This is a genomic window from Gordonia sp. ALPHA1B1 (assembly GCF_005502615.1).
GTDB classification, from domain to species: Bacteria; Actinomycetota; Actinomycetes; order Mycobacteriales; family Mycobacteriaceae; genus Gordonia; species Gordonia hongkongensis.
In genome coordinates, this window is record NZ_SCOC01000019.1 from 1 (window position 1) to 57671 (window position 57671).

General features: G+C 69.6%; 48 protein-coding genes and 1 pseudogene (1 of these 49 running past the window's edge). 28 read left to right on the forward strand and 21 right to left on the reverse strand.

Annotated features, from left to right (window positions below):
• Positions 1-271: pseudogene (locus FFS52_RS23765) on the reverse strand (hypothetical protein); the annotation flags it as partial.
• Between the two features lie 201 nt (positions 272-472).
• Between FFS52_RS23765 and rfbD the strand changes: the two are divergent.
• Genes rfbD through FFS52_RS14015 form a run of 3 tightly spaced genes read left to right on the forward strand, consistent with a single transcriptional unit; the run spans position 473 to position 3485 of the window.
• A complete protein-coding gene (gene rfbD, locus FFS52_RS14005; protein ID WP_055475038.1) occupies positions 473-1423 on the forward strand; it encodes a dTDP-4-dehydrorhamnose reductase in 951 nt (316 codons plus the stop codon).
• A 5-nt stretch (positions 1424-1428) separates the two neighbouring features.
• Positions 1429-2307 carry a glycosyltransferase family 2 protein gene (locus FFS52_RS14010; protein ID WP_171011636.1) on the forward strand — a complete coding sequence of 293 codons (879 nt, stop codon included), beginning with the start codon at positions 1429-1431 and terminating at the stop codon, positions 2305-2307.
• A 44-nt stretch (positions 2308-2351) separates the two neighbouring features.
• Entirely contained in the window at positions 2352-3485 is a 1134-nt protein-coding gene (locus tag FFS52_RS14015) for an NDP-sugar synthase (RefSeq protein WP_055475036.1), read from the forward strand.
• 20 nt (positions 3486-3505) lie between these two features.
• On the opposite strand, the gene FFS52_RS14020 is transcribed toward FFS52_RS14015, so the two are convergent.
• Positions 3506-4153, reverse strand: a complete 648-nt coding sequence (locus FFS52_RS14020; RefSeq protein WP_055475035.1) for an O-methyltransferase — start codon at positions 4151-4153, stop codon at positions 3506-3508.
• 292 nt (positions 4154-4445) lie between these two features.
• Between FFS52_RS14020 and sigE the strand changes: the two genes are divergently transcribed.
• From sigE to tatB, 4 genes are all read left to right on the forward strand, one after another.
• A complete protein-coding gene (sigE, locus tag FFS52_RS14025) occupies positions 4446-5066 on the forward strand; it encodes an RNA polymerase sigma factor SigE (protein WP_055475034.1) in 621 nt (206 codons plus the stop codon).
• A 233-nt stretch (positions 5067-5299) separates the two neighbouring features.
• Positions 5300-5830, forward strand: a complete 531-nt coding sequence (locus tag FFS52_RS14030) for a hypothetical protein (RefSeq protein ID WP_055475033.1) — start codon at positions 5300-5302, stop codon at positions 5828-5830.
• Complete coding sequence (locus FFS52_RS14035; RefSeq protein WP_137810055.1) at positions 5827-7347, forward strand: trypsin-like peptidase domain-containing protein; 1521 nt, start codon at positions 5827-5829, stop codon at positions 7345-7347. The genes FFS52_RS14030 and FFS52_RS14035 overlap by 4 nt, the downstream gene beginning before the upstream one ends.
• 31 nt (positions 7348-7378) lie before the next feature.
• Positions 7379-7858 (forward strand): Sec-independent protein translocase protein TatB, encoded by a 480-nt coding sequence (tatB, locus tag FFS52_RS14040; protein ID WP_055475031.1) that lies wholly within the window; start codon positions 7379-7381, stop codon positions 7856-7858.
• A gap of 4 nt (positions 7859-7862) precedes the next feature.
• Here tatB and FFS52_RS14045 read toward each other — a convergent pair whose 3' ends face one another.
• From FFS52_RS14045 to FFS52_RS14060, 4 genes are all read right to left on the reverse strand, one after another.
• The gene (locus FFS52_RS14045; protein ID WP_055475030.1) at positions 7863-9008 is read right to left on the reverse strand and encodes an Mrp/NBP35 family ATP-binding protein; all 1146 of its coding nucleotides are present in this window, start codon (positions 9006-9008) and stop codon (positions 7863-7865) included.
• A gap of 58 nt (positions 9009-9066) precedes the next feature.
• A complete protein-coding gene (locus FFS52_RS14050; protein ID WP_055475029.1) occupies positions 9067-10188 on the reverse strand; it encodes a lytic murein transglycosylase in 1122 nt (373 codons plus the stop codon).
• Between the two features lie 241 nt (positions 10189-10429).
• On the reverse strand, positions 10430-10945 hold the full coding sequence (locus FFS52_RS14055; RefSeq protein ID WP_055475028.1) for a DUF1003 domain-containing protein: 516 nt from the start codon (positions 10943-10945) through the stop codon (positions 10430-10432).
• Positions 10942-12288, reverse strand: coding sequence for a CBS domain-containing protein (locus FFS52_RS14060; protein ID WP_055475027.1), 1347 nt, complete (start codon positions 12286-12288; stop codon positions 10942-10944). Before FFS52_RS14060 ends, FFS52_RS14055 begins: the two co-directional genes overlap by 4 nt.
• 135 nt (positions 12289-12423) lie before the next feature.
• On the opposite strand from FFS52_RS14060, the gene FFS52_RS14065 reads away from it, so the two are divergent.
• From FFS52_RS14065 to ugpC, 5 genes are all read left to right on the forward strand, one after another.
• A complete protein-coding gene (locus tag FFS52_RS14065; protein ID WP_055475026.1) occupies positions 12424-12912 on the forward strand; it encodes a general stress protein in 489 nt (162 codons plus the stop codon).
• A gap of 220 nt (positions 12913-13132) precedes the next feature.
• Positions 13133-14545 carry an extracellular solute-binding protein gene (locus FFS52_RS14070; RefSeq protein ID WP_176455882.1) on the forward strand — a complete coding sequence of 471 codons (1413 nt, stop codon included), beginning with the start codon at positions 13133-13135 and terminating at the stop codon, positions 14543-14545.
• On the forward strand, positions 14542-15762 hold the full coding sequence (locus tag FFS52_RS14075; RefSeq protein WP_078112022.1) for an ABC transporter permease subunit: 1221 nt from the start codon (positions 14542-14544) through the stop codon (positions 15760-15762). The genes FFS52_RS14070 and FFS52_RS14075 overlap by 4 nt, the downstream gene beginning before the upstream one ends.
• Before the next feature lie 4 nt (positions 15763-15766).
• Entirely contained in the window at positions 15767-16597 is an 831-nt protein-coding gene (locus FFS52_RS14080; RefSeq protein ID WP_055475025.1) for a carbohydrate ABC transporter permease, read from the forward strand.
• Positions 16598-16600: 3 nt separating this feature from the next.
• Positions 16601-17776, forward strand: a complete 1176-nt coding sequence (gene ugpC, locus FFS52_RS14085; protein ID WP_055475024.1) for a sn-glycerol-3-phosphate ABC transporter ATP-binding protein UgpC — start codon at positions 16601-16603, stop codon at positions 17774-17776.
• Positions 17777-17804: 28 nt separating this feature from the next.
• On the opposite strand, the gene FFS52_RS14090 is transcribed toward ugpC, so the two are convergent.
• Positions 17805-18662, reverse strand: coding sequence for a hypothetical protein (locus tag FFS52_RS14090; RefSeq protein WP_055475023.1), 858 nt, complete (start codon positions 18660-18662; stop codon positions 17805-17807).
• A complete protein-coding gene (locus FFS52_RS14095; protein WP_068969932.1) occupies positions 18652-19341 on the reverse strand; it encodes a metallophosphoesterase in 690 nt (229 codons plus the stop codon). The genes FFS52_RS14090 and FFS52_RS14095 overlap by 11 nt, the downstream gene beginning before the upstream one ends.
• A gap of 58 nt (positions 19342-19399) precedes the next feature.
• On the opposite strand from FFS52_RS14095, the gene FFS52_RS14100 reads away from it, so the two are divergent.
• From FFS52_RS14100 to FFS52_RS14110, 3 genes are all read left to right on the forward strand, one after another.
• Positions 19400-19993: a suppressor of fused domain protein gene (locus FFS52_RS14100; RefSeq protein WP_068969931.1), complete on the forward strand. Its 594-nt coding sequence runs from the start codon at positions 19400-19402 to the stop codon at positions 19991-19993.
• Positions 19994-20152: 159 nt separating this feature from the next.
• On the forward strand, positions 20153-20869 hold the full coding sequence (locus FFS52_RS14105; protein ID WP_137810056.1) for a HemK2/MTQ2 family protein methyltransferase: 717 nt from the start codon (positions 20153-20155) through the stop codon (positions 20867-20869).
• Positions 20866-21069, forward strand: coding sequence for a CDGSH iron-sulfur domain-containing protein (locus FFS52_RS14110; protein ID WP_058252716.1), 204 nt, complete (start codon positions 20866-20868; stop codon positions 21067-21069). Before FFS52_RS14105 ends, FFS52_RS14110 begins: the two co-directional genes overlap by 4 nt.
• Positions 21070-21108: 39 nt before the next feature.
• Here FFS52_RS14110 and FFS52_RS14115 read toward each other — a convergent pair whose 3' ends face one another.
• The 3 genes from FFS52_RS14115 to FFS52_RS14125 form a co-directional block, all read right to left on the reverse strand.
• Complete coding sequence (locus FFS52_RS14115) at positions 21109-22146, reverse strand: iron-containing redox enzyme family protein (protein ID WP_137810086.1); 1038 nt, start codon at positions 22144-22146, stop codon at positions 21109-21111.
• Positions 22147-22286: 140 nt separating this feature from the next.
• Entirely contained in the window at positions 22287-22946 is a 660-nt protein-coding gene (locus FFS52_RS14120) for an endonuclease (protein ID WP_065632810.1), read from the reverse strand.
• A gap of 46 nt (positions 22947-22992) precedes the next feature.
• The gene (locus FFS52_RS14125) at positions 22993-24078 is read right to left on the reverse strand and encodes a magnesium and cobalt transport protein CorA (RefSeq protein WP_058252770.1); all 1086 of its coding nucleotides are present in this window, start codon (positions 24076-24078) and stop codon (positions 22993-22995) included.
• A 42-nt stretch (positions 24079-24120) separates the two neighbouring features.
• On the opposite strand from FFS52_RS14125, the gene FFS52_RS14130 reads away from it, so the two are divergent.
• Both FFS52_RS14130 and FFS52_RS14135 read left to right on the forward strand, forming a co-directional pair.
• Positions 24121-24741 carry a MarC family protein gene (locus tag FFS52_RS14130; protein ID WP_058252719.1) on the forward strand — a complete coding sequence of 207 codons (621 nt, stop codon included), beginning with the start codon at positions 24121-24123 and terminating at the stop codon, positions 24739-24741.
• Positions 24742-24799: 58 nt separating this feature from the next.
• Positions 24800-25750 carry a glycine betaine ABC transporter substrate-binding protein gene (locus FFS52_RS14135; RefSeq protein ID WP_137810057.1) on the forward strand — a complete coding sequence of 317 codons (951 nt, stop codon included), beginning with the start codon at positions 24800-24802 and terminating at the stop codon, positions 25748-25750.
• Between the two features lie 224 nt (positions 25751-25974).
• Here FFS52_RS14135 and FFS52_RS14145 read toward each other — a convergent pair whose 3' ends face one another.
• Complete coding sequence (locus tag FFS52_RS14145) at positions 25975-26802, reverse strand: SDR family NAD(P)-dependent oxidoreductase (protein WP_137810058.1); 828 nt, start codon at positions 26800-26802, stop codon at positions 25975-25977.
• Between the two features lie 26 nt (positions 26803-26828).
• On the reverse strand, positions 26829-28391 hold the full coding sequence (locus FFS52_RS14150; RefSeq protein ID WP_137810059.1) for an NAD(P)/FAD-dependent oxidoreductase: 1563 nt from the start codon (positions 28389-28391) through the stop codon (positions 26829-26831).
• A gap of 191 nt (positions 28392-28582) precedes the next feature.
• On the opposite strand from FFS52_RS14150, the gene FFS52_RS14155 reads away from it, so the two are divergent.
• Positions 28583-29167 carry a TetR/AcrR family transcriptional regulator gene (locus tag FFS52_RS14155; RefSeq protein WP_240198985.1) on the forward strand — a complete coding sequence of 195 codons (585 nt, stop codon included), beginning with the start codon at positions 28583-28585 and terminating at the stop codon, positions 29165-29167.
• Between the two features lie 130 nt (positions 29168-29297).
• Here the strand turns inward: FFS52_RS14155 and FFS52_RS14165 are convergent, their stop codons facing one another.
• The 3 genes from FFS52_RS14165 to FFS52_RS14175 are packed head-to-tail and all read right to left on the reverse strand — an operon-like array spanning position 29298 to position 33693.
• Positions 29298-30716: a condensation domain-containing protein gene (locus FFS52_RS14165; RefSeq protein ID WP_137810060.1), complete on the reverse strand. Its 1419-nt coding sequence runs from the start codon at positions 30714-30716 to the stop codon at positions 29298-29300.
• Positions 30717-30722: 6 nt separating this feature from the next.
• Positions 30723-32219 (reverse strand): condensation domain-containing protein, encoded by a 1497-nt coding sequence (locus FFS52_RS14170; RefSeq protein WP_137810061.1) that lies wholly within the window; start codon positions 32217-32219, stop codon positions 30723-30725.
• Positions 32220-32235: 16 nt separating this feature from the next.
• The gene (locus FFS52_RS14175; protein WP_137810062.1) at positions 32236-33693 is read right to left on the reverse strand and encodes a condensation domain-containing protein; all 1458 of its coding nucleotides are present in this window, start codon (positions 33691-33693) and stop codon (positions 32236-32238) included.
• A gap of 599 nt (positions 33694-34292) precedes the next feature.
• Between FFS52_RS14175 and FFS52_RS14180 the strand changes: the two genes are divergently transcribed.
• Genes FFS52_RS14180 through FFS52_RS14190 form a run of 3 tightly spaced genes read left to right on the forward strand, consistent with a single transcriptional unit; the run spans position 34293 to position 37039 of the window.
• The gene (locus tag FFS52_RS14180) at positions 34293-35294 is read left to right on the forward strand and encodes an ATP-binding cassette domain-containing protein (RefSeq protein ID WP_137810063.1); all 1002 of its coding nucleotides are present in this window, start codon (positions 34293-34295) and stop codon (positions 35292-35294) included.
• Positions 35291-36121: an ABC transporter permease gene (locus FFS52_RS14185; protein WP_065632820.1), complete on the forward strand. Its 831-nt coding sequence runs from the start codon at positions 35291-35293 to the stop codon at positions 36119-36121. The genes FFS52_RS14180 and FFS52_RS14185 overlap by 4 nt, the downstream gene beginning before the upstream one ends.
• A 39-nt stretch (positions 36122-36160) precedes the next feature.
• Complete coding sequence (locus FFS52_RS14190) at positions 36161-37039, forward strand: glycosyltransferase family 2 protein (protein ID WP_065632821.1); 879 nt, start codon at positions 36161-36163, stop codon at positions 37037-37039.
• A gap of 28 nt (positions 37040-37067) precedes the next feature.
• Here FFS52_RS14190 and FFS52_RS14195 read toward each other — a convergent pair whose 3' ends face one another.
• Positions 37068-38399, reverse strand: a complete 1332-nt coding sequence (locus FFS52_RS14195) for a glycosyltransferase (protein ID WP_223258810.1) — start codon at positions 38397-38399, stop codon at positions 37068-37070.
• A gap of 179 nt (positions 38400-38578) precedes the next feature.
• Here FFS52_RS14195 and FFS52_RS14200 point away from each other — a divergent pair, with 179 nt between their 5' ends.
• The 4 genes from FFS52_RS14200 to FFS52_RS14215 are packed head-to-tail and all read left to right on the forward strand — an operon-like array spanning position 38579 to position 44106.
• Positions 38579-39931, forward strand: coding sequence for a glycosyltransferase (locus tag FFS52_RS14200; protein ID WP_249356245.1), 1353 nt, complete (start codon positions 38579-38581; stop codon positions 39929-39931).
• Positions 39928-41397 carry a hypothetical protein gene (locus FFS52_RS14205; protein WP_137810065.1) on the forward strand — a complete coding sequence of 490 codons (1470 nt, stop codon included), beginning with the start codon at positions 39928-39930 and terminating at the stop codon, positions 41395-41397. The genes FFS52_RS14200 and FFS52_RS14205 overlap by 4 nt, the downstream gene beginning before the upstream one ends.
• A gap of 31 nt (positions 41398-41428) precedes the next feature.
• The gene (locus FFS52_RS14210) at positions 41429-42811 is read left to right on the forward strand and encodes a hypothetical protein (protein ID WP_137810066.1); all 1383 of its coding nucleotides are present in this window, start codon (positions 41429-41431) and stop codon (positions 42809-42811) included.
• On the forward strand, positions 42808-44106 hold the full coding sequence (locus tag FFS52_RS14215) for a nucleotide disphospho-sugar-binding domain-containing protein (RefSeq protein ID WP_137810088.1): 1299 nt from the start codon (positions 42808-42810) through the stop codon (positions 44104-44106). The genes FFS52_RS14210 and FFS52_RS14215 overlap by 4 nt, the downstream gene beginning before the upstream one ends.
• Before the next feature lie 78 nt (positions 44107-44184).
• Here FFS52_RS14215 and FFS52_RS14220 read toward each other — a convergent pair whose 3' ends face one another.
• The 4 genes from FFS52_RS14220 to FFS52_RS14235 form a co-directional block, all read right to left on the reverse strand.
• Positions 44185-48081: a multifunctional oxoglutarate decarboxylase/oxoglutarate dehydrogenase thiamine pyrophosphate-binding subunit/dihydrolipoyllysine-residue succinyltransferase subunit gene (locus FFS52_RS14220; protein ID WP_137810067.1), complete on the reverse strand. Its 3897-nt coding sequence runs from the start codon at positions 48079-48081 to the stop codon at positions 44185-44187.
• Between the two features lie 129 nt (positions 48082-48210).
• On the reverse strand, positions 48211-52140 hold the full coding sequence (locus FFS52_RS14225) for an ABC transporter ATP-binding protein (RefSeq protein WP_137810068.1): 3930 nt from the start codon (positions 52138-52140) through the stop codon (positions 48211-48213).
• Positions 52137-52895, reverse strand: coding sequence for a hypothetical protein (locus tag FFS52_RS14230; RefSeq protein WP_137810069.1), 759 nt, complete (start codon positions 52893-52895; stop codon positions 52137-52139). The genes FFS52_RS14225 and FFS52_RS14230 overlap by 4 nt, the downstream gene beginning before the upstream one ends.
• A complete protein-coding gene (locus tag FFS52_RS14235; protein WP_058252737.1) occupies positions 52892-53962 on the reverse strand; it encodes a glutathione S-transferase C-terminal domain-containing protein in 1071 nt (356 codons plus the stop codon). Before FFS52_RS14235 ends, FFS52_RS14230 begins: the two co-directional genes overlap by 4 nt.
• 103 nt (positions 53963-54065) lie before the next feature.
• Between FFS52_RS14235 and FFS52_RS14240 the strand changes: the two genes are divergently transcribed.
• The 3 genes in view from FFS52_RS14240 to FFS52_RS14250 are tightly spaced (at most 50 nt apart) and all read left to right on the forward strand, a layout consistent with a single transcriptional unit that may run on beyond the window.
• On the forward strand, positions 54066-55622 hold the full coding sequence (locus FFS52_RS14240) for an MFS transporter (RefSeq protein ID WP_137810070.1): 1557 nt from the start codon (positions 54066-54068) through the stop codon (positions 55620-55622).
• 50 nt (positions 55623-55672) lie between these two features.
• Positions 55673-56863, forward strand: a complete 1191-nt coding sequence (locus FFS52_RS14245) for an exonuclease SbcCD subunit D (protein WP_058252739.1) — start codon at positions 55673-55675, stop codon at positions 56861-56863.
• Positions 56860-57671, forward strand: partial view of an SMC family ATPase gene (locus FFS52_RS14250; protein WP_137810071.1) — the beginning only. The gene runs 2179 nt beyond the window's last position; 812 of the gene's 2991 nt are visible here — the first part of the coding sequence; the start codon lies at positions 56860-56862; its stop codon lies off the right edge, out of view. Before FFS52_RS14245 ends, FFS52_RS14250 begins: the two co-directional genes overlap by 4 nt.

The window sequence follows — 57671 nt, forward strand, 5'->3', positions numbered from 1 at the left end:
GGCGGGGGCTGGCGTCGCGCTCGGGGTGGAGGATTGCCCGGTTCACCGGGGAGCGGTGCCGCGCGCCGCGGGGATTCGCGTCCATCTGGTCCACCGTCGTACGGGGGCCGGGCCGGGCGCCTGCGCGCACCGGGCTCCGGGGCGCGCCGATCGCCGGGCATCGGCTGACGCCCGTCGGGACCCGGCCGTGCCGGACGGCGCGGCTGCGCGCGCCGACGCGGGCCGTCGGATGGTGAATCCACTGGTGAGCGGTCCCTTTCGAGGTCGGCACATCGGGTCCGGGGTCGACGCGGCGAGCGTTACGCCTGAGGATGTCGATGCTGATGTGCAAGGCGGGTCGGCTGTTGTGTGCTGTCGCCAGGCTACTGAAGTGATTCGCGAATTCGAGAACGCAACGCCGGTCGTGTGAGTAGCCGTCGTCACGTGTTCCGGCGAGCGCGTCGTCGCGTGGGTACCGCCGGACTCCGGCACGATGGTGCTCATGCGTGTGACGCCGAGCAACCCCACCGTGTACATCGTCGGCGCCGGCGGGCAGCTGGGGACTGCCCTGCAAGCACGGTCGAGCGAGGTTCCCGACGTCGTCGTGCGGCCGCTCACCTCAGCCGACGTCGACATCGCCGACCCGACCTCGGTGGCCGCCGCACTGGGCGACCTCGGCCCCGACGACATCGTGGTGAACTGCGCGGCCTACACCGACGTCGACGGAGCCGAGGCCGACTCGGAAGGCTCGCGGCGGGTCAACACCACCGGGCCCGAGGTGCTCGCGCGCCGGACCGCCGACGCCGGCGCGTGGTTCGTGCACGTGTCGACCGACTACGTGTTCCCCGGGGGCGCCGCGGAGGGTTCCCGGCCGGTCGAGCGGAACGGATACGAACCCGACGACGTGAGCGGAACGCCCGCGACCGTGTACGGCCGCACCAAGCTCGACGGCGAACGCGCCGCGCTGTCGGCGGACCCGCGGGCCACCGTCGTGCGGACGGCATGGGTCTACACCGGCGGACCCGACAGCCGCGACTTCGTCGGCACGATGCGGCGGCTCGAACAGTCACGGGAGACGGTGTCGGTCGTCGACGACCAACTCGGGTCCCCGACCTACTCGTACGACCTCGCCGACGGGCTCTGGGAACTCGTCGTCGCGGGCCCCCGCGACGAGGTCTGTGGCGCGGTTCTGCATGCGACGAACTCGGGCACCGCCACCTGGTTCGACGTCGCCCGCGGGGTCTTCGAAGAGGTCGGGGCGCAGCCCGACCGGGTCCTGCCCACGACGACCGCCGAGTTCCCGCGCCCGGCCCCGCGGCCGGCGTTCTCGGTGCTCTCCGGCCACTCCTGGGAGGCCGCCGGTCTCACCCCGCTCCGGCCGTGGCGACCCGCGCTGCACGCGGCGATCGCCGCGTCGGACGCCGACCCCGGTTCGTTACCCTGAGCGGCGTGCCAGTTCAGCCAGCCGTGGTGACGGTGACCTATTTCTCCGGCGATCACCTCGTGACCTTCCTGCGCAGCCTCGACGCCGTCACCGACGTCATGCCGCAGGTCATCATCGCCGACAACGGGTCCGACGACGGCGCGCCCGAACGGGCCGAGCAGGAGTACGACACGGTCAGGCTGGTCCGCACCGGCGGCAACATCGGCTACGGCGGTGCCATGAACCGCGGTGTCGCCGAACTCGACCCGGATGTCGAGTTCGTGCTCATCTCCAATCCGGATGTCGAATGGAAGCCCGGTGCCATCGACGAGCTGATGGCCGCCGCCCAGCGCTGGCCGCGAGCGGGTTCGCTCGGCCCGCTCATCCGCGAACCGGACGGCTCGATCTACCCCTCGGCGCGGCGCGTTCCCGACCTCGTGTCGGGCACCGGACACGCGATCCTCGGCACGGTGTGGAAGTCCAATCCGTGGACTGCGGCCTACCGCGCGGACGACGAGACACCGTCGGAACGTCCGGTGGGGTGGCTGTCGGGCTCCTGCCTGCTCGTGCGGCGCGAGGCCTTCGACGCCATCGGCGGCTTCGACGCCCGCTACTTCATGTACATGGAGGACGTCGATCTCGGCGACCGCCTCGGCAAGGCCGGGTGGCAGAACGTCTATGTGCCGAGCGCGGAGGTCGTGCACACCAAGGGGCACAGCGCCGGCCGGCATCCGGAGAAGATGCTGCCCGCCCACCACCGCAGTGCCTACCGGTTCCAGGCCGACCGCAATCCGGGACCGTGGCGGGCGCCGCTGCGCCTGGCGTTGCGCATCGGCCTGGAGGTCCGATCCCGGCTCGCCGTGCGCGCGGCGCGACGCGCGTCGGCGAGCGAGAACTCCCGATGAATGCTGAAGTGAACACCAGTCACCTCGAGGAAGGACCCGATCCAGTGGACAACTACACCGTGCGTGAGTCGGTGGAAAGACCGTCCGTGGGGGGATCGGACAACATCAGGGAGGACGTCGAGGCCGTCGTCCTCGTCGGCGGGAAGGGAACCCGCCTGCGCCCACTCACCCTGTCGGCGCCGAAACCGATGCTGCCCACCGCCGGGCTGCCGTTCCTGACCCATCTGCTGTCCCGTATCCGGGCGGCCGGTATCCGCGACATCGTGCTCAGCACCTCGTTCAAGGCCGAGGTCTTCAGCGAGTACTACGGCGACGGTTCGAAGCTGGGCCTGCGCATGCGCTATGTCACCGAAGACGAGCCGCTGGGCACCGGCGGCGGTATCCGCAACGTCCTCGACGAACTGACCGCGAGCACGATCGTGGTGTTCAACGGCGACGTCCTCGGTGGCACCGATGTCGGCGACGTCATCGACAGTCACCGCGCCGCCGACGCCGACGTCACCATCCACCTCGTGCGGGTCAGCGACCCACGCGCGTTCGGCTGCGTCCCGACCGACGCCGACGGCCGGGTCACCGCGTTCCTGGAGAAGACCCAGGACCCGCCGACCGACCAGATCAATGCCGGCACCTATGTGTTCAAGCGCGAGGTCATCGAATCCATCCCGGCCGGCCTGCCGGTGTCGGTCGAGCGCGAGGTGTTCCCCCGGCTGCTCGCCGAGGGCAGTCACGTCCACGCACACGTCGATCACGCGTACTGGCGGGACATGGGTACGCCCGAGGACTTCGTCCGCGGCTCGGCCGACCTCGTCCGCGGGATCGCGCCGTCGCCCGCCCTGGGGGACCGTCGCGGCGAGTCCCTCGTGCACGAAGGCGCGGGAGTGGGCCCGGGTGCCCTTCTGATCGGCGGCACGGTGGTCGGCCGTGGCGCCGAGGTCGGCCCGCGCGCCCGTCTCGACGGCGCGGTCGTCTTCGACGGCGCCGTGATCGAGGCCGGCGCGGTCGTGGAACGGTCGATCATCGGCTTCGGTGCCCGCATCGGGCCGCGTGCGCTGGTCCGGGACACGGTCATCGGCGACGGTGCTGACATCGGCGCCCGTTGCGAGTTGCTGCGCGGCGCCCGGGTGTGGCCGGGAATCGAGATCCCCGACAACGGGATTCGATTCTCGACGGACGTCTAGTCCAGCAGGAGCGCGGCCGACTAGCGGATCTTCGCGGCGGCGAGCACGCCGGGCCCGAGCGGGATGACCACGGGAAGCAGCTGCTCGTCGTCGGCGATCAGCAGGGCCGCCTCGCGGGCCGCCGCCGTCGGCGGTTCGGTGCGGGCCGGGTCGCCGACCGTTCCGTGCGCGGTCGCGTTGTGGACGACCACGACACCTCCCGGTCGCAACATCCGGACGGCCTCACGCACGAACCGGGGCAGGTCCAGCAGTGGTCCGTCCACGAAGACCAGGTCATAGGACGCGTCGGACAACCGCGGCAGCACCTCGACCGGCGTGCCGTTGATCAGCCGGGTGCGGCCCGGGGCGATGTCGGCGCCGGCGAACGACGCCCGTGCGGCCCGGTGATGTTCGGGCTCGGGATCGATCGTGGTCAGCACGCCGTCGGCCGACATGCCGTTGAGCAGCCAGAGGCCGCTCACCCCGGTGCCGGTCCCGATCTCCACGACGGCGCGCGCATCGGCCGCGCGGGCCAGCAGAGCCAGTAGCGCGCCGACCGCCGGGCTGACCGGTGTCGCGCCAAGCTCCTCGGCGCGAGCGCGGGCGGCGATGACGGCGTCGTCCTCGACGATGGCCGACTCGGCGTAGGCGATCAGGTCGGGGCGTGTGGACGGCGTTGACTCGGTCACGCGTCGAGGTTAGTCCGGCCCCGCGGCGGAACCCGACCCGGCGCGCCAGACCTGGGCGAATCCGCTCGCGGCGAGACCGACGATGCATCCTCAGGCAACACTCAGGCGCCTCATACGGCGGCCACACTCCGATAGGAGAGGGTGAGAGCTGTTCCGGTTGGGACAGGTCCCGGGAGGTCGGTGAGAACTTCCTGGCAGCTCGGGAATACCCAGCCGGAATCATCCGTTCGTCTTCGGTGAGTGCTTGGGTCACCGGGTGCGTGTTTCACGAGAGAGGAACCGACCACCGACCATGACCGATCCCCGCGATCCCGCCGACGCCGTGCCCGCCGTTCCGGCGGGCACCGCAGGTTTCGACGCCACCGGCGACGAACTGCTCATGCCGTCCTGGGACGACCTGGTCCGCGAACACGCCGACCGCGTCTACCGTCTGGCCTACCGTCTGTCGGGGAATCAGCACGACGCCGAGGACCTCACGCAGGAGACCTTCATCCGGGTCTTCCGCTCGTTGTCGAACTACCGTCCCGGCACCTTCGAGGGCTGGTTGCACCGCATCACCACCAACCTGTTCCTCGACATGGTCCGTCGCCGCAGCAAGATCCGGATGGAAGCCCTGCCCGAGGAGTACGACCGGGTGCCGGCCGACACCCCGGATCCGCAGCAGGTCTTCGACGCGACGAACCTCGACCCCGACCTGCAGCGCGCCCTGGACTCGCTGGCTCCCGACTTCCGCGCGGCCGTGGTGCTGTGTGACATCGAGGGCCTGTCCTACGAGGAGATCTCCGCCACCCTCGGTGTCAAGCTGGGTACCGTCCGCAGCCGCATCCATCGCGGTCGGCAGAGCATCCGCGACGCACTCGCGGCCCAGGGCCACACCAGCAGCCGTTCGGTCGCGCTCGGCTCGCACGCCTGAGGTCGCTGCCGGGAACCCTGCTCCGCCGAGCATCGTTGCGAGTCTCGGATACGCTGAGACGTTGCCTGTGTCACGGGACACGATGCGATCGGAGTCCGTAGCCCGCGGACGCCACGCGTTCGGGGGACGGCATCGGATGCCGCCGGTCGGTACCGTGGCAGACAGCAGCAGAGCCCAGTGGCAACACAGGATTCATCGTGCGGCGGTTTCGTCGTGGAGAGGGGTGAACGACGATGATGGACGGCGATCGCGGGCGTCCGACCGGAAGCGGCGGTGTCGAACCGCCGACTCCCAACCTTCGTCGCCGGCGGTCCTCCTGGACCCCAGCCAGGTGGAATACGAACACCTGGAGTCCGGCTCCCTCGTCGTTCCTGCCCAACCGCGGCTACCGCGCGCCGGGTACGGCCGGCGGACGCGGCTTCGCACCCACCGAGCACCTGGCCCCCGAGGCGGTTGCCGCCTTCGTCGACGGCGAGCTCGGGATGTCGGCGCATGCGCGGGCCGCTCATCATCTGGCGCTGTGCCCCGAGTGCGTCACCGCGGTCGAGGCGCAGTCGTTGGCCCGCACCCGACTCCGCGAGTCCGGCCGCGTGTCGATCCCGGACTCCCTCCTCGGTCAGCTCTCCCAGATCCCCACGCGTGAGATCGATCTGAGCTCCGAGCCACCCCGCCCGGCAGGGTTCGGGCCGACGGTGTCGCCCGATGCGCCGACCGACGGCATCCCCGCGGCCCGCGGCCGCGCCTTCCGTCGCCGGGGCCGGTGACCGTGGCCCCCGACGCCGATTCTCCCGATACCGGTGACGCACAGTTCGCGCGGCGCGCCGAACCGCCCGAGTCACAACGTCTGACGCCGTCGCGGACCCGACACTGGCCCGTGTCGCCGTCGACCGCGCAGGTGTTCGGCCGCCCGTCGGGTGTGCGCGGCTCGTTCGCCACCTCGGATGGCGACAAGCGGCCGCCCGAGCCGCAGATCGCACCTCCGGACCCGGTGCTCGCCGAGGCCTTCGGCCGGCCGGCCGGATCGAGCGACACCCTGCAGCGGGATCCGCTCGCGACCTACGGCCACACCGAGCAGCCGCAGGCGCCGGAGGACCCGTGGCGCGACCCGGAGAGCCCGGCGCGGCTGGACGCACCCGCGCTGGCATCCGCATCGTCGGACATCCCGACCGAGACCGGCCCCAAGCTCGGTGTCCGCGACATCCTGCTCGGCAATCGCCTGAGCTGGGTCGCCCTTGCCACGCTCGCGGTGATCGCGTTGCTGATCGGGCTCGTCGGCGGGCTGATGGGCCGGTACACCGCGGAGGTGGCCGCGCCGCTCACCAGTGACACGGTCGAGTTGTCCACCGAGGACACCGGCGGCGACGCCCGACCGCGGTCGTCCGTGGCGGAGGTGGCCCGGGCGGTGGAGAAGTCGGTCGTCGCCATCGACGTCCGCGCGGCGGGCGCCTACGCCACCGGGTCGGGATTCGTCATCGACAAAGAGGGTTACATCCTCACCAACAACCACGTCATCTCGATGGCCGCGAACGACAAGAGCGCCAAACTGGAGGTCGTGTTCTTCGACCGTCAGCGGGTCCCGGCGCGCATCGTCGGTCGCGATCCCAAGACCGATCTCGCCGTGTTGAAGGTCGACAATGTCGAGAACCCGACGGTCTCGGTGCTCGGTAGCTCGGGCGACCTGCAGATCGGCGAAGAGGTGGTCGCCTTCGGATCTCCATTGGGGCTCAACCGAACCGTGACCAGCGGCATCGTCAGCGCGACCGACCGAGCCGTGGCGCTGACGCCCGACGCAGAGTCCGACACCGACGCGGTGATCGACGCGATCCAGACCGATGCCGCGATCAACCCGGGCAACTCGGGCGGTCCGCTGGTCAACGGCGAAGCCCAGGTGGTCGGCATCAACACCGCCGGGCGCCTCGGCGCCGGGGGCGGCAACATCGGTCTCGGATTCGCGATTCCCATCGACGAGGCCAAGCCCATCGCGGAGGCGCTGATCCGCGACGGCCGCGTGAACCACCCGCAGATCGGCGTCAACGCCAGTTCGGTGCGCAACGAGCGCGTGCTGGGCGCACAGGTCCGCAACGTCGTCGCCGGCAGCCCCGCCGAACGCGCGGGCATCCGGGAGAACGACGTGATCACCTCGTTCAACAATCGCCCGATCGAGAGCGCCGACGAGCTGAACGTCGCGATCCGAACCGCCAGCATCGGCGAGTCGGTCCCGTTCCAGTACTGGCGGGCGGGTCGCACGTTCAGCGGTACCATCACTCCGGCGAGCGACTAACCACACCACCGCACAGGTCAGGACGAGGCACATGTTCAGCAGCATCGGATGGGGCGAGATAGCGATCCTGGTGGTCGCGGCACTCGTCATCCTCGGCCCCGAACGTCTCCCCGGTGCCGTCTCCTGGACGATGCAGTCGGCCAAGAAGGTCCGTGATTACGCGACCGGTGCGAGCAATCAGCTGAAGGACGAGCTGGGTTCCGAATTCGACGACCTGCGCAAGCCGCTCGCCGACCTCAACGAACTGCGGGGCATGACGCCGCGGTCGATCGTCACGAAACACCTTCTCGACGGCGATGATTCACTGTTCCGGCTGAACGAGAGCGCCACCACGGTCGACCGGAAGGCCACCCCGGCGGCGCCGGAGATCAAGCCCGTGTCGGCGCCCCTGTCGTTCGAGAAGCAGGAGAGCGGGAATCAGGACTCCGCCGGCCCGGCGGGATCCGCGGCGTCGGACCGCCGGTCGCGGTCGGGGTCGCGTCCCGCCGCGGCCGACTGGGACGCGACCTGACCGGTCAGGAATTCCGGATGGTGTCGAGTCCCAGACTCATACCCGCCAGGCCGCGCTTACGCGCCGCGAGCTTGCCCGCGATGGCGCGCAGGGCGGAACCGGACGCCGATTCGGGTGCCGACAGCACCACCGGGACACCGGCGTCGCCGCCTTCGCGTAAGGCCGTCTCGAGCGGTACCTGACCCAGCAGGTCGACCTGGGCGCCCACCGCGCGCGTGAGGCGTTGCGCCACCTGCTCGCCGCCGCCGGACCCGAACGGTTCCATGCGGCTGCCGTCGGGCAGTTCCAGCCACGACATGTTCTCGACGACGCCGAGGATCTTCTGCCGGGTCTGCAGCGCGATGGCCCCGGCGCGCTCGGCGACCTCGGCCGCGGCCTGCTGGGGTGTCGTCACCACCAGGATCTCCGCGCCCGGGATGAGCTGCGCGATCGAGATCGCGACGTCACCGGTGCCCGGCGGGAGGTCGAGGAGCAAGACGTCGAGATCGCCCCAGTAGACGTCCGCGAGGAACTGCTGCAGGGCTCGGTGCAGCATGGGACCGCGCCAGGTCACCGGCGTGTTGCCGTCGGTGAACTGTCCGATCGAGATGAAGCGGACGCCGTGGTTGCTGGGCGGCATGATCATGCGCTCGACCTGCGTGGGTTTGGCGTCGCTCCCGAGCATGCGGGGGACCGAGTGGCCGTAGATGTCGGCGTCGAGAACGCCGACGGTGAGCCCGCGTTCGGCGAGCGCCGTGGCGAGGTTGACGGTCACGCTCGACTTGCCGACGCCGCCCTTACCCGACGCGACGGCGTAGACGCGGGTCAGTGAGCCGGGCTGGGCGAACGGGATGACCGGCTCGGCCTTGTCCCCGCGGAGCTTCTTGCGCAGCTCGGTGCGCTGCTCGTCGTCCATGACGTCGAGTTCGACGCGGATCGCGCCGACGCCCGGGACGTCGGCGACGGCCGTTTCCACGCGCTGCGAGATCTCGGTGCGCATCGGGCACCCCGATGTCGTGAGGTACACCCCGACATCGACGCTCGCGTCGTCGTTGATCGTGACCGACTTGACCATCCCGATGTCGGTGATGGGCTTGCCGATCTCGGGATCCTTGACCTTGCCCAGAGCGGCGCGAACTGCCGATTCCGTGGGCGCGACTCCTGTTGTCATCTGGCCCAGACTACCGGCGGCGCCGACGGTTCCGGGCGCAGGTCCTCCGGTGGCGCCGTCAGCGGACGGGAACCGGGGTGCTCGCCCCTCCCGGCCTGTTCGGGCCGGCGTTCCCCGTCGGTGCCTGTTGTACCGCCGGGGCCTCCCTCTTGGTGGGCGGGGGAGCGGGCTGGCCCGGGAACAGCGGCGGGATCGATGGCAGGCAGACGATGATGCACGGCGGCGGCGGAGGGCTCGGCCGCCGCGTGGTGGAGGACGACGACGAGGACGACCCGGACTCCGGCCGCCTGGGCTTGCTGGACGAGCTCGAGCTGCTCGACGGCTTGCGCTTCATCTCCGGGATGGGGTCGGTCGGCATCACGCCCGTCGCGTAGGCCCCGGCCCAGCCGAGGACGTTGGCGACATACTCCATCGAGCGGTTGTACCGCAGCACCGCCGACACGCGAGTGCGCTCGTTCATGATGTCGGTGACCCCGGCGCAGAGATACCGGCCGGCCGAGTACGTGGCGTCGAAGATGTTGTTGGGGTCGGGTTTCCCGTCGCCGTTGGCGTCGGAGCCCCACGCTGCCCACGTGCTCGGGATGAACTGCATCGGGCCCATCGCCCGGTCGTGTCCGGCGTCGCCGTCGATGCGTCCGCCGTCGGTGTCCTTGATGACCGCGTTGCCGGCCAGCGAGCCGTCGAGGACCGGCCCGGCGATCGGGTTGATCGTCGTGCCGTACTGATCGACCGAGCCGTTGCTCGCATGATTGGACTCGATGCGTCCGATGCCGGCCAGCAGGAACCACGGCAGTTTGCAGGCCGCGCTCTCGGCGGCGACGCGGTTGGCGGCCAGCTTGTAGGCCTGGAGTACGACGCCCGGGATCCCCAGTGGGCCCGAGGGGAGGTCGCTGGCGAGCCGGAACTGCGGCGCCGGCAGCGCGGTCGCGGGCTTCTCCGGCGGCGGCGCGAAGCCGAGGAGTGCACCCGGCGAACCCGCGACGAGTTCGGCCACCGTCACGGGGGCATCGGGCTCGACGACGGCCGACGCGACGTTGCCGCCGGAGGCGCTCGACGTCGCGGTCCCCAGGACCAGTGCACCGACCAGACCGCCGCCGACGACCAGCGTCGCGGCGCGTCGTGGGAACGAGGACGGACGGCGCGGACCACGGCGACGGCGGACGAGTTCGAGGGGCCTCACCGGAGGCCTCCTGCACATCGTGCGGCCCCGGGCCGCTGCCCGGTCCTGTTCACTCCGTTGTCAACACACACTTCTGCCCCCGAGAACGCGGCGATGCCCACCCGCGGCCCAGGTCCAGAGCCGCTCACATGGATGTGTCGGAGAATCTCGTCGCGCCGTGACAGACGCCGGGATCCGGTCCGAACTGTGACCCACCATACATATGGGTCTGACGTCCCAGACACGAACCCGGCTTTTGGTGTCAGTGATCCTTGGAACCGCGGCGGCCGGATTCGTCGCCGGCGGGGGCGCCGAGCCGTTCGGTGAGTTCGTCGAGCAGGTCGTCCAGTTCTTTGCGCAGGTAGTCGCGCGTGACGGTGTCGCCCACCGCGAGACGGACCGCGGCGAGCTCCCGGGCCAGGAACTCGGTGTCGGCCTTCGTCTGGGCGGACCGCATCCGGTCCTCTTCCAGCGACACCCGGTCGCGGTTCTCCTGCCGGTTCTGGGCCAGCAGGATCAGCGGCGCCGCGTACGCCGCCTGCGTCGAGAACGCGAGGTTCAGCAGGATGAACGGGTACGGGTCCCACTGGATCGACACCGCGACCAGGTTCAGCACGATCCACACGATGACGATGACCGTCTGGATCGCCAGATATCGTCCGGTGCCCAGGAACCGGGCGATCCGCTCGCTGTACATCCCGACGACGTCGGAGTCGAGATTGAACGAGATCGTGCGGCGGGTGCTGGGGGTGTCGAGCTTGCGTCCCGGTTCGCTCATCGGATCCGCACCTGGGGGCCGCCCGATGCCGGTTCCGGGCCACTCCCGACGCCGTACCCGTCGGCCTCGACGACGTCCTCGGGTTCGGTCTCACGCCAGTCGCGCGGCAGGATCTCGTCGAGCAGGTCGTCGACGCTCACCGCGCCGAGCAGGTGGCCGGCCTCGTCCACGACGGGGCCGCACACCAGGTTGTAGGTCGCGAAATATCTCGTCATCGTCTCCAGGGAGTCCTCGGGATGGAGTTGGGCGAGGTCGGTGTCCAGGATGCCGCCGACCAGGTGCGCGGGCGGTTCCCGGAGCAGGGCCTGCAGATGCACGCATCCGAGATACTTGCCGGTCGGTGTCGAAGTGGGCGGGCGGACGACGAACACCAGACTCGCCGCGGCCGGCGTCAGGTCGGGGTTGCGGACCCGGGCGAGGGCCTCGGCGATGGTGGTCGATGCGGTGACCACGATCGGCTCCGAGGTCATCACGCCGCCCGCGGTGTCGGGGGAGTGCAGCAGGAGTCGGCGGAGGGGCTCGGACTCCACGGGGTCCATCTCCTCGAGGAAGGCCTCGGCCTCGGTGTCGGGCAGTTCGCCGAGGAGGTCGGCGGCGTCGTCGGGGTCCATCGCCTCGAGGATGTCGACGGCGCGGTCGCGTCCGAGCGCGGCCAGCACCTCTTTCTGGTCGTCGGGCGGCAACTCCTGCAGCACGTCGGCGAGCCGTTCGTCGTCGAGGGCCGAGGCGATCTCGTCGCGTCGTTTCGCGGGCAGTTCGCGCAGGGCGTTGGCGACGTCGGCCGGGCGCATGCCCTCGAACTGCAGGAGGGCCTGCGCGACTCCTTGTCCGGGCAGGTTCAGCGAGCTCTGGGTGATGCCCTGCACGCTGGACCACTCCACGACCTGTGTCTCGTGGCGCCGGCGCAGGCCGCGACGTCCCGCCCGGATCGCGACGCGGGAGACGACCCAATCGCGGGTCCGGGTCTTCTCGATCCCGAGGTCGATCACCGTCACGTCGGCGTCGGCGAGCTCGGGGAGATCCGGATCGACGACCCGGACGTGGGTGTCGAGGACCTGTCCGATGGCGAGCGCCTCGCCGGGGCGCAGATGGAGTCGGCGGAGGCTCACGGTGCCGGTGTTGAGGGCCACGGCCTGGGGCTCGATCGCGGTCACCCGCAGCATCGGCACGAAAATCCTACGCCGAGTGGTCAATTCGACCGCGAGACCGAGGACGCGCGGTTGCTGCCCGGACATGCGGATCGAGATCACCACGTCGCGGACGCGTCCGATGGACTCGCCGTCGGGACCAAGGACGGCCAACCCGACTAATCTGGCCACGAACACCTTGCTCACCGACGACATGGGAGTAAGGGTAGTGCCATCGGTGCAACGGAGGCCGACGGCAGACACGAACGCCCACCGGTGGGAGACCAGTCCCACTGTCGGGTCTCACCGCGACGTTCAGCACTGGAGTCTGACAACAGGGAAGGCCCCGATATGACCAATCCCATGCGCCCGAGCCGCGAGACGCCGGGACTCCCCACCCCGCCCAAGGGCTGGCCGATCGGTTCGTACGGAACCTACGCCGAGGCCCAGCGCGCGGTGGACTTCCTCTCCGACGAGAACTTCACTGTCCAGGACGTCACCATCGTGGGCGTCGATCTGATGCAGGTCGAGCGGGTCATCGGCCGGCTGACGTGGGGCAAGGTGATCGGCGGCGGGCTGGTCTCGGGTGCCTGGCTCGGCTTCTTCTTCGGCTGTCTGGTGGCGCTCGTCTTCGCCGGTTCGCCCATTGCGCCCATCCTGGTGGGCATCGTCGGCGGCATGGTCTTCGGTGTGATCTCCGCGACCATTCCGTACGCGGCGACCCGGGGCCAGCGGGATTTCGCGTCGACCATGCAGCTGGTCGCCGGCCGCTATGACGTGCTGTGCGACCCGAAAAGCGCAGAGAAGGCGCGCGACATGCTCGCCCGTCTCACCTTCTGACGTCGCCTCCCGCGGTCGGACACGGAGCGATCACAATCGCCCGCGGAATGGCACGCCCATGCCGAATGTGTTGCATGTCACGAATCCTCACGTATAGCGTTGCTCTTCGGACGCTCACGGCGGAGCACCGCTGCGGCGCCGCGTACGACATCGAGGAGGCTGCGTGCGGAGCAGGGTCAGCACGGACGGATCCATCAGCACCGACGGATCTACCAGGCGCGTGAGACGAAAGGTCCTCGCCGCGGCGGTGGCAGCGGTGGCCATGCTGCCCGTGCTGTCCGCGTGCGGCTCGGGATATGAAGCGGGCGTACTCAATTTCTATCCGCCGGCCGACGGTGCGGACACCTTCGCCGAGATCGGCGACAAGTGCTCGGCCGATTCCGGTGGTGCGTACAAGGTCGTGACCACCCCGTTGCCCAAGGGCGCCGACGATCAGCGTTTGCAGCTCGCACGGCGCCTCGCGGGCAACGACAGCGGGCTGGACCTGATGGGCATGGACGTGGTGTGGACGGCCGAATTCGCCGACGCGGGTTGGATGGTGCCGGTCCCCGACGCCATGGCCGCCGAGGTGTCGGCGCGCACCCTGGGCGGTCCGCTCGACACCGCGGTCTGGAAGACCGACGACGACGAGCGGGAACGGCTCTACGCCATCCCGTTCTCCACGAACACCCAATTGCTCTGGTACCGACCGGATGTGCTCGTCGAAGACGTCGACCGCCGGCGCCCGGCGTCGACGTGGAACGGCATGCTCGAGGACGCGCTCGTCAGCGGTCGCAACGGCGGACCGACCTACATCATGGTGCAGGGCAGGCAGTACGAAGGCCTGATGGTGTGGTTCAACTCGGTACTCGCCAGCGCCGGTGGGCAGATCGTCGACCCGGACGACCCCGACAAGGTCACCCTCAACGACACCCCCGAACACCGCGCCGCGACGGTCCGCGCCCTGGAGACGCTGAAGCGGGTCGCCACCGCGCCCGGTGCCGATCCGTCGCTGACCAACTCCGACGAGGGCGCCGCACGGCTCGGCATGGAGAGCGGTGAGGCCCTGTACCAGGTGAACTGGCCGTTCGTCTTCGCCGGGATGCGCGAGAACGCCGTGGCGGGCAGCGTCGCCTTCCTCGACCTCACCGAATACGCGAACCTGTACGCGGACACCGCGAATCCGCCGACCCCGGCGCAGGTGGTCCCGCTCAACCGCGAGATGCGGCGGGTCTTCGATTTCGCGCCCTATCCGGGCTTCGAGGGACTTCCCACCAAGACGACCCTGGGCGGCATCAACATCGCCGTCGCGAGCACCTCGCAACAGCAGGACCTCGCCTACCAGGCCGCCGAGTGCATCACCAGTGAGGCATCGCAGAAGGCGTTCTCGTTCAGTGCGGGTCCGCCGCCGGTCATCGAGTCCATCTACGACGACGCCGATTTCCGCCTCGCGTACCCGATGGCCGACGAGATCAAGCGGCAGCTCGAACCCGAGCACGCTGCTCTGCGGCCGAAATCGCCCGACTATCAAGCAATCTCGACGCTGCTGCAGGCCAAGTTGAGCCCGGTCGGCGCCTGGGAGCCGGAGGCCCTGGTCGACGAGCTCGCCGAAGCGGTCCAGAAGGCCATCGACGGGGAAGGGCTAATCCCGTGAGCGACAACGACACTCCGCGTAACGACGCCGAGAACGCGGGCGGCAACCCCGACGACGCGGGGTTCCGTGCCGGGCGACACGCCCTCCCGGAGGATGCGCCACCGCAAACCGGTCCGATCCCGATCGTCGGTGACACACCCCCGGTGCAGTCCGATCAGGTGTGGACCGCTCCGCCGGGAGGTCGGCACGAGGTGACCGCGGCGTCGTCGCACACCGACCGGCCCACCCCGGATCCCGCGCCCGCCTCGCTGTCGAAGCCGGCGACCGGGACGGGCGGGGGTACCGCGGTGATCGATCGGCCCCGGGCCGACACGCCGCCGGCCGCCCCGCGCAGGCGCAGCGAGGGCAAAACCGCCGAGCGCCGGCTGGCCTTCTGGCTCGTGGCGCCGGCCGCACTGATGATGCTCTTGGTCACCGGATACCCGATCGTGTACGCGGTCTGGCTGTCGCTGAACAAGATGAGCCTCTCGGCGCCGGGGGAACGCGAGTTCGTCTGGTTCGCCAACTACGCCACCGTCCTCACCGACAACTACTGGTGGACGGCCTTTGCCGTCACGGTCGGCATCACGGTCGTGTCGGTACTCATCGAACTCGTGCTGGGCATGGCGATCGCGCTCGTCATGCACCGGACGATCTTCGGGCGGGGCACCATCCGCACCGTCGTCCTGATCCCGTACGGCATCGTCACCGTGGCGGCGGCGTTCTCCTGGTACTACGCGTGGACGCCGGGCACCGGATATCTCGCCAACCTGCTACCCGACGGCACCGCACCGCTCACCGAGCAGTGGCCGTCGCTGGCGATCATCGTCCTCGCCGAGGTCTGGAAGACGACGCCGTTCATGGCCCTGCTCCTGCTGGCCGGCCTCGCGCTCGTCCCGGACGATCTGCTCAAGGCGGCCCAGGTCGACGGCGCCGGGGCGTGGACGAGACTGTGGCGCATCATCCTTCCGCTGATGAAGCCGGCGATCCTGGTGGCGCTGCTGTTCCGCACACTCGACGCGTTCCGCGTGTTCGACAACATCTACGTCCTCACCAGCGGGTCCAACAACACCTACTCGGTGTCGATGCTGGGTTACGACAATCTGTTCGGCGCCTTCAATCTCGGCGTCGGCTCGGCGATCTCGATTCTGATCTTCATCTGTGTCGCGATCATCGCGTTCGTGTTCATCAAGGGGTTCGGCACCGCCGCACCGGGTTCCGACGACGAGGGGAGGTAAGCCGTTGAATGCGAGCGGAAAGTCCAAGGCCTGGTGGTCGATCGCCAACATCCTGGTGATCCTGTATGCACTCATCCCGCTGCTGTGGATCATCAGCCTGTCCTTCAAGCCGGCGAGCAGCGTGACCGACGGGAAGTTCTGGCCGAGTGAGTTCACCCTCGACAACTACAAGAGCATCTTCGAGACCAGCGCCTTCACCTCGGCGCTGATCAACTCGATCGGCGTGGGTCTGATCACCACGGTGATCGCGGTGCTCCTGGGGACGATGGCGGCCTATGCGGTGGCCCGCCTGGACTTCCCGGGCAAGAAGCTCCTGATCGGTGCCGCGCTGCTGATCGCGATGTTCCCCCAGATCTCGCTGGTGACACCGTTGTTCAACATCGAGCGGGCCATCGGGTTGTTCGACACCTGGCCCGGCTTGATCCTGCCCTACATCACCTTCGCGCTGCCGCTGGCGATCTACACCTTGTCCGCGTTCTTCCGCGAGATCCCGTGGGAGCTGGAGAAGGCCGCCAAGATGGACGGCGCCACCCCGTGGCAGGCCTTCCGCAAGGTCATCGCCCCGCTCGCCGCCCCGGGCGTCGTGACGGCGGCGATCCTGGTGTTCATCTTCGCCTGGAACGACCTGCTCCTGGCACTGTCGCTGACGTCGACCGAACGGGCGATCACCGCGCCGGTGGCGATCGCGAACTTCACCGGCAGTTCGCAGTTCGAGGAACCGACCGGGTCGATCTCGGCCGCCGCGGTGGTCATAACCATCCCCATCATCATCTTCGTGCTCTTCTTCCAACGTCGAATCGTGGCCGGCCTGACCTCCGGCGCCGTGAAGGGATAACCCATGGCAGACATCGTTCTGGACAACGTCTCCAAGCAGTATCCCGACGGCTCCACCGCCGTACACGGGGTCGACATCGAGATCGCCGACGGCGAGTTCGTGATCCTGGTGGGCCCGTCGGGATGCGGTAAGTCGACGACGCTCAACATGATCGCCGGACTTGAGGACATCTCCGGCGGCGAGCTGCGGATCGGCGGGGAGCGGGTCAACGAGCGCGCACCCAAGGACCGCGACATCGCGATGGTGTTCCAGAGTTACGCGCTCTACCCGCACATGTCGGTGCGCGAGAACATCGCCTTCCCACTGACTCTCGCGAAGATGCCGAAGGATCAGGTGGCCGCGAAGGTCGACGAGGCCGCGCGCATCCTCGACCTCGGGCAGTACCTCGACCGCAAGCCGGCCAATCTCTCCGGCGGTCAGCGGCAGCGCGTGGCGATGGGCCGGGCGATCGTGCGCTCCCCGAAGGCGTTCCTGATGGACGAGCCGCTGTCGAACCTCGATGCGAAGCTGCGCGTGCAGATGCGTACGGAGATCTCACAGCTGCAGCAGCGCCTGGGGACCACCACGGTCTACGTGACCCACGACCAGACCGAGGCGATGACCCTCGGTGACCGGGTCGTCGTGCTGCGCAACGGGTATGTGCAGCAGATCGGTACGCCGCAGGAGCTGTACAACAATCCGACCAACGTGTTCGTGGCCGGTTTCATCGGCTCCCCGGCGATGAACTTCCTGTCCGGTCGCCTCGGCAGCGAGGGTATCGAGACCGCGATCGGCACCATCGTCCTCGACGACCATCGTGCGGTGGTCTCCCGTGCCGGAGACGTCGGCAGTGGCGGCGACGTGCTCATCGGCATCCGGCCCGAGCACCTCGAAGACGCGTCGCTCGTCGACTCGACGACCCGTGGACACGGCGGGACCTTCGCCGCGAACATCGACGTGCTCGAGTCGATGGGTTCCGACATCTACGCCTACTTCGGCGTCGGGTCGAGCCGGGCGTCGAGCGACGCCCTCGCGGAGTTGTCCGCCGATTCCGGAACCGATCTCGGCGGCAACCAGTTCATCGCCCGACTGTCCCCGGACTCGAAGGTGAGCCGCGGCGGTTCGGCGGAGCTGTTCTACGACGCGTCGAAGATCGCGGTGTTCGACCAGAGCTCGGGGCAGTCCCTGCGCGTCCGCTAGTGTCCCGCCTGTCCCTGCAGGCGTCGGCTCAGCGCCGGCGCCTGCGGGAGTGGTCGAGCAGTTCGTCGAAGACGTGTTCGTCCCAGATGTGCCTGCGCACAAGCCGATACCGTTCGCAGGCCACCCACATGTACAGCTCGGCGTCGCTGTCGAGGTCGGGCCGGATGCCCGCCCGGCGCGCCATCCGCACGACCGGCAGGAACTCCTCACCGAACCAGCGCCGAGCGGTCTCGGTGCGGTTGAGGAACTCGCCGATCTCCTGGCTCAGGCGAAATCCCCACGCCTCGACGTTCTCGGCGAGTTCGGCGTAGTCGAACGGGAAGCTGAGTCGGATGGCCTCGGCCTGGGACCCCTCGAGCGGCACGCGTGACAGGAAGATCCGACGATGGTCCTTGAGGACCAGGTCGGAGGTCGCGGTGATGCCCTCGGGGGAGATGCGCGTGTGGATCAGGGTGACGTAGGCGTCGATCGTGACCCAGTTCCGCGCGATCGCGATGGACACGCGGTGATGGCCGTCGATGACGAAGTGCATCGATCCGATCCGGTACAGCTGTACCGGAGGGACGGATTCGCCGCGGCGTTGCGCGGCCGCCAGCCGCTGCCAGCGCTCCCGGCCGCGCGACGAGGTGGGCCGGAAGTAGCGGTCGAAATCCTTGGTGCGGTCGACACTTCCGACGATCGAGGACACCTCGACGACCTGCAGTCCGAGTGAGGTCTCCCCGGTCCGTCCGAGCGCGGCGACGACCTCGTCGAACGGGAGGATGGTGTTCACGTCGGCGGGCTGACGCATGAACCACTGCGCGAGCCGCGCGCGTTCGGCCTGGCGTCGCATCCGGGCGAAGTCGTTCTCCGCGTCGGCGTCGGGAAATCCGGTGTCACGCGCCATGTCTGCGCCTCACGATCTCGACCTCCCGGGTGGCGGGATCGAAGTCGAACTGGCAGTAGCCGACGACGTTCATCGAGGTCGTCGAGGAGCCGATGGGCAGATCAGCCGGTCGTTCGCCGTACGGATGGACGTGGCCATGGACCAGCAGCGCCGGTTGCAGCGACCGGACCAGCGGGTGGAAGCAGTCGAAACCCCGGTGGGGCAGATCGTCGCGGTCGCCGACGCCGCGGGCCGGGCTGTGCGTGAGCAGGATGTCGGCGCCGCGGGGAGGTGACAGGGCGGTGGTGCATCGCAACCGGAGGGACCGCAACCGCTGTTGGGTGTCGGTGTACTGGTTGGTGCCGTTGTTGTAGCGGCGGCTGCCGCCGAGGCCGCTGATGCGGAGTCCGGCGACCGTCACGGTCCGGCCGTCGGCGTTGACCGCACCGCACGGTCCGGGGTCCTCGACGGGGAGTCCGGCGCGCGTCCAGCCGGTGCGGCCGCGGCGGTACCCGCGCAGGTCCCGGTCGTGATTGCCGGGCACGAACACGCACGGCGCGTCGCACAGCGACGACAGGATCTCGAGGTACTCGAACGGGAGGTCACCCGCACCGAGGATGAGGTCGGGCCGGGACTCGATCCCCACCCCGAAGGTGAGGGAGTCCACCACCTCGTCGGCGACCGCCAGAACCCGGACCATTGCTCCAGGCTAGAGGAGCACCCCGGGTCCGTGCGCCGGAGTCGGTAGCCTGTCGGATGTGAGCGAAGCCGTGACTGAGGTCGTCGGACGATTTCTCGAAGACCGGCTGGGGGCGACTCCCCAACGTGCGTCGGTGACGTTCCTCGGTGTCGAACCGATCGACGTCCTGCGGTTCGTGCCCGACGAAGCCGGCGATCGGGACGAGGTGGTCTACGTGACGTCGGGGTGCGCGCGGCACCCGATGTCCGATCCCACCGACCTGCACGCCGATCCGGTCCGCGGACCCCGTGCCGAACTCGTCGTGCGCGTGTCGTCGGGAACGCCGCTGCCCGGTCTGCACAAGCGCATGGCGACGCTGGCGGCCGCGCCGGCGGTCGAGGGCCTCGTCATCGCCGCCGATGCGCTGGTCGACCTCGGCGAACCCCTGTGGGACGGTTCGCCGTTCACCGCGGTCCTGCTCGAGGCGGACGAACTCGGGACGGTCGAGCTGCCCACGCCCATGGACCCGGTCAGCATGCTCCGGGCGGTGCCGATCACCGCCAACGAGGCCGCGTGGGTCCGACTGAAGGGTGCCGACGCACTCCGCGAGGCCTGGCGTGAGGCGGGTATCGATGTACGGCGGCCGGATCGGGCCTCGGCAACACCGGCCTGACCGGCCGGCGAATTCCCGGCGCACTCATCCGCATCGAGGTTTCGGAACGTATGACAGAGGGAACATCTGACCAACTGAGCACGGTCCGTCTGAGAAGTGAGGGTGCATGGAGTCACGGGGAGCAGGGACCATCGGCACGACGAACGGGCGGTGCCCGGCGTGACCATCACCTCATCGTCGCTTCCCACAGCGACCGCAGCGCTACCCGAGCTCGATGTCTACCTGCCACAGCAGGACACTCAGCTGTTGATCGACACTCTCCGATCCCGCGGCGTCTCCGGGGCCCGCGTGCTCGATCTCTGCACCGGCAGCGGCGCCATCGCGATAGCGGCCGCAAGGTCGGGTGCGTCGCACGTGACCGCGGTGGACGCATCGGCGGACGCGGTTGCCTACGCTCGGCGCGCGGCAGCCGACACCGGCGTCCGGATCGAGGTGGCGCACGGTGATCTCCGGCGCCATCAGGGTCGCTACGACGTCGTCACCTGCAACCCCCCGTATGTTCCGACCCCACCGGAGTCCGAGTCGGAGCTGCACCCGGCCGGCCCGTCTCATGCGTGGGACGCCGGACCCGACGGCCGAGCCGTCCTCGACCCGCTGTGCGCACGCGTTCCCGAGTTGCTGGTGCCCGGCGGAGCTTTCGTGCTGGTCCACTCGGAATTCGCGGACTCCGACGCCTCGCTGCGCGCCCTGCGCGCCGGGGGACTGACCGCAGAGGTGGTGGCCGAGCGGGTCATCCCGTTCGGTCCGGTCCTCACCGCACGCGCGGGCTGGATGGAAGAGTGCGGCATGCTCGAACGCAACCGTCGCATCGAGCGTCTCGTCGCGATCGTCGCCGTCGCCTCGGATGGTCTCGCCCCGGCCGGAGCGTCGCGGTGAGCGGGGACAAGAAACCCAATGCGGTGCGGGTGATCCGAGGCGGACCCGTCCTGGTGTCCGGTCCGGTCGACATCGAACTCCCCGACGGCGCCCGGGTGCAGTCCGACCGGTTCATGGTCGCGGTGTGTGCGTGCGGTCGGAGCAAGAACTACCCCCTGTGCGACACCAGCCATCGCAAGAAGCGCCGCCGCGCGACCTGACGGCTCACGAGCGCCGCCCGAACGAGCGCCTTGCCCGGATCAGATACCCGGGAAGGCGCTCTTTCCGTCGTCCCACGCGGACAGCACATGCCGGTCGAGGGCGTCCTCGACGAACAGGAAGGCGCGGATCCCGAAGATCACATCGGCTTCGGTGTCCGGCTCGGTGCGGACGAGATCGCCGACGACATCGGTACGCAGGATCTGCTCGTGCACGGCATCGGCCTCGACGTGTTCGCGATAGAACCGCCGGCACGCCTCCGGTGCGTCGAGCTGCTCCAAACCGGCCAGCAGCCGCTGCGAACCGGGCGGCGAGGTGATCTCGGTGGCGGCCAGATGCCCGACCGCAGCGCCCCGGTAGCGCCGGTGTAGTCCGAACAGCGACATCAGATTGACCGGCGTGAGGGCGACGCCGGGAACGGTGTCGAGGTAGCCCAGGTAGTCGGCGCTGAGATCGGAAGCGCGAAGCAGGTCGGCGAACAGCTCCTGATGCACGGCGTCGCCGCGTCCGCCGCCGAATTCGTCGAACTCGACGGCGACGTAGGCGGCCTTGGCGTGCCCGCGCAGACGTGGGATCGCGAAGGCGTGCGGGTCGGCCTCCTTGAGGTGGTACAGCGAGCGCAGGGCGAACAGCTGCCGGTACTGCTCCCACGTCCCGGCGTCGCGGAGCCGGTAGGAGGCGCCGTCACCGTCGGGGTTCTCGATGCACAGTTCTTCCATCTCGTGCTCGGCGGAATCGTCGGCGGTCATCGCCGGGACGTCGCGATGCAGAGCGGCGAGGAATCGCTGCTCGAGGGCGACCCGAACCGTGAGCAGGGCCGGACTCCATTCCCAACCGGCGTCGGCGTCGACGAACCCGACGTAGTGCATCTCGTAGCAGAGGTACAGCGCGAGCTGCAGATCGTCGCCGTAGGGGTCGGCGTCGACGACCCTCGGGTCGTCGGCCGGCAGGTCGAGGACCGACGCGGACGCAGGGTCACCGCGGAGGAGATCGATCACCATGGCCGAGAGCGATCCGCGCGCACCGGGCAACAGGGGGCGTCGGAAGGCCGTGTCGTGCGGCCTCGGATCGTCGACCATCGGGTCAGCTGACACCTGGGAGTCCTCCTGTCGGGTACGGGCGTCGGGCACCGCGGTGCGCGGCGGACGCCGGCTCTCCTGGGTAACCGGATCGGGGACGGCACAAACCATCACCGGGTGGTTGTGACCGTCGTCCCAGCCTAGGCCCGGTTGTCGGATCCGGCGATCTCCGCGCGCAACTGCTTGTCGAGCGAGACACGCACCAGCGCCGCTGCCAGCACCTCGGGCCGGCCGTCGGCGAGATCGGCGAGCCGTGCCGGGTCCTCGGGTAGTCCGAGGTCCCGGGCGGCGGCGAGCGCGCGTTTGTCGAAACGCGGTGCGACCCACTCCCACACCGACTGCACCTCACGCAAAAAGATGTCGGCCCCGACCGGACCGATGCCGGTGAAATCCTGGAGCAGTTCCGCCGCGCGGGTGGGGTCGGAGTCGGCGTCGTCGGCGAGCCGACGGAGATCGCCGTGGTAGTCGTCGAGGACCTTCTGCGCCGCCTCGCCGAGGCGGGTGGCGGTGCTCTCGTCGTAGCGGACGTAGTGGCCGCGGCCGAGCGCGTCGACCAGCTTCTGCCAGTCGGCGCGGGCCATCTTCTCCGGGGTCCGGTAACCGGCGGTGAACAGTTCGCGCGCGGCGGCCACCGCGATGTCCGCGGAGATCCGCGTACTGAGGAGCAGGGCGAGCACCAACAGCTCGAAGAGCGGTGACGGCGTGTTCTTCAGCGTGATGCCGGCGTCCTGCGCGTAGGTGCGGCCGGCGCGGTCGATCAGTTGTCGCGCCGTGTCCTCGGCGTGGTCCGTGCGGGTCATCGAAGCCGGTTACCCACGCCGGTGCGTGGGCAATCCCAGTCGCGGGTCACAACCAGTGACTGCGCCGGAACACGACGAACAGCGTCGCGCAGAGGGCCACCAGACAGCCCAGCACGACGGGATAACCCCACTCCTGGTGCAGTTCGGGCATGTGGTCGAAGTTCATGCCGTAGATCCCGGCGACCATGGTCGGCACCGCGGCGATCGCGACCCATGCCGAGATCTTGCGCATGTCGGTCGACTGCTGGATACCGACCTTCGCCGCCGCGGCCTGCAGGAGGGAGGTGAGCAGCTCGTCGTACTCGAGGACTCGGTCGATGACGGTGGTGAGATGGTCGGCGACGTCGCGGAACTGGCGTCGGATCTCTTTGGGCACCAACGGGTTACCGCTTGCCGTGAGACTCTGCAGCGGGGCCGCCAGCGGTGTCACCGCACGACGGAGTTCGAGCACCTCGCGCCGTAGGAGGTAGACGGGATCGATGTCGAGTGCGTGACCCTGCCGACCGAACACGACCTCCTCGATCGCCGCGACATCGGCGTCCATCCGGTCGGTGACGGCGAGGTAGCTGTCGACGACCTTGTCGGCGACGGCGTGCAGCACCGCGGTCGGGCCGAGGGCCAGACGCTCGGGGTGCGTCTCCAGGCGACGGCGCAGTTCCGACAGTTCGGTGTGCTCGCCGTGGCGCACGGTCAGTACGAAGTCCGGCCCCGCGAAGACCATGATCTCGCCGGTCTCGACGACCTCGCTCGCCTTGGCCATCGTCTCGTGCTCGATGTACTGCACGGTGCGCAGGACGAGGAACTGGGTGTCGTCGTAGACCTCGAGCTTCGGCCGCTGGTGCGCGTGTACCGCGTCTTCGACGACGAGTTCGTGAAGGCCGAACGTGGCGCCGACGTCGGCCATCTGAGCGTCGTCGGGGGCGTGGAGTCCGACCCATACGAAGCCCTCGCCGGCGGCCCGCACCCGGGCGAGACCTTCGGTGTAGCTCACCCGTCCCGGTTGCCGGTGGCCGTCGACGTACACCGCGCAATCGACGATCGCCCGCGCCACGGGGACGCGGATCTCGGGGAGCGGGCGGCGCTCGCGGCGCGGTGACAACCCGCGCGGACCAGGCCGGGGGATCGAGGGCACGAGTGCCGATGCTACCCGGCGGGCCCCGTACACTCTCCGAACGTGTCCTTCGACGTCACGGTGTACACGACGACGTTGATCACGCTGCTCGTCATCATGGACCCGCCTGGCCAGATCCCGCTGTTCCTCAGCCTGGTCGGTCAACGCTCGCCGGAGTACCGGCGGCGCGCGGCCTGGCAGGCGCCGCTCGTCAGCCTCCTGGTGATCAGTGTGTTCGCCGTCGCCGGCAAAGCCATCCTGAACTATCTCCACATCGGGATCCCGGCGCTGCAGGGCGCCGGCGGTTTGTTGTTGCTGCTCGTGGCGCTGCAATTGCTCACCGGCCTCGGCAACGCCGGCAAGCCAACGGCCGCCGACGACGTCAACGTCGCGCTCGTGCCGCTCGGCACCCCGCTGCTCGCCGGACCGGGTGCCATCGCCGCGGTCATCGTCGGTGTGAGCGGCGTCGACGCCGGATCGGGTGGTTATCTGGCCATCGCGGCAGCCATCGTCAGCGTTCACCTGGTGGTGATGTTGGTCCTGCGCTATTCGACGGCGCTCATCCGCATCCTGGGCATCGGCGGCATCACGCTACTCGCCAAGATCGCGGGCCTGCTCCTCGCCGCGATCGCCGTGCAGCTCATCGCCGACTCCGTCATGGGATTCATTGCCGAGGGAGCGTGAGCCGACCCGGGGACCCGCCTCGTTCGGACGTGGGACGTGCTGCGGATACGGTGGCGGGGTGACTGAACGTCGTGTCCGCAAACGTCTCATCACGGTGGCCGGTCTGATCGTCGTCCTGGCGGTGGTCATCGCCGGGTGCGCCGACGACTCGTCGTCTCCACCGCGCGGGGTGGTGATCGGCTCGTCGGAGGACCCGGCGATGCGCGTGATGGCCGAGGTGTACGCGGGAGCGTTGCGCAATTCCGGATCGGTGGTGTCCGGTGACCAGCTCCGTGGCGACGCGCCGGCGCTGCTGGACGAGATGGACCGCGCTGCGCTCGATCTCTTCCCCGCCTTCACCGGGGAACTGCTGACGTTGTTGTCTCCGTCGTCTACCGCGATCGGCGCCGAGGACGTCTACAACGACCTGAACCGCGCACTCCCGCAAGGGGTTTCGGTCGGCGATGAGACGCCGGTATCGGCGGCGCCGCAGATCTTCGTGTCGACGGCCCTCGCCGGGGACGTCGGCGCCACCGGACTCGAGGACTGCGGCCGACTGCCGGCGGGCCTGCCGGTCGTGGCCGTCGCCGAACCCGATGACTCGACGATGCGTGCCTTCGCCGACGCCGGTTGTGCCTTCGGTCCGGTCGAGGTCACCGCCACCGGAGAGGAGGTGCTCCGACGTGCCGCCGACGGCGGCGCGGTCGGACTGCTGACCCCCCTCGAGATCGCCGGCGAGGACGCCGACGGGGCGTCGTCGGAGGTCCAGGCGCTCCGCACATCACCGGGTGGCGGCGACACCGCGGACGGTGCCGCGGCTGCCGAACCCGCGGACGAGTCGGGTCCGCGGGCGGAGGTGCTGGTCCCGGTGTTCCGTTCCGCGGCGCTGAACCGCGATCAGGTGAAGGCCATGAACAAGGTGGCGGGCGAGATCACCACCGCCGATCTCGCCACCATGGCGGCCGAGGTCGACGGCGGTGCGGACCCGCGCGACGTCGCGCTGGCCTGGCTGGGCGAACACGGGCTGTAGGGAAGACACGACAACGCGGTGCTCATTCGGCCTCGCTCGCTTCGCTCCCGGCGCCGTGCTCATTCGGCCCGCTCGCTTCGCTCCCGGCGCCGTGCTCATTCGGCCCGCTCGCTTCGCTCCCGGCGCCGTGCTCATTCGGCCCGCTCGCTTCGCTCCCGGCGCCGTGACACCGACACGCCCCGACCGCGTGTCGGTGTCACGACCCGTGCGCGAACACGGACCTATTACGCCTTCGACAGCGCCCAGCCGGTGAGCTTCGCCGACACCCACTGGTACTTCGAGGCGACGAGGCGCACTGCGAGGTCGAGGATCTTGGCGTCGGTGCCGACCAGGATGCGTGCCTTGTTCTTCCGGACGCCCTCGATGATCACCTCGGCCGCATCCTCACTCGTCATCCGGGCGAGGTAGCGGTCGAAGAACGCGGCCGTGGCCTTCTGGTCATGGTCCCCGGACACGGTGGCGTTGCGGGCGATCGCGGTCTTGATCCCGCCGGGATGCACACACGACACCTCCACCGGGTGCTTGGCGATGATCATCTCCTGCCGCAGCGCCTCGGTGAATCCGCGCACCGCGAACTTGGCGGAGTTGTAGGCGGCCTGGCCCGGTTCGGCCAGCAAGCCGAACAACGACGAGGTGTTCACGATGTGCCCGTCCCCGGACGCGATCACGTGCGGCAGAAACGCCTTGGTGCCGTTGACGACTCCCCAGTAGTCGACGTCCATCACCCGTTCGATGTCCTTGAACTCGGTGCGCTCGATCTCACCGTGGTGGGCGATGCCGGCGTTGTTGAACACGACATTGACCACGCCGAAGTGCTCGGCGACGGTGTCGGCGTAGGTGAGTACCGCTTCGCGCTCGGCGACGTTCAGCAGCTGCGAATGCACCTCGGCGCCGGCCTCTGTCACCAGCTTCTCGGTGACGGCCAGGCCGTCGGGGGTGACGTCGGAGATGGCCAGCCGCGCACCGCGACGCGCGAGCTTGACGGCGATGTCACGGCCCATTCCCGAACCGGCGCCGGTGATCACGACGACCTTGCCGCGAAAGTCCTTCATGTCTTGTCTCCTGTGGGTGGGTTCGGTCAGGCGTTGGCGGTGGCGGGCGACGCGATGTCGTCGCCGGTGGCGGAAGCGGCCGGCACCGCGGGTGCGGCGGATCGCCGGGCACCGCGGGTCACATCGTAGGCGGCGACGTCGAAGGAACGGGTCGTCTGCCGGAACGCGAAGGTGAAGCCCGGCCACAGCGTGGTGATGTTGCCGTTGGCGTCCTTGTACCAGGAGGCACACCCGCCGTTCACCCACACGCTGTTGCGCAGCTTGTGCTGGATTCCGGCGTTGAACTCCTGCTGGGCGGACAGCTTCACCTCGGTCCGGGTGATCCCCAGCGCGCGAGAGGTTTTCAGATAATCGACGAGGTAGTTCAGCTGCGACTCGATCATGTACACCATCGAGGTGTGGCCCAGCCCGGTCGACGGGCCCACCATCAGCATCATGTTCGGGAAGCCGTGGACGAACGAGCCCTTGTAGCCCTGCATACCGATCTCGTTCCACACCTGCGCGAGGCTGCGGCCGTCCTTGCCGATGATCTTCTCGAACACGGGGGAGTCGGTGACGTGGAATCCGGTGGCGACGACGATCACGTCCACCTCGCGGACGGTGCCGTCCTTCGACACGATCCCGGTCGGGGTGATGCGGTCGATGCCGTCGGTCACGAGATCGACGTTCGGGCGGGCGAGGGCCGGGTACCAGTCGTTGGACCGCAGGATGCGCTTGCAGCCCACCTGGAAGGTCGGGGTGGCCTTGCGCCGCAGCTCGGCGTCGCGGCCGATGCCGCGCAGGATGTTGGCGCGGCAGAGCAACTCGACCGGCTTGAGGGCCTTGGGGGAGTAGGTCAGACCGAACGCGACGACCTCGTTGGCGGCGTAGATGCCACCGCGGACCGCGGACTGGTACCCGGGGACGTTCTTGTAGGCCCAGTGCTCGACGGAGCTGTAGGCGCGCTCGGTGCGGGGGACGATCCACGGTGCGGTCCGCTGGTACACGTCGAGGCGCCCGGCGACCTTCGCGACCTCGGGAACGAGCTGGATCGCCGACGCACCGGTCCCGATCACCGCGACGCGCTGCCCGCCGAAGTCGTGGTCGTTGTCCCAGCGCGCGGAGTGCACGATCTTGCCCTCGAAGGACTCGATGCCCTCGATGTCGGGGAGGTTGGGCTCGCAGAGCGGGCCGACACCGCCGACCAGGACTCGTGCCCGCACTTGATCGGTCTTGCCGTCCTGCAGGGTGTCGATGATCCAACGGCCCTCGTCCTCGTTCCATGCGGTCCGCGTCACCTCGGTGCCGAAGCGCGCCTTCGCGCCGATTCCGAACCGGTCGGCGACCCCGTTGATGTAGTCGTGGATCTCGGGCTGGTGAGAGTAGGACCGCGACCAGGTGGGGTTCTTCGCGAACGAGAATGAGTAGAGCTGCGAGGGGACGTCGCAGGCCGCGCCCGGGTAGGTGTTGTCGCGCCAGGTCCCGCCGAAGTCGCTGCCGCGATCGAGGAGGACGAAGTCGTCGAAACCGTTCTGCTTAAGACGGACCGCGGCGCCCAGACCCGAGAAGCCGGCACCGATGATGGCGATCTCTACATCGTTCGTTGTCATGGTGTCACCATAAGGTGGTACTGAACACGTGTCAATAGCTATTGAACAACCCTCAATAGAGGGTAGGCTGGCCGCGTGGCCAGTAGACGAGGATGTGCGCGGTGTCGGTGATCAACGGCAAGACGATCAGCGGCGAGACGACCGGCGACGACGGAGGTGACCACCGGCGCGCGCCGCACAAGCGCACGCGCATGAGTCCCGAGGCACGTCGTGACCAGCTCATCGACTACGGGCTCGCGATGGTCAGGGACCGGCCGTTGGAGGAGATCACGATCGACGCAATCGCCGATGCCGCCGGGGTGTCGCGCGCCCTGCTGTTCCACTACTTCGCGTCGAAGCAGGAGTTCCACGTCGCGATCGCACAGGCCCAGGCCGACCGGATGCTCGCCCGCACCGAGCCGGACGAGTCCCTCGGCGACCCGATCGCCATCCTCTCGGCATCGATGGCCGCGTTCGTCGACTACGTGAGCGAGAACCGCACCGCCTACACCGCGCTGATCCGCGGGGCCTCGAGTTCGGACGCCGCGATGCGCGAGGTCTTCGACCGCACCCGGGAGGTGATGGTCGCCCGCGTGCTCGACCACGCACCCGTGTTCGGGGTCGAGGTGACCCCGGTCGTCGTGATGAGCGTGCACGGCTGGATCGCGTTCGTCGAGGAGACGACGATCCGCTGGCTCACCGCCGAGCCGGTCGACGCCGAAGCGCTCACCCGGGACGAACTGCTCGCCCTGATCACCGCCGCGCTTCCCGCCCTCGCGGCGGCGACGATCCAGTAGAGGCCGGGGACCGGGTTCAGATCCGCTGACCGCCGACCGGTCCCGTGTCGCGGGTACCGGCCGGCACCGATCGGCCGCGCAGGAGCAGGCCGAGAGCGACCATCCCCTCGCGACCTCGCAAACCTGGTGGTCAGAGACCGACCACGTGCGCGGTGTCCGCGCCTCCGTCCAGCTCCTCGATGTCGGTGTCGCCGGCCGCCGCCAGTTCGACGCCCGCTCGCAGAGTACGGATCAGCTCGTCGGTGAACCGGCGGATGGTGCGGTGCGCGGTCAGCGTGTCGGGGTGCCGGGCCCGCAGCGCGAGTCCGTCGTCCGTGCGCGAGATCCAGAACTGCGCGTCGTCGGCGGTGGTCGCGTTCGAGATGTGATGGGCGTCGATGGTCCGGTGTCGGTCGGCGCCGGGCAGCAGCCGGTAGTCGACATAGGACACCATGAAGATGTCCGAGCGTGTGCGACGGAGTCCGCCCATCGCCTCGATCACCTGTGGGACGGGAACCTCGCCGAGCGTGACCGCGCGACGGAGTTCGGGCCCGGTACGCCGGATCGTCCCCAGCAGATCGCCGGTGCCCACGACCCGCAGCGGGGCATTGGTGGTGAACCATCCGACTGCGTTGCGCCACCTCTCTTCCCGTCGCGTGTGCATCGGGAACAGAAGGGGCAGTTCGGGTCCGCCGCCGCAGCGGCGCACGGCGTCGGCCATCGCGGCCAGCGTCCCGCCGAACACGCTCGCGCCGCTGCGCCGGCACAACTCGGCGAACTGCTCCGTCTCCCGCCGGCCGAGGAGTGCGCGCACCTCGGTGGCCTGTGGCGCGGTGGCGCCGGGTTCGACCCCGAGATCCAGCGGGAAGGTGGGCAGTGTGCCGTCCCGGTCGTCGAAGAACCGGAGCCACCGGCGCATCCGCGGGTCGGACAGTGCGACCGGGGGCGCTGTTGACTCCGCGGCGCAGAAGTCGACGAAACTCCCGCTCATCGCCAGGGTGGAGGGATCGAAAAGCTCTCCGTGGCAACGGTATCCGTCGTACAACCGGTGCAGGTCGTCGATGACGATGGAGATCGAGTAGGCATCCACATGGCAGTGGTCGAATCCGCAGATGATCGTCGACGCGTCGTCGCGGTCGATCGCCGCGAACAGGAACGCGGGGTAACCGAAGGGATGACACGCGTGATCGAGGGTGTCGCGAAGCCGGTCGCGTAGGACGGTGTCGGCGGTCGTGTCGACCACGCTGCCGAGGTGCAGGACGAGGTCGTCCGGATCGTAAGCGTGTCGCCGGATTCCCGTGGGACCCGCCGAGAACGACGACCGCAGGGTGCCGTGCCGGGCGATGAGCGCCCGGTAGGCGGACCCGAGCGCCGCACGGTCCACGCGCCCGCGGACGGTGAACGCGGCGGCCAGCCACGTACTCGAGTCACCGGCCGTGGCCAGGTGCACGGTCTGGTTGAACGACGGTGGTACGTCGGACATCTCGGGCCGGGCGGCCGAGACGTCCACGGTCCAGGTCAGCAGCTCGCCGGCGGGTGGGTGGTAGCGATCGATGGTGGTGACGTGCACGCCCGCTCACGCTCCTCTGCGTAGCGCCGAGTCGGTGGGCGGGGCAGATCGCCCGGAACCGGCCGCCGGCGCCTGGATCCGCCGGTCGCCGGTGGCGGCGATGTCGGTCATGATGTCGCGTAGCCGCTCGTAGTAGGGGCGGGCCACCGACTCGGCGAAGGGCGTGCCCGGGATCTGACTACCCAGGTAGAGCTCGTCGTGATCGCGATTGATCCACGCCGACGCGTTGGCCGTGCGCCCCTCCCCGGTGAACAGCGCACCGCGCCGGAAGGCCTCGCGCGAGGAGCCGGGAAACCAGCGAAAGTCGATGTACGACAACAGGTTCGGTGCGGTGATGATCGCGTCCGGGGTGGCCCCGGCGGCGGCGATGGCGGCCAGTGCGGCGGCGACCGGGACGGCGGCCAGGTCACGAGCGCGGCGACGGGCCGCATGGGCCGCCGGGATCAGTTCGGAGAACGTCGACGCGCCGGCGAGGGAGAACTCGACCGGGGCGAAGTTGCAGAACCATCCCTGCGACGTCGCGTACCCGTCGAGCGCGGCACGCGTGTTGAACACCGTCATGCCGTAGTAGTCGTCGGCGCCGGCCAGTTCGCGGTCGGCGACGGCGATGGCGGCGTAGATGCCGTCGACGAACCGACCCCCCGCCGCCCGGCAGACGGCGTCGAAGGCGACGATGCCGCCACGATCGAGCAGTGAGACCTCGACCCCGGCCACCTGCGCCGTCTCTCCCGGCCTCAGGCCGAGGTCCAGTGGGAAGCGCGGCATCTGCAGGTCGTGGCGTCGGAAGATGTCCTGCCACGCCCTGGTCTCGGGCGACCCGGCCAGATGCTCGGCGGTCACCTCCGCTTCCGCGGCCGCGTAGGCGAAGTAACTCCCGGCGGCCGGCGTCGCGGGGTCCGGCTCGGGGTGGCCGTGCCCGTCCGGCCGGATCAGTTCGGCGTAGATCTGCGCGATCTCGTCGAGGGCGAGGGCCTGTGAGGCGCCGTCGGAGAGCGCGTGATCGCACGCCAGGAAGATGGCGAAGCCGCCCGGGCGGCGGACGGCTCCGAAGGCGAAGCCGGGGAAGGAGTCGCTCGGGGTCTCGCGGTCGAATCGGTCGACGAGATAGGGGTGGATGTCCTCGGTGCTCGCCAGTTCGCCGTCGATGTGTGCCTCGAACTCGATGTCGGACGGGTCGACGACATGGGCGGTGACCTCTCCGTCGCGGCATTCGAACCAGGTGCGCAGCACCTCGTGTCGCCGGACGAAGAGCGTCAGGGCGGTCCCGAGTGCCGCGGTGTCGGGGTCGCCGTCGATCTCCGTGCCCGATCCCAGGTATCCGCGATGGGTACGGCCCGCGGCCCGGGCCACCGCAGCACCGCGGACGTGGTTCTGGGCCAGGAAGGTCACCGGTGCGGTGTGGACGGGAGTGGCCGCCGCGGCCGCGCGGCACGCCTCGGTCGGATCGAATCGCACGGCGGTTCCCGGTTGTGGGCGCCAGTTGCCCATGGCCGTGATTCTCATCGGGTCCTCTCGTCGGTCATGCGGGGCGGGCGCCGTCGATCGCGGTGGCGCCGGCGAAGTTCGCGTGGGTGTAGGAGGACAGGGGCAGTCCGGTGCCGGTGGTGGCGAGTGCTCGCAGCACTGTCGCGTAGGTCGTGAGGAGGTCGCGGATGCTCGCGTCGGCGGGGTCATGGCCGGGATGCCGGGCGGACAGGGTGATCCCGCCGGGTACACGCGCGATCCAGAGGTAGACCTCGCGGTCCGACCGTGAGCCGCCCCGCAGGATCTGCGCGCGGGCCGCCTCCCATTCGGCCGCCCCGGGGACGTGGCGGATGTCGAGATACGACACCACGAACTCGGGTTCGCCGCCGGTACCGAGCAGTTCGACGATGCGCTGGTAGGGGAAGGACGGCAGATGGCGCACGGCGTCGATGGCGGCCGCGGTCGCGTCGAGGGCGTCGTCGAACGTGTGGGCGGCGGTGAGGTCGACCTCGAGCGGCGCCAGACCGACATACCAGCCGACCGACCCGGCATACCGTGCCTCGGATCGGGTGTGCATCGGCATGGTGAGCCGCAGCGTGTCCCGGCCGGTGAGTGCGCGGAGGGTGACCGCGAGGGCGGCGAACACCGCGGTCTGGGTACCGTGTCCGCGCGCACGCGCCGCCGAGGTCATGAAGGTCGCCTGGTTGTCGGTGGCGACATACTCGGAGATGCCGCGCTGGCGCGGGGTGCGCGCACGGTCCCGGGTCTGCAGGTGCGGACGGACCAGCGGGAGGTCGAAGCCCGGGGTCTCGGCGGAGCTGTCCAGGAAGGCGCGCCATTGTGCGACGACGGGGTGATCGACGGTGAGTCCGAGTCCCACCGCCCGATCGTGGACGCTGAAGTCGAGGTGGCTGCCGACCTCCGCCATCTCGGTGGACGAGCCGCGCCGTGGGGAGAGGTAGAGCCGGCGGATCTCGCTCATGCTCAACAGGATCGAGTACGCATCCATCACCACGTGGTCGGCGGCGAAGGCGACGGTGAAGCCGCGCTCGGACTCGATCGTGGCCACGATGCAGTGCGGCCACCGCGTCGGCGCGAGCCTGGTGTCGAAGATCGCGGTGAGCAGCTCGCGGACGTCGTCCCCCGAGTCGAATCCGCCGACGGCCTCGGCGTCGACTCCGAGATGCGCTCCGCGGTAGGTACGCCGGCCGCGGTGCGGGTCGTCGGCCGTCGGGTCCGAGGTCGAGCGGAGGGCTTCGTGCCGGGTGATCCACCCGCGCAGGCAGGCATCGAAGTGCTCGTCGTCGAGATCGTCGTCGATCTCGAAAACCGCCCCGAGCCAGGAGGCCTCGTCGGAGTCGCAGGCGGTCGACCGTCGTATCGAGGCGGACTGGTCGTAGGTGAACGGTCGCGGATCGGTGTGCCAGCCCGCGGAATCCGCGCGTGTGGTCGGTGTCCAGATCGTCACCGTCCCGGGCGGGACGGGATAGTCGGACAGTTCGGTGAACTTCATTCGCGGTCGTCCATGCGTCGGTCATCCGTTCTCGGGCCGCGACGCCATGCCATGCCTTCGCCGGCATGGCCCCCCGGCCCATGAGTTCTGATCTGAGACAACAGGAATCGCCCGTACCCCGATGCACGCGCACGACCTTGTCCGACGACGTCCCGGAGGTCTCTCCGGTCGAACGGACCGCATCACGGCCGCCTGTGTCTGAACCGAGCCTAAGCGGTCACATCGGACATGTGCTGCGGCAGGAGTCCGTGAGCTTGATCACGGGGACGGTGTCCAGGTGTGCACGGACGCACCGTCGGTGTCGGAATCGCGCTGCGAGACAGAGGTTTTTGATCCGAATTGGGTGTTCGGCCTTGCGGTCAAGGGCGTTTCGTAGCGTTCATGTAAAGAACTCATGACGAGCGGCTGCCGCACAGGGGTGGCATCGGAGGGAATGCGCGGTCAGGCCGCGTTGCGCCGAAATGCATTGGCGGGCAGCACGGTATGCCGGGACAGGTCACGTTGCGGCGTCCGGAGAGCTCACCTACCGTGGGCCGAGAAGGGTGCCGGCAGCGGAGCGAGCGGCCCACTCGAAGTCGAATACACGCATCGGGGGTGCCATGTCCACGACCGTCCCGGCCATCGAGGCCCACGGTCTGACCAAGCAGTACGGCGGGACGTGTGCTGTCGACGCCGTCGACCTCCACGTACCCGCGGGCGGGGTGTTCGCCCTGCTCGGAACCAACGGTGCGGGCAAGACCACCACCGTGCGCATGCTCGCGACCTTGCTGCGCCCGGATGCCGGGGGCGCCCGGATCTTCGGGCACGACGTCGTCGCGGAGGCGACGGCGGTTCGATCGCTGATCGGGGTCACGGGGCAGTATGCCTCGGTCGACGAGGATCTCACCGCCCGCGAGAACCTGATGATCTTCGGTCGTCTGATCGGTTCGTCGCGCCGCCGCGCCCGGGTCCGTGCCGACGAACTGCTCGAGGAATTCGGGCTGGGTGCGGTCGCCACCCGCCGGGTGGGGCACTTCTCCGGCGGGATGCGCCGGCGCCTCGATCTCGCGGCTTCGCTGATCACCCGGCCTCGCTTGCTGTTCCTCGACGAGCCGACCACCGGACTCGACCCGCGGACGCGGGCGCAGATGTGGCAGACGGTTCGTGAGATGGTGTCGCGCGGTTCGACCGTATTGCTGACCACCCAATATCTCGACGAGGCCGATGAACTCGCCGATCACATCGCGGTCATGGATCGCGGCCGAGTGGTCGCCGACGGGACCGCCGACGAATTGAAAGCCGGAGTCGGCGACATGAGTGTGAAACTCGAATTGGCCGATGCGGACGATCTGATCGCCGCGGCAGAGGTGTGCGCGCCGTTCACCGCGAACGGCGAGGCAACGATCGCGCGCGGCGAGGGCATCCTCGTACTGCCCATGTCCGACATCGACCCCCTCGCCGACATCCTCGGTGCGCTCCGCGCGCGCGGGCTCGGGCTGACCTCGGTCAACGTCGTGCGCCCGACCCTCGACGAGGTGTTCTTCGCGCTGACCGACGGGGGCGACCCCACGCGATCGGCACCGATGGCGGCACAGGCGGATTCGGCGGGAGCCCGCGCATGACCACCGGTTCCCTGCAGCCGAGCGCACTCGCCGCCGGCGACGCCCCGGCCGAATCCCACGACCGGGTTCGGCCGACCGCCGCGGTGATGCAGTCACTCACCATGACCCATCGTGGCCTGCTGAAGATCAAACACAACCCGCAGCAGCTGTTCGACGTCATCGTGCTTCCCATCGTGTTCACGGTCATGTTCTCCTCGATCTTCGGCGGCGCGATCGCCGGGAACGTGGTGGGCTACCTGCCGCTGCTCATTCCCGGCGTACTGGTCCAGGTGTGTGTCGCGGCGTCGGTGGTCACCGGCGTCCAGCTGCGCGAGGACCTCGATCGCGGGGTGTTCGACCGGTTCAAGTCGCTGCCGATCGCGCGCATCGCGCCGCTGGCCGGCGCACTGGTGGCCAACACGTTGCGGTATGTGGTGGCCTCGGCCATCACGGTCTGCGTCGGGGTGATCATGGGGTACCGGCCGGCGAGCCCCGTGGGGGTCGCGGTCGCCTGCGTCCTGATCGTGGTGGTGGCATTCTCGCTGAGCTGGATCTTCGCGCTGCTCGGCGTCCTGCTCGACAAGGCGTCGACCGTCCAGGGCGTCTCGATGCTCGTGCTGATGCCGATCACCTTCGTGTCGAACGCCCTCGTCCCGATCGACACCATGCCCGGGTGGATGCAGGCCTGTGCGTCGGCGAATCCGGTCTCCCATCTCGTCACGGCGGCGCGCGGACTGGCCGCGGGCGAGGACGTGGGAACCGACATCGCCTACACGCTCGTGGGCGCGGCGGCGGTCCTCGCCGTCGTGGTGCCGGTGACCCTGCGGACCTACATGCGGCGGACCTGAGTGTCCGCACCGAACCGATCAGCGCAAGGAGTAGCCATCATGGGCACGCCGCTCACCTTCTCGGTGGTCGTCCCGGTCTTCGACGAGGAGGACACGATCGGCGACTGCCTGACCCGCCTGGCCGCACAGTTCGACCAGATCACCGAGATCGTGGTGGTGGACAACAACTCGACCGACGGCGGCCGGGCGGTGATCGATGCCTGGTGTTCGGCTGATCCCCGTGTCCGGGTGATCGACGAAGTACGACAGGGGTTGGTCTACGCGCGCAACACCGGACTCGACGCCGCGACCGGTGATCTCATCGCCCGCATCGACGCCGACACCCGGGTGCCGCCGGACTGGGCGCGGACGATCGTGGAGTTCTTCACCGCGGATGTCCGCGGTGACTGGGCGGCCCTGTGCGGGCGAGGGGAGGCCTACGACGTGCCGCTCGCCGGCAGGTTGGACCGGTGGAAGACCCGGCTGCACCCGCTGAACAGGTTGCGGGGCGAGCAGTCCGTGTCCGAGGTGCCTGTCCTGTACGGCTCGAACATGGTGCTGCGCCGTGCGACCTGGGTGCGGATCCGGGACCGTGTCAGCATGCGCCGCAACATCTTCGAAGACGTCGATATGGGACTGTGTGTCGGTGACGCCGGGGGTCGGAACGCGTTTCTCCGCTCGCTGACCGTCGGGGTGTCACCGCGCCGGATGGAGACCGGCATGGTGCCGTTCGTCCGCTACATGAGTTTCCTGCCGCGCACGTTCCTGCTGCACCGTCGCTTCGGGTTGGCAGCGGGTTCGGCGGCGGTGTACGTGCCCGCAATCACGGTCGCGCATGCGCTACGACTCGTCGTGTTGCGGTCCTACGACTCCCGGACCGGGCGTGTCGACCCGCGAAACCTGTTGCGGGGCGGTGGTTCCGATCGAGTCCTCCCATAGGGTCGGGCGGTCGGTCGGCGTTCCGGGATCAGCCGGCGCCGCGCACCGTCGTGACAAGCATCGTGTCCTCGACGATGTCGGCCGCCGCGTGTACGGCCTCGTCGGGGGCGATGAGCCGACTGCGGAGCTCGGCGGACCGTCCCCGGACCTCGGTGTCCAGGATCGTGTCGAGGGCGCCGATCAGCGACTCCGCTGTCACCCGCGCCATCGGCAGCGTGGCCCCGACAGCGGCCTTGCTCACCGCCCGGCCCCAGATCGGCTGATCGGCGCCGACCCACGTGATCAGCGTCGGCAGGCCGGCACGCAACCCGGCGGCCACCGAACCCGCGCCGCCGTGGTGGACCGCGGCCCGACACCGCGGCAGCACGGTGTCGTGATCGACGTGTCCGACGACGCGGATCGCATCCGTGAGTCCCGATGCTTCGGATTCGGATGTGGCAGAGCCGGATTCGGTCGACATGAAACCGCTCCAGCCGCCCGACACCAGCAGGCGGATCCCGAGTCGCCGCGCTGCGGTCCGGAATGCATCGGCCAGACCGTCGGGGTCGGCGGGCAGCATGCTGCCGAAGCCGACGTACACCGGGGCGTCGCCGGCGTCGAGCCAGTCGGCCAGCGTCCCCGCTCCCGAGGCCCCGTCGAGTCCGGCGTCGCCCACCCCGGCGCGTTGCGCGGCCGCAAGGGTGAAGAACCCGACCAGCGGCCGGCGCCGGCCCCACTGGGTCGCGAGTCCGTCGAAGAGAGCCGGATCGTAGGCCTGGATCTCGGGAACGCCGGTACGGCCGATGAGTTCGGAATACGGGTGGTTCAGCGGCGACAGTCCGAGATCGGCCCGCAGCGTGGTCTCCGCCGAGCGGGTGGCGAGCCACAGGGCGCGTTCGGCGACGCGCCAGCTCAGGTCGTTGACGATCGCCGGGGCGTCGATGCCCAGGTGCGCGAGCAACGACACCGAGCTGTTGCGCCGGATGGGGCAGTAGTGCAACGGGATGTGGGGGATGCCGAGGACCGCCGAGACATTGTGGGCGCGTTCCTGACCGGCGCTGCTCGCGATGATCGCATCCGCGCCGTCGGCGAGTTCGAGCAACCGCTGCTGCATCGCCCGGCCGTCCCGCACCGACATCGCCGACACCGCACGCAACCGGGTCCGGGGGTTCTTCGACCGCATGTCCTCCCGGACCATCTCCGAGTCGAGCAGGGCACGGGTGCTCGACCCGTACGACTCGGTGGGAACCCCTGCGCCGCTGCCGAAGTCGACCAGGTCGGGTGGCAGCGCGAGAGTCGCCGTATGGCCCCGGCCCACGAGCTCGGCGGCCAGGGCGACGGCCGGCTGGGCATCGCCGCGACTGCCGTTGACTGCGATCACGAACCTCAACGTCGAACCCCTCACGTCTGGGTGCGGTCGGATGGGCGACCCGTGCCCGGCGGTGGCGGATCGGGACCGATTCTAAACACGGTCGGCCACCGCGGCGCGCGGCCGGAGACCGGGATCACCACACGGCCGGGAACCAGGATCACCGGGCGGTCGGCATGAGGATCTCGTTCGTGATCAACGGAACCCGCGGGGACGTCCAACCGGCGACGGTGCTGGCCTGCGCGCTCGCGCGGCGCGGACACGACGTCCGTCTCGGGGTGCCGCCCAACATGATCGGGCCGGCTCTGGAGTGGGCAGACGGCATCACCGGGCTCGAGGTCGTGCGTCTCGGCGTGGACACCCGGGCCCACCTCGAGTCGGTGGCGCGAGCCCGGAAGCAGGCCGGCCGTCATCCGCTGCGACGGCTGCGCGTGCTGCTGTCGCTCCGGAACGCCGGGTGGGACCAGCTCGTCTCCGACATGGCCGAGGTCGTCGACGGTGCCGATGTCATCGTCACGGGATTGATCACCGAACAGCCCGCTCTCGCCTTCGCCGAGTCCGCCGGCGTCCCCCTGATCTCCCTTCATCACGCGCCGGTGCGGCGTAACAGTCGGGTCGCACCGGTGCCCGGTCACCTCCCGGGCGGACCGCGTGCCGTCCGGACGCAATGGGCCGCCTACGACGCCGCGTTCGCCGTCCTCACCCGACGGCGTGAGCGCCGGCTGCGCATGCACCTCGGGTCGCCCGGGTCGTCGGCTTCCTACGCCGCCCGACTGCGGGCAGCGCCCGGCCTCGAATTGCAGGCCTACGACCCGATGTTCGGCGTAGAGCACGAACGCAGATGGACCGCCGACTCCGCGGTTCGTCGTCGTCCGACGGTCGGTTTCCTCGGATCGCCGGCAGACCAGCCCGTCGCCGGGTCCGACGCGCTCACGTCCTGGCTCGACGCCGGGGACGCCCCGATCTATGTCGGATTCGGGAGCATGCCGCTGCGGGGAGAGGCGGCCACCTTACGCGTCGTCACCGAACTCGGTCGGCGGCTCGGTCGACGAGTCCTGGTGTGCGCCGGCTGGACCGAACTGGACGCCGAGGTCCGGGCCGAGATCGCATCCGAGGCGGTGCGGATCGAGTCCCAGGTCGATCACCGCACGGTCTTCGGCCGATGCGCGGTGGTGGTCCACCACGGCGGCGCCGGAACCACGGCGGCCGTTCTGCGCGCGGGCCGGCCGTCGGTCGTCTGCTGGTACGGCGCGGATCAGCCGTTCTGGGGCGCCGAACTCGAACGCCTGGGGGTCGGCGTGGCGATGCCGATGGCCCGCGCGGGACGGGACCTGGACGTGGACCGGTTGACCGACGCCGTCGCGTCGATGCTCGATCCCGCAGCCGCCGAGCGGTCCGGACGGCTCCGCGACGCCCTGGTGGCCGAGGATGTGGCGCTCGGGGACGCCGTGCGCGAGATCGAGCGTTCGGTGACAAGCTCGAGCACGGGGCCACGGCTCCCACAGGGACCACACAGTCACAGCGCAACGAAGGTGGACGTATGACGACGACGAAGTCGCCCATGGCCGAACAACCCGACGCCGGGCGGGCACCGGGTCTGCGTGGCCTCGCAGCCCGGCTCCGCGACGAGCGGGCGGCGATCCGAGGCGAGCGCCTGACCTCCGAGGACGCCCCGTTCTGGTTCGTCACGCCGGCACTCGGCTGGTCGGTGGTGCTCCAGCTCGTGTGGGTGTTCGACGAGGAGGTCTCGATCGAGACGCTGACCGCGATGAACGCCGCGTTCGCGCGAGGGCGCCTCAACCGCATGCTCGTCGTACCGGATGTCGTCGGAGCCCGCCCGCGGTGGATTGCCGCGCCCGACGCACCCGGGCTGGCCGCCGACAGCCGACCGGTGCCGGAGGCGAAGATCGACGACTGGGCGACCGCCGAGATGTCCTCGGTTCCCCTCGACGCCGAGGGCGGGCGGTGCTGGCGCCTGCGGTCGGCGCCCACCGCGTCGGGTGGAACGGTGGTGTCCCTCTGTGCCCTGCACGTCGTCACCGACGGTCGCGGCATGCTCGCGGCGGCCGCCGAGGCCGCCTCGGCGTCGGAGGTGCCACTGGCTCGCGACGCGGACCGGGCGTCCGGGGCCGATCTTGCGGCGACGACGCGTCCGCCGGTCTCGTGGCGGCGGCAGCGGATCGGCGACCTCGCCGACGCCGGGTCGCAGGCCGGCGCGGTCCTCGCCGGGCTCGTGCGGGCGGCACTCGAGCAGCGCAAGGCCGGTGGCCCCGAACCCGACCCGCGTCCGGTCCGCGCGCCGATAGCCGAACGGTCGCCGGCCGCCGACTTCACCTGGGCGACCGCGACGGTCCCCGCGACGGACTTCGACCGGGTCGCCGCCGAGCACGACGGCACCGCGAACACGCTGTTCATCGCGGTGGTCAGCGGCTTGCTGCGCTCCAGTGGCCATGCGCCGCTGCCGAATCCGATCAAGGTCGGGGTGCCGGTCGACCGTCGTGAGAGCGAGGCGGACACCCGGTCCAACCCGATCGCCGGTGTGTCGGTGTACCTCACCGACGAGCCGGTCGCCGGTGGCGATCTCGGCGGGATCCGGGCGACGTGCAAGGCGGCTTTCGTCCGACTGTCGGAGGGCCGCCGGGCACCGCACATCCACCTGCGGCCGTTGGCCTGGTTCCTGCCGCCCGCGGTCATCGTGAAGCTGGTCAGCGCGGGCAACGGGATTCCCGACGCGGTGATCTCCAACCTCGGCGACATCCCCCCGGAGGCGACGGTGCTCGGCGGGCGGTCGGCGCGCAAGGTCGCATTCCGCGGCATGGCTCAGGGCGTCGACGCCTCGGTCGGCCAGCGCTTCGGTGACGGCGTCCAGTCGTGGCTGGTCCGCACCCGTGATCAGGTGACGTTCACCGTGCTCGGTTGCGACGAGACGAGTTTTCCCTCCGACGCGGTGGTCGCGGACCTGCTCGACCGGGAACTGACGGCCTGGGGTCTGCCCCATGAGATCTGGTGATCATGTCACCTCGTGAAGCTGAGGAGCACACGTGACGGCAACGGCAACCGACACCCGTCGCGCCGAGGTACTCCGCGTGACCGGCCCCGACGAGGCGTACCTGCTCGTCGCGGAACTGTTCGGGATGGGTGCGCCCATCCAGATCACCTGGGTCTTCGACGACGACCCGGGGGACGCGGCGATCGAGTCGTTGCGCGCCGGACTCGCGGCCGGGCCGCTACACCGTGCGGTGTCGCGCCGTCGGGTCCCGTTCGCCAGGCACCGCTGGGTGCGATCGCCGCTGCCGGTCCACCCCGGGCCGGTGCCGGTCGTCGAGGCCGACGCCGTCGGGGAGTGGGCCGACGCCGTCCTCCGCGCGAGCCGTCTCGATCCCGTGCGGGGAACGGGCTGGCAGCTCGACTCGGCCCGGATCCGCGGCGGCGGGCGGGCGGTGTCCCTGCTCGCCTCCCACATGATCACCGACGGTCACGGCCTCTACCGGCTGGTGGCCGACGCCGCGGCGGGCCGCACCGCCGGTCTGCCCGCTCCCGTCAGCGGACACTCCTGGGAGGCGGTCCGCGCCGACGCCGCCGACGCCGCCGAGTCGGTGCGCGCAGCCGCCCGATCAGCGCGAATCCTGATCCGCGAGGCCCGGGCGGCGCGAGGCACCGACACCGGGTCCGCCGACACCCGATCCGCGCCGGGATCGTCGCGTACCACGCGTCCGGCGAGACCACGGTCCGCGCCCGAGCCGGACACGACGCTGGCGACGGTCGACGTCTCGGCAACCGAATGGGCCGCGCGCGCCGCCGAGCACGGCGGCACCGGCAACTCCCTGTTCACCGCCTTGCTCGCCGGTATCGTGCACCGTTCGGGTCGCCCGCTCGACGGTCCGATGAAGGTGTGCATCGCGGTCAGCAAGCGGGACGGCGACGACGACCACCGCGCCAATGCGTCGGGCGGGGTGTGGATCCGCCTTGCCGACCCCGTCGAGCCGGACACCGACCTCACCGTCATCCGGTCATCGAGCAAACGGGCCTTCGTCAATTACGCCGAGTCCGGGGCCGATCAGGCCGCCGACAACCTGCAGCCGATCGTGCGCATCCTGCCGAGACGACTCATCGGTCGGTTGATGCGCGGAATCCCCGGACCCGATACCACCGTGTCGAATCTCGGGGCCACGCCCGACTCGGCGATGCGGATCGGCGGTCACACGGCGTCCCGGTTCGCCATCCGCGCGGTGATGCAGGGGATGCCCGCCCAGGAGCGGCGCGAACGCGGCCCGGCGGTCGCCGCCTGGGCGGTCACCTACGGCGACACCGTCACGCTCACCTTCTTCGGCATCGACCCCGACGATTTCGGCGATCCCGGCCGGCTGCGCACACTGATCGCCGACGAGTTGACCGCGTGGCGGATCGGGCATCGATTCTGGTGACGCCGGCTCACATCGCGATCGTTCTGTACGGCAGCCGGGGCGACATCCAGCCCGGTATCTGCCTCGCCCTCGAACTCCAGGTGCGCGGCCACCGGGTGAGCGCCCTCGTCCCACCGAACCTGGCCGGTCTCGCGCGGGCCGCCGGCGTCCGCGACGTCCACGAGATCGGCCTGGACTCCGACACCGCGTGGTCGTCGGACGACGCGCGGTCGGCGCGCAACAGTCGTAACCCATTGGCGCGGACGGCGTTTGCGTTGCGGACGGTCCGCGGCGGATTCGACGCCCTGGACGCCGCCCTCGAGCGGCTCTTCATCGCGGGTACGGCGCCGCTGCGAGACACCGACCTCCTCGTCGTCGCGCCGCTGTGCCAGGACCGCGGGCTGGCGGTCGCCGAACATCTGGGCATCCCGCTGACCGTGCTGAGATACGGCCCGATGTCGGAGAACGGACTCCTCGGCGCCGTACCGGGACTCACCGACAGTTGGTCGCCGGACTGGAAGCGGCGCTCCTGGCGCCTCGCCGACCGGCTGACCTGGGCCGCGACGGGGTGGAACGAGAACCGCTTCCGTCGCCGGATCGGCCTGGCCCCGAGCCGACGACCGCTCACGCGACGGTTGAGCGCCGAGCGGATCCCCCAGATCCAGGCCTACGACGCTGAGATGGTGCCGGGTCTCGCCGCGGAGTGGGACGATCGCAAACCCGTCGTCGGATTCTTCGACCTGCCCGCGGGAAGCCGGGCGGGTATCTCCGAGATCGACGCCGGGGCAACCGATCTCGGCCGATGGCTGGCCGCCGGCGAAGCTCCGCTGTTCGTGACGTTCGGCAGCATGCCGATCCTCGACCCGGAGGCTCTGATCGCCCGCTGGCGGACAGCCGCCCGTGCCCAGGGGGTGCGCTGCCTCATCGCCATGGGAGATCCGACCGGAGTCGATCCCGACGACCCGGACGTGTTCTACGTCGCGGGTGTCGACCACGCGTCGGTCCTGCCGCGATGCGCGGCCGCAGTCCATCACGGCGGCGCCGGCACCACCGCGGCGAGTCTGCGGGCCGGCCTCCCCACCCTGGTTTGCGCGGTCACCGCCGATCAGCCGTTCTGGGGTGAACGGGTCCGTGCCCTGGGCGTCGGGGCGGCCGTCCGGCTGTCGAGTTTCACCGACGACGACGCGCGCGCGGGTCTCGCGGTCCTGTTCGACGACGGAACCCGTTCGGCCGCTGCTGCTCTCGCCCGCCGGATGACGCCCGCCGACAAGGCCGTCGCGGCGGCCGCCGACATCTGCGAAGCCCGGCTGACCTAGAACCGGCACCCACGACCGCTCAGACGACTGCGGCCACCGACCCTCTCGGGTCGGTGGCCGCAGTCGTCGTCTGGCAGGTTACTCGCCGAAGGCCTCGTCGAGGATCTCCTGCTGCTCCACCGCGTGGACCTTACTCGATCCCGACGACGGCGCGGACATCGCGCGGCGCGAGACCCGGCGCAGTCCGCCGAGCACATCCGGCAGCACCTCGGGCAGCCAGAGGCCGAGGAACGGCCACGGACCCTGATTCGCGGGCTCTTCCTGGACCCACCGGAACTCACTCGCGTTGCCGTACTGCTCGAGCGTCTTGCGCAGGCGGCGGTGCGGCACCGGGTAGAGCTGCTCGATGCGCACGACCGCGATGTCGTCGCGCCTCTCCTTGTCGCGTCGCGCGGCGAGTTCGTAGTAGAGCTTGCCGCTCACCAACAGGACGCGCTTCACCTTGCTGCGGTCCGCGCCGTCCTTGAGGAAGTGCGGGTCGTCGATCACCGAACGGAACTTGTCCTCGGTGAAGTCCTCGACCGGGCTCACCGCGGCCTTGTTGCGCAGCATCGACTTCGGGGTGAAGACGATGAGCGGACGGCTGATGCCGTCGAGCACGTGGCGGCGCAGCAGGTGGAAGTAGCTCGCCGGCGTCGACGGTAGCGCCACCGTCATCGAACCCTCGGCGCACAACTGCAGGAACCGCTCGATGCGGCCCGAGGTGTGGTCGGGTCCCTGTCCCTCGTGGCCGTGCGGCAACAGCAGCACGACGTCGGAGAGCTGGCCCCACTTGGCTTCGCCCGAGGAGATGAACTCGTCGATGATCGACTGCGCGCCGTTGACGAAGTCACCGAACTGCGCTTCCCAGACCACGAGGGCGTCCGGGTTGCCGACGGAGTAGCCGTACTCGAAGCCGACGACCGCGAACTCCGAGAGCGGGGAGTCGAAGACCATGAACCGGCCGCCGTTGCTCTCCTCGTCTGCGGGCTGCAGGTGGTTGAGGGGGGTGTACTCCGAGCCGGTGCTGCGGTCGATGAGCACCGAGTGGCGCTGGGTGAAGGTGCCACGGCGCGAATCCTGGCCGGACAGACGCACGGTGCGCCCCTCCATGACCAGCGACCCGAACGCCAGCAGCTCGGCGAACGCCCAGTCGATGTTGCCCTTGCGGGCGGCCTCGGCGCGACGCTCCAGGACCGGCTTCACACGCGGGTGCGGGGTGAAACCGTCGGGCACGTTGACGAACGCGTCGCCGATGAGCTCGAGCGTCTTGCTGTCGACCGCGGTCACCAGCTTCGTCGGCAGCGTCTGGTCGGCCTCGACCGAGGGCGACGGCTCGACACTGAACTTCTCGAGTTCCTTGACCTCGTTGAAGACGCGCTCGAGCTGTCCCTGGTAGTCGCGCAGAGCGTCCTCGGCCTCCTTGGTCGAGATGTCACCGCGGCCGATGAGGGCTTCGGTGTAGCTCTTGCGGACGCCGCGCTTGGTGTCGATCACCTCGTACATCGCCGGCTGCGTCATCGACGGGTCATCGCCCTCGTTGTGTCCGCGGCGGCGGAAGCACACGAGGTCGATGACGACGTCCTTGTGGAACGCCTGGCGGTAGTCGACGGCGAGCTTCGCGGCCCAGACGCAGGCCTCGGGGTCGTCGCTGTTGACGTGGAAGATCGGTGCGCCGATCATCTTCGCCACGTCGGTGCAGTACTCGGTCGAGCGCGAGTGTTCCGGTGCGGTGGTGAAGCCGACCTGGTTGTTCACCACGATGTGTACGGTGCCGCCGGTGCGGTAACCGGGCAGCATCGCCATGTTGAGCGTCTCGGCGACCACACCCTGACCGGCGAACGCCGCGTCGCCGTGCAGCATGAGCGGGAGGATCGGGAAGCGATCGTCCTCGTCCATGAGGTCCTGCTTGGCGCGGACCAGACCCTCCAGCACCGGGTCGACTGCCTCGAGGTGGCTGGGGTTGGCGGTCAGCGACACGTTGATCTCGTTGTCGCCGAACATCTGGTAGTACTTGCCCTCGGCGCCGAGGTGGTACTTCACGTCGCCCGATCCGTGCGCCTGCGACGGGTTCAGGTTGCCCTCGAACTCGGTGAAGATCTTCGAGTACGGCTTGCCGACGATGTTGGCGAGCACGTTCAGACGGCCGCGGTGCGGCATGCCGATGACCACCTCGGAGAGGCTGTGCTCGGCGCTCTGGTCGATGACCGCGTCCATCATCGGGATGACCGACTCGGCGCCCTCGAGCGAGAAGCGCTTCTGCCCGACGTACTTGGTCTGCAGGAACGTCTCGAACGCCTCGGCGGCGTTGAGCTTGCTCAGGATGTACTTCTGCTCACCGACCGGCGGCTTGACGTGCTTGATCTCGACGCGCTCCTGCAGCCACTTCTGCTGCTCGGGCTCGAGTATGTGGGTGTACTCGACACCGACGTGCCGGCAGTACGCGTCGCGCAGGATCGACAGAACGTCCCGCAGCTTCATCTTCTCCTGGCCGTGGAACCCGCCGACCTTGAAGCTGCGGTCGAGATCCCACAGCGTCAGCCCGTAGTTCTGGATGTCCAGATCCGGATGGCTGCTGCGCGCATCGCTGTCCATCATGAGGGGATCGATGTCGGCCATCAGGTGGCCGCGGCTGCGGTAGGCCGCGATCAGCTCGAGGACGCGGGTGCTCTTGTCGACGAGGCCGGCGGGCAGGTCGCGACGCCAGCGGATCGGCTCGTAGGGGACGTGGAACGCGGTGAAGATCTCGTCGTAGAAGGCGTCGTCGATCAGCAGCTCGTGGATCGTGCGGAGGAAATCGCCCGACTCCGCGCCCTGGATGATCCGGTGATCGTAGGTCGACGTCAGCGTCATGAGCTTGCCGACGCCGAGTTCGGCGATCTGCTCGTCGCTCGCGCCCTGGAACTCCGCCGGGTACTCCATCGCGCCGGCGCCGATGATGGCGCCCTGGCCCTTCATCAGGCGCGGCACCGAGTGCACGGTGCCGATGGTGCCCGGGTTGGTGAGCGAGATGGTCACACCGGAGAAGTCGGCCGCGCCGAGCTTGCCGTCGCGCGCGCGACGGACGATGTCCTGGTACGCCGTGTAGAACTCGGCGAAGCCCATCGTCTCGCATTCCTTGATCGCGGCGACGACCAAGGTGCGGTTGCCATCCTTGCCGACCAGGTCGATGGCCAGGCCGAGGTTGGTGTGCGCGGGTGTGACGACGTTCGGCTTGCCGTCGATCTCGGCGAAGTGCCGGTTCATGTTCGGGAACGCCTTGATGGCCTGCACGATCGCGTAACCCAGGATGTGGGTGAAGCTGATCTTGCCGCCTCGGGTGCGCGCTAGGTGATTGTTGACGACGATCCGGTTGTCGATCATCGCCTTGGCGGGCACCGCACGGACGCTGGTGGCCGTCGGGATCTCCAACGACAGCGCCATGTTCTTCGCGATGGCCGCGGCCGGACCGCGCAGGACCTTGTTGCCGTCGGCGCTCTCGGACTTCTGGGCGTCCGACTTCGCGGACCCGGACTTCTGTGCCTCGGGCGCGGCGGCCTTGCCCGCCTCGGGCTTGGGCTGCGAGCGGGCGGAACCGTCACGGCTGGCGACGCTGTGCCCCGACGCCGCCTTCGTGGCGGTCGACTCCTTGGCGGGGGTGGGCTTGCGCGGTGCCGTGCGCGCCGGGGTCTGATCCAGGGTGACCTGCTTGCGCGGCGTGGTCTCGGTGGCCGGCGCGGAGGTGTTGCGTGCCGACCCGTTGGTCGACGCACTCGTGGTCGAGGAGGAGGACGAGGTGGCCGCTGTGGTGGCCGAAGTCTTTGCGGCAGTGGGCTTTGCGGAATTCGAGGGCGGAGCGGCGGCCGGGGCGGAGCCACCGTTGTCGCCGGGTTCGTAGTTCTTCAGTAGTTCGTGCCAACTCGGGTCGACCGAGTTCGGGTCTTCTTGGTATTGCTGGTACATTTCCTCGACCAGCCACGTGTTCTGTCCGAAGTCTGAAATCGAACTGCTGCTCACAGCGGTATCTCGCCTCAATTCCCTGAAGGTGCCGGGTTCTCTGCCACGCGTCGTCTCTTGTGGAGACTATCGGTGAACCACCTGACGATGCTACGCGTCGTCGACTCGCTCACACCTACCGACCTGTTACTACGGAGTCAGTTCCGAGGTGGCCCGCGTGACCGTCGTGGCGGCCCTCCGTGCGCTGGTCGGAGCGGGTGAGTCGGGGCGGGGCACCGCCGGCTCGTCGGGATCGACACCGGCATCCCAGAAGCCGCGGTACCTCTGTCCCAACGCGAGCAGCTCCTCGTGTGTTCCGAGTTCGACGATCCGTCCGCCGTCCACCACCGCGATGGTGTCGGCGCGGGCGGCCGTGGCCAGTCGGTGGGCGACGATCACCGACGTGCGGTGCCGGGTCACCGCCCGACCGGCGGCGAGGACCTGCGCCTCGGTGGCCTGGTCGAGGGTCGCGGTCGCCTCGTCGAGCAGCAGCAGATCGGGCTCGACGAGTTCGGCCCGGGCCAGTGCGATGAGTTGGCGCTGGCCCGAGCTCAGCCCCTGGCCGCGTTCCCCGATGGGATGGTTCATCCGGCCGGGCAGGGCGGTGATCATGCGCAGTGCGCCGACCGCGGCGGCGGCGTCGACGATCGCGGCCCGATCGGCGTCGGGCCGGCCGTAGGCGATGTTCTCGGCGACGGTGCCGGTGAACAGGTGCGGCTCCTGCGGGACGAGGCCGAGCCGCCGCCGGTATCCAGCGAGTTCGTAGTCGCCGATGTCGGTGCCGTCGACCAGGACCCGTCCGGTGGTCGGATCGTAGAAGCGCGCCAGCAGCTTGACGATCGTCGACTTGCCGGCGCCCGTCCGGCCGACCAGGGCGAGCGACGACCCGGCCGGGATGTGCAGGTCGACGGCGGACAGCGCATCCGTCGTCGAACCTTGGTAGCGGAATCCGACCCGGTCGAAGTCGACGACGCCGTCAAAGCCCCCGTGTGGCGGGGACTCGGCTCTCGTCGAGGTGCGCAGCGAACTCGGCGTGCGCAGCAGGTCGCCGATCCGGCGGAGCCCCACGGCCGCCTGCTGGTAGCCGTCGAAGACCTGCGAGAGCTGTTGCACCGGACCGAACAGCATCGTCAGGTAGAGGACGAAGGCGACGAGTGTGCCCGCCGAGAGCGAACCCGACGCCACCTGCCCGGCGCCGACGCCGAGCGCGATCGCGGTCGCGATGTCGGACATGAGCTGGATGAGCGGGAAGTACGAGGCGATCGCCCGCTGCGAGACCATCCGGGCCTCGACCCATTCTCCGGAACGACGCGCGAACCGGGCCTGGGCGTCGTCGGTGCGCAGGTAGGTCTGCGTGGTCTTGATGCCGGCGATGTTCTCCTGGAAGTCCGCATTGACGACGCTGATCAGCTCGCGCGAGCGCGTGTAGGCGCGGCTCGCGACGCGGCGGAAGACGATCGTCGCGGCGATCAGGAGGGGGAAGACGGGCAGCACCAGGAGTCCGAGCAGGGGGCCGGTGATCAGGAGCGCGACACCGACGCCGACGAGCGTCAGCACCGCCACGATCGCCGAGGTCAGTCCGGTCTGCAGGAACGTCGACAAGGCATCGATGTCGGTCGTCATCCGGGTCATGATCCGGCCCGACAGCTCGCGCTCGTAGTAGTCGAGTCCGAGGCGCTGGATGTGGGCATAACTGCGGATCCGCAGTCCGAACAGCACCCGTTCGCCGGCCCTGGTCGAGGTGATCGCCATCGACGACGCGGCGACCCAGCCGACCCCGACCAGTACGACACCGCCGACCGCGGCCCATAGAAGGGTCGACCCCTCGGTGTGTCCGGTCGAGTCGATGACCGCCCGGGCGATGCTCGGGAAGGCCAGGCCGACGAGCGTGTCGACGGCGATGGCGAGCAGTGCGGCGGCGAGCAGCCACCGGACCGGCGCGAGGAGTCCGCGCAGGGTGAAGACCGGGTTCTCGCGTCGGGCGGCGGCGACGTCGACCTCCGGCCGCTCGACCGCAGGGGGGAGCGCGTCCACCGAGGCCTGGAGCTGGGGGGTGGCCGGCATCGAACCGAGCGCGCTGGCCACGCCGCCGCCGCGACCGGTCCGTGAGCCCGCCCCCATCGCCGGAGAGGTCCGGGCCGCGACGTCGATCGAGTCGGAAGCGACTTCGGGCCACAGGCTCTCGATCTCGGTCGGGCCCGGTCCGCGCAGCGGTGGCGCGGTGTCGGCGACCGGGGCCGCGCCGGTGATGTCGTCGTGGACGCCGTCGGGCGCCGGTTGCGTGGTGCTCGACATCAGCTCGCGGAAGCGCGGTGAGGTCGCCTCGAGTTCGGCGAGCGTCCCCAGCGCGGTGATCCGGCCGTTGTCGAGCACCGCGACGCGATCGGCGAGGACGAGCGTCGAACGTCGATGGGCGAGGACCAGCATCGTGGCGCGGCGGTCGCGGAGCCCGCCCAGGATGCGCGCCTCGGTGGTCGCGTCCACCGCGGACGTCGCGTCGTCGAGCACGAGGATGCGGGGGTCGGCGAACAGGGCGCGTGCCAGGGCGATGCGCTGACGTTGCCCGCCCGACAGGGTGAGTCCGCGTTCGCCGATGATGGTGTCGTATCGGTCGGGGAGCGCCTCGACGAATTCGGCGGCGTCTGCCGCGGCGGCTGCTGCCCGAACCCGGTCGGCGGTGTCGGCCCCGGCGGCTGCCGAGCCCATCGCGATGTTCGCGGTGATGGTGTCGGAGAACAGGAACGGCTCGTCGAACACGACGGCGACGGCACGGTGGAGTGCCTCGGGCGCGAGGTCGTCGATCCGGTACCGGGACGGCTCGTCACCGGCGCTCTCGCCGAGCAGCGAGATCGTCCCGGAGTCGGGTCGTTCGAACCGGCTGACCAGGTCGGCGATGGTCGACTTGCCGGAACCGGGCGGACCCACGATCGCCACACATTCGCCCGGCTCGATCCGCAGGTCGATACCGGACAGCACGGCGGGCGGGTCGTCGGCGTCGTGGGTGTGGTGGGCGAACCCCACACCGTCCAGTTCGACGCCCAGGGGGCCGTCGGGCAGCGTGCCGGTCGCGGTGTCGCCCGGATCGTGGGGATGGTCGATGACGTCGTAGACGCGTTCGACGGCCGCCCGCGCCAGCTGGGCGTTGACGATCAGGTTCGTCAGCAGTCGGGCGATGCCGGTCATGGTGGCGACGTACGTGCTGAACGCGACGAAGGTGCCGGCCGTGATCGCGCCGGTCATCGTGAGGTAGCCGCCCACGACGATCACCCCGACCATGCCCAGCTGCGGGATGGCGGCCAGGGTCGGGGCGAATCGAGCATTGATCCGGGCGGCGCGGAGTCGGCGAGCGAACACCGTCCGGCACCGGGTGATGAGGTCGTCGACCGCGCGTTCCTCCTGGCCGAAACCCTTCACGACCCGCACGCCGGTGACGGTCTCCTCCACGTGCTGGGCGACGTCGGCGGCGGCCTGCTGCGCCGACCACGTCGCCGCGAACAGCCGACGCCGGGTACGCCACACCTCGAGGGCGATGAGCGGGGCGATCAGCAACGCCACCCCGGTCAGGAGCGGCGACAGGTACGCCATGATGGCCAGGGCCACGACCATCTGCACCGCGGCGCCCAACGACAGTGGCGCCATGGCCAGCAGACTCTGGACGACCTGGATGTCGGAGATCGAGCGAGACACGATCTGTCCGGTGCGGATCTGGTGCTGGCTGCGGCCGTCGAGGTGCAACAGGGTGTCGAGGAGTCGGAGTCGCAGCGTGTTCTGCACGTTCACCGCGAGCCGTCCCGCGAACACCCGCCGGCCGAGATGGCAGGCGTAACGGACGACGGCGAAGACGACCAGCGCGATGATCACGGTGCGTAGCGAGAGGCCGTCGTCGACGACGCCGGTGGCGTGGTCGATCGCGGCCTTGGTCAGCAGCGGCATCAGGACGTCCACCCCAACGGCGACCAGGGTGAAGATCATCGTGACGACGACGACGCGTCGGTATCGCCATGACTCACCGAGGAGTCGGCGGATCCAGCCGGGCGCGGCTGCCGACGACTGCGGGTGCGGCGCGGCCGCCGCGGTCACCACGAACCGGGTGGGAGCGGATCCGGGGTGGGTGCTTCACTGAAGTCGACGTCGATGACCCACGTCCGGGGTGCCGGCCCGAACGCCTCGCGCGCGTTGTGGACGACCTTGCGGCCGAGGGCGCGACTCCCCACACCACCGATGACCGCACCGATACCGGCGGGCATGAGCTTGCCGAAGATAAGCGGCGCCCGGCGGATCGCGTACTTCTTGACGAGTTTGTTCACCAGGGTCTTGTTCAGTTTGGTGATCGCACCGGATGGCAGGGCGGCTCCACCGAGCCGGCGCAGCGCACCGCCTCCGGTGCCGACCACGCGACCGAGGGCCAGCACACCCTCTTCGCCCAGCGCGACGGTCATGACCAGGGCCTTGCGACGCTCGGACTCGTGCACCGGGATGCCGTGCACCTCGGCGATCGACAGCGCGAGCAGGGCCGACGCCTCGAGGAAGAACGCCGTGTCCCCGGTCATCGCCCCGAACGCGGTCATCGTGCCGACACCGGGCACCGCGGCCGCCGCGCCGACGGCGCCGCCGGAACCGGTGACCGCGTTCAGATAACGCTTCTCGAGCCGCTCGATGATCTGCGCGGGTGAGTCGTTGGGGTACTTCCGCCGCAGTGAATCGACGTACTTCTTCACCGCGGGTGCCTGCAGTCGCTGTGCCCGGTCCAGGATGCCGCCGGTCACCTCGACGGCCTTGCCGGGGGGCGTACGGCCGTGGTCTGCCGAAACTCCTTGTGACGCCTTGTCTTTCATTCCGCCGCCGCTCGTTCCGTCGGTACCCAGTCCGCTGCGGGCACGACCTCGGCCGGTGGTGGGGGACCGGGGGGTGTGCCGTCACCGAACGGGCGACCGCCCAGGTCGTCGCGATGGTGTGCGGTGAGCCAGCCGCGGAGGTCCGGGCCCTTCGGCACGATCTGCGTGGGATTCACGTCGGTGTGGACGATGTAGTAGTGCTGTTTGATCTGGGTGAAGTCGGTGGTGTCGCCGAAGCCGGGCGTCTGGAACAGGTCCCGGGCGTAGGCCCACAGCACCGGCATCTCGCTCAGCTTGCTCCGATTGCACTTGAAGTGGCCGTGATACACCGCGTCGAATCGCGCCAGGGTGGTGAAGAGCCGGACGTCGGCCTCGGTGATGGTGTCGCCGACCAGGTAACGCTGCGTCGACAACCGCTCGGACAACTCGTCGAGTTTGGTGAACAACCGGTCGTACGCCGCGTCGTAGGCTTCCTGGCTGCCGGCGAATCCGCAGCGGTAGACGCCGTTGTTGACCTCCGTGTAGATGCCGTGGCTGACCTCGTCGATCTCGTCGCGCAGACGCTCCGGGTAGAGCTCCGGCGCGCCGTCGCGATGGAAGGCGGTCCATTCCAGCGAGAAGTCGATGGTGATCTGCGGGAAGTCGTTGGTGACGACCTCGCCGGTCGGCACGTCGACCATCGCCGGCACGGTGATCCCCTTCGGGTAGCCGGGGATCCGCTTCTCGTAGGCGTCCTTGAGTCGCGGGATCTGCAGGACCGGGTCCACTCCGCCGGGGTCGAGGTCGAAAGTCCACGAGTTCTTGTCGTGCGTGGGACCGCACAGCCCGAGCGAGATGGCGTCCTCGAGGCCGAGTAGCCGCCGCACGATGAGGGTCCGGTTGGCCCACGGGCAGGCCCTGGCTGCGACGAGCCGGTACCGGCCGGCCTCCACCGGATAGCCGTCCCGGCCGTCGGCGGTGATGCGGGTCTCGATGTACTTCGTGTCCCGGACGAACTCCTCGCCGGTCATCACGTACGAACCCTGTTCGCCCTCGGACGCGGTGCTCTGCTCGGACTCTGTGCTCATGGGCTCCACAGTAATGATCCGGAGCGACATCCCGCCCCGAGCTGCCGCGAATCCCGTGATCGCGCGGGCCATTCATGAATCGGACAGGTCTAGCATCGGGGAAATGCAGTCGAGCGACGCCGCCCGCGGCCAGAACGCGGGCACCGACGAGATGGTCACCGCCCGCCCGTGGGCCGCGATGCTGGCGCTCTGCGTGGGCTTCTTCATGATCCTCGTCGACATGACGATCGTGGCCGTGGCCCAGCCGCGTATCCAGGCCGATCTCGACACGAACGTCAACGGCGTCGTCTGGGTCACCAGTGCGTACCTGCTCACCTACGCGGTGCCGCTGCTGATCACCGGTCGCCTGGGCGACAAGTTCGGCCCCAAGACGATGTACCAGCTCGGTCTGGCGGTCTTCACCGCGGCCAGTCTCTGGTGCGGCCTGTCGTCGTCGATCGGTGAGCTGATCGCGGCACGCGGTCTGCAGGGTGTCGGCGCCGCCCTCATCACCCCGCAGACGATGGCGCTGATCACCCGTATCTTCCCGGCCGAGAAGCGCGGCGCCGCAATGGGGGTGTGGGGCACGGTCGCCGGCGTGGCGACCCTCGTCGGTCCGTTGCTCGGCGGCGTGTTGACCGACGCGTTCGGCTGGGAGTGGATCTTCTTCATCAATCTGCCCGTCGGCCTCGCCGGTCTCGTCCTCGCGGCCGTTCTCGTCCCCCGGGTCAGCACGAACGACCATCAGTTCGACTGGATCGGTGTCGGTCTGTCTGCGGTCGGTCTCTCCGCGCTGGTGTTCGGCATCCAGGAGGGGGAGACCTTCGACTGGGACACCTGGATCTGGCTGCTCATCGTCGGCGGAGTCGTGGTCCTGGGGGTCTTCGTCTACTGGCAGTCCCGCATCCGCACCGAGCCCCTGGTCCCGTTGTCGCTGTTCCGCGACCGCAACTTCTCGCTGTCGACCATCGGCATCGCGTCGATGGGCTTCGCCGTGTCGGCGATGATGATCCCCTTGACGTTCTTCCTCCAGCTCGTCGGCGGGATGTCGCCGACGGAGTCGGCGGTCGTCCTGGTGCCGATGGCGGTGCTGACCGGTGTCCTGGCTCCGATCGTGGGCCGGGTGGTCGATCGCGTCCACCCACGCACGATCGTGTCCTCGGCACTGCTGCTGAACGCGATCGCCATCGCGTGGCTGGGCTTCGTCGCCCGCCCGGAGACCCCGGTCTGGCTGATCGTCGTCCCGCTGTGCCTGATGGGTGTGGCCTCGGCCGGTATCTGGGCGCCGCTGGCCGCGACCGCCACCCGCAATCTGCCGTGGCATCAGGCCGGGGCCGGTGCCGGTGTCTACAACACACTGCGGGTCATCGGTTCGGTCCTCGGCTCCGCCATGATCGGAGCGCTCCTGCAGACCCGGCTGGCGGCCGAGCTGCCCGGCGTCGACGCCGAGAACGCCCAGGACGGTGCGGCCGGGCAACTGCCGGAGTTCCTGCGCGAGGGGTTCGCGACCGCCATGGGGCAGTCTCTCTACCTGCCCGCGGCCGCGCTGCTGATCGGCGTCGTGGCGACCTTCTTCTTCGTCCGGCCCGCGCATCAGACGGTCCCACCGCAGGTCGTCGACCCGCACGCGGTGGGCGCCGACGCCGGTCGGTCCGACTCGGTGCCGGGGTCGACGGCGTAGGCGAGCGCGCGTCCCACGATCTGTCGGCACCCGACCGTAAGGTTGCGCCCATGCGGATCGTGCACACCTCCGACTGGCACCTGGGCCGGACGTTCCACGGGGTCGAGCTGCTCGCCGACCAGCGTCGCGCACTGTCGCATCTGGCCGCACTGGTCGACGCGGAGTCGGCCGACGCCGTCATCGTCGCCGGTGACGTGTACGACCGGTCCGTCCCGTCCGCCGACGCGGTCCGCGTGTACGACGAGGGCCTGGCCGAGATCGCCGCTGCGGGAGCGCAGATCGTCGTCACCTCGGGCAATCACGACTCGCCCACTCGCCTCGGTGCGGGGTCGGGATTCGCCGCCGCCGGTGGCCTGCATCTGCGGACCTCGATCGCCGACATCGACCGTCCGGTCATCCTGTCGGACGCCCACGGAGACGTCGCGTTCTACGGCATTCCCTATCTCGAACCCGACACCGCGCGACGCCACCTCGGCGTCGAGTCGATCGGCGGGCACACCGCTGTCCTCGACGCCGCCATGACTCGCGTCCGCACCGATCTGGCTGCGCGCCGGGTTCGGTCCGTGGTCGTCGCCCACGCCTTCGTCAGCGGGGCCGCGGCCTCCGGTTCGGAGCGCTCGATCAGTGTCGGCGGGGTGGAAACGGTTCCCGCCGAGACGTTCTCGGGCGCCGACTACGTCGCCCTCGGGCATCTGCACTCGCCGCAACGTGTCACCGACACGGTCCGGTACAGCGGTTCGCTGCTGCCGTACTCCTTCGGTGAGCGAACCCACCGGAAGGCGGCGCTGGTGGTGGAGCTCGACGCCGACGGCGTCGCCGAGGTCCGCGCACACGAGCTGCCCGTCGTCCGCGAACTGAGCTCTCTCACCGGCGTTCTCGGCGACCTGCTGACCGACGAACGGTACGCCGCGGCGCAGGACCACTACGTCGAGGTGACGCTGACCGACCCGGTCCGCCCGACTGACGCGATGCGTCGGCTGCGCGAGCGGTTCCCGTTCGCGGTCCATGTGCAGTGGGAGCGGCCGCATTCCGGCTCCGGCGTCGACTACCGTTCCCGCGTGCGCGGCCGGACCGACGCCGAGATCATCGCGTCGTTCATCTCCGACGTGCGCGACGAGCCGACCAAGGGGGAGCGGGTGCTCCTCGAACGCGCACTCCGCGCCGTGGTCGGTGAACCCGAGTCCGACGCGGCCGAACTGACCCTGTTCGACATCGAGGCGATCGTCGCGGAGTCCGCATGAGGCTGCACCGTCTGCGCGTCCGGGCCTTCGGTCCGTTCGCCGACGAGATCACGGTCGACTTCGACGACCTCGGCGGTGACGGACTGTTCCTGCTGCACGGCCAGACCGGCGCCGGCAAGACCACGGTCCTCGACGCGGTCGCCTTCGCGCTGTTCGGCCGGGTACCGGGCGTGCGCGACACCAACCGGCGCCTGCACTCGGATCACGCTGCGGCCGAGGATGTCCCGGAGGTCGAACTCGAGGCGACGATCGCGTCCCGCCGACTCCGGATCACGCGGTCGCCCGAGCACGAACGACCCAAGAAGCGCGGCGACGGCACCCGCAAGGTGAATGCCCGGGCGACTCTCGTGTGGGTCGACGGATCCGGACCCGACCTGACCCGCATCCCCGAGATCGGCGACGCCGTGGTCCGGCTGCTGGGGATGAGTGCCGATCAGTTCTTCCAGGTGGTCCTGCTGCCGCAGGGCGACTTCGCCCGATTCCTGCGCGCGCACTCCGATGAGCGGGAAGCGCTGCTGGAGCGGTTGTTCGACACCGAGCGGTTCGGTGACCTCGAGGAGTGGTTGCGTGACCGCGCGCGGGAGAGCGCGGCGAAGCTGACCGAACAGACCGCCGTGCTCGACCGGGTCGCCGGTCAGATCGTGGCGGTGGGCGGGGTCGAACCGACCGCCGAACCCGACTTCGACTGGGCGCAGGAATGTCTCGAGCGTGCGCGCACCGCCGCGGAGCGCATGCGCCTCGAGTCAGGTGCGGCGCAGGCCGCGGCCGACCAGACGCAGGCCGCGTACGAGAGCGGGAGCCGGCTCGC

Coding starts and splice junctions, on each gene's coding strand:
- rfbD (WP_055475038.1), top strand. CDS start 473: ATGGTGCTCATGCGTGTGACGCCGAGCAACCCCACCGTGTACATCGTC.
- sigE (WP_055475034.1), top strand. CDS start 4,446: ATGACCGATCCCCGCGATCCCGCCGACGCCGTGCCCGCCGTTCCGGCG.
- FFS52_RS14030 (WP_055475033.1), top strand. CDS start 5,300: ATGATGGACGGCGATCGCGGGCGTCCGACCGGAAGCGGCGGTGTCGAA.
- tatB (WP_055475031.1), top strand. CDS start 7,379: ATGTTCAGCAGCATCGGATGGGGCGAGATAGCGATCCTGGTGGTCGCG.
- FFS52_RS14045 (WP_055475030.1), bottom strand. CDS start 9,008: ATGACAACAGGAGTCGCGCCCACGGAATCGGCAGTTCGCGCCGCTCTG.
- FFS52_RS14055 (WP_055475028.1), bottom strand. CDS start 10,945: ATGAGCGAACCGGGACGCAAGCTCGACACCCCCAGCACCCGCCGCACG.
- FFS52_RS14060 (WP_055475027.1), bottom strand. CDS start 12,288: ATGTCGTCGGTGAGCAAGGTGTTCGTGGCCAGATTAGTCGGGTTGGCC.
- FFS52_RS14065 (WP_055475026.1), top strand. CDS start 12,424: ATGACCAATCCCATGCGCCCGAGCCGCGAGACGCCGGGACTCCCCACC.
- ugpC (WP_055475024.1), top strand. CDS start 16,601: ATGGCAGACATCGTTCTGGACAACGTCTCCAAGCAGTATCCCGACGGC.
- FFS52_RS14090 (WP_055475023.1), bottom strand. CDS start 18,662: ATGGCGCGTGACACCGGATTTCCCGACGCCGACGCGGAGAACGACTTC.
- FFS52_RS14095 (WP_068969932.1), bottom strand. CDS start 19,341: ATGGTCCGGGTTCTGGCGGTCGCCGACGAGGTGGTGGACTCCCTCACC.
- FFS52_RS14115 (WP_137810086.1), bottom strand. CDS start 22,146: ATGGTCGACGATCCGAGGCCGCACGACACGGCCTTCCGACGCCCCCTG.
- FFS52_RS14120 (WP_065632810.1), bottom strand. CDS start 22,946: ATGACCCGCACGGACCACGCCGAGGACACGGCGCGACAACTGATCGAC.
- FFS52_RS14145 (WP_137810058.1), bottom strand. CDS start 26,802: ATGAAGGACTTTCGCGGCAAGGTCGTCGTGATCACCGGCGCCGGTTCG.
- FFS52_RS14150 (WP_137810059.1), bottom strand. CDS start 28,391: ATGACAACGAACGATGTAGAGATCGCCATCATCGGTGCCGGCTTCTCG.
- FFS52_RS14155 (WP_240198985.1), top strand. CDS start 28,583: ATGAGTCCCGAGGCACGTCGTGACCAGCTCATCGACTACGGGCTCGCG.
- FFS52_RS14170 (WP_137810061.1), bottom strand. CDS start 32,219: ATGAGAATCACGGCCATGGGCAACTGGCGCCCACAACCGGGAACCGCC.
- FFS52_RS14175 (WP_137810062.1), bottom strand. CDS start 33,693: ATGAAGTTCACCGAACTGTCCGACTATCCCGTCCCGCCCGGGACGGTG.
- FFS52_RS14180 (WP_137810063.1), top strand. CDS start 34,293: ATGTCCACGACCGTCCCGGCCATCGAGGCCCACGGTCTGACCAAGCAG.
- FFS52_RS14185 (WP_065632820.1), top strand. CDS start 35,291: ATGACCACCGGTTCCCTGCAGCCGAGCGCACTCGCCGCCGGCGACGCC.
- FFS52_RS14190 (WP_065632821.1), top strand. CDS start 36,161: ATGGGCACGCCGCTCACCTTCTCGGTGGTCGTCCCGGTCTTCGACGAG.
- FFS52_RS14205 (WP_137810065.1), top strand. CDS start 39,928: ATGACGACGACGAAGTCGCCCATGGCCGAACAACCCGACGCCGGGCGG.
- FFS52_RS14230 (WP_137810069.1), bottom strand. CDS start 52,895: ATGAAAGACAAGGCGTCACAAGGAGTTTCGGCAGACCACGGCCGTACG.
- FFS52_RS14235 (WP_058252737.1), bottom strand. CDS start 53,962: ATGAGCACAGAGTCCGAGCAGAGCACCGCGTCCGAGGGCGAACAGGGT.
- FFS52_RS14240 (WP_137810070.1), top strand. CDS start 54,066: ATGCAGTCGAGCGACGCCGCCCGCGGCCAGAACGCGGGCACCGACGAG.
- FFS52_RS14245 (WP_058252739.1), top strand. CDS start 55,673: ATGCGGATCGTGCACACCTCCGACTGGCACCTGGGCCGGACGTTCCAC.